The sequence below is a fragment of the Mucilaginibacter sp. genome (assembly GCF_039921305.1).
In the GTDB taxonomy this organism is placed as follows: Bacteria; Bacteroidota; Bacteroidia; order Sphingobacteriales; family Sphingobacteriaceae; genus Mucilaginibacter.
The window spans coordinates 1-57,671 of the sequence record NZ_JBDSCA010000065.1 but is presented as its reverse complement, the minus strand read 5'-3'; the positions used below and the strand labels follow the sequence as shown (position 1 = coordinate 57,671).

At 37.7% G+C, this 57,671-nt stretch carries 49 protein-coding genes (1 of these 49 running past the window's edge); 30 read left to right on the top strand and 19 right to left on the bottom strand.

The features are described 5' to 3' along the window. The 5 genes from ABIN91_RS19250 to ABIN91_RS19230 all read left to right on the top strand — a co-directional run. A protein-coding gene (locus tag ABIN91_RS19250; RefSeq protein WP_348053074.1) for a glycosyltransferase family A protein crosses the window boundary here: on the top strand, nucleotides 1-459 show its 3' portion. It extends 657 nt beyond the left edge of the window; 459 of the gene's 1,116 nt are visible here — the last part of the coding sequence; its start codon lies off the left edge, out of view; its stop codon occupies nucleotides 457-459. Between the two features lie 6 nt (nucleotides 460-465). Next, nucleotides 466-1,266: a hypothetical protein gene (locus ABIN91_RS19245; protein WP_348053073.1), complete on the top strand. Its 801-nt coding sequence runs from the start codon at nucleotides 466-468 to the stop codon at nucleotides 1,264-1,266. Nucleotides 1,267-1,604: 338 nt separating this feature from the next. Then, nucleotides 1,605-2,459, top strand: coding sequence for a glycosyltransferase (locus ABIN91_RS19240; protein ID WP_348053072.1), 855 nt, complete (start codon nucleotides 1,605-1,607; stop codon nucleotides 2,457-2,459). After that, the gene (locus ABIN91_RS19235; protein ID WP_348053071.1) at nucleotides 2,452-3,795 is read left to right on the top strand and encodes a glycosyltransferase family 2 protein; all 1,344 of its coding nucleotides are present in this window, start codon (nucleotides 2,452-2,454) and stop codon (nucleotides 3,793-3,795) included. Before ABIN91_RS19240 ends, ABIN91_RS19235 begins: the two co-directional genes overlap by 8 nt. A gap of 241 nt (nucleotides 3,796-4,036) precedes the next feature. After that, on the top strand, nucleotides 4,037-5,998 hold the full coding sequence (locus ABIN91_RS19230) for a DUF5672 family protein (protein WP_348053070.1): 1,962 nt from the start codon (nucleotides 4,037-4,039) through the stop codon (nucleotides 5,996-5,998). Nucleotides 5,999-6,283: 285 nt separating this feature from the next. Here ABIN91_RS19230 and ABIN91_RS19225 read toward each other — a convergent pair whose 3' ends face one another. Continuing rightward, nucleotides 6,284-6,835 (bottom strand): hypothetical protein, encoded by a 552-nt coding sequence (locus ABIN91_RS19225; protein ID WP_348053069.1) that lies wholly within the window; start codon nucleotides 6,833-6,835, stop codon nucleotides 6,284-6,286. Between the two features lie 554 nt (nucleotides 6,836-7,389). On the opposite strand from ABIN91_RS19225, the gene ABIN91_RS19220 reads away from it, so the two are divergent. Next, entirely contained in the window at nucleotides 7,390-8,121 is a 732-nt protein-coding gene (locus ABIN91_RS19220; RefSeq protein WP_348053068.1) for a ChbG/HpnK family deacetylase, read from the top strand. 1,295 nt (nucleotides 8,122-9,416) lie between these two features. Here the strand turns inward: ABIN91_RS19220 and ABIN91_RS19215 are convergent. The 6 genes from ABIN91_RS19215 to ABIN91_RS19190 all read right to left on the bottom strand — a co-directional run bounded on the left by ABIN91_RS19215 (nucleotide 9,417) and on the right by ABIN91_RS19190 (nucleotide 16,551). After that, nucleotides 9,417-10,049, bottom strand: coding sequence for a sulfotransferase domain-containing protein (locus ABIN91_RS19215; protein ID WP_348053067.1), 633 nt, complete (start codon nucleotides 10,047-10,049; stop codon nucleotides 9,417-9,419). Nucleotides 10,050-10,185: 136 nt separating this feature from the next. Continuing rightward, nucleotides 10,186-10,986 carry a glycosyltransferase family 92 protein gene (locus ABIN91_RS19210; protein ID WP_348053066.1) on the bottom strand — a complete coding sequence of 267 codons (801 nt, stop codon included), beginning with the start codon at nucleotides 10,984-10,986 and terminating at the stop codon, nucleotides 10,186-10,188. A gap of 100 nt (nucleotides 10,987-11,086) precedes the next feature. Further along, a complete protein-coding gene (locus ABIN91_RS19205; RefSeq protein ID WP_348053065.1) occupies nucleotides 11,087-12,436 on the bottom strand; it encodes a hypothetical protein in 1,350 nt (449 codons plus the stop codon). A 372-nt stretch (nucleotides 12,437-12,808) separates the two neighbouring features. Beyond that, nucleotides 12,809-14,290, bottom strand: a complete 1,482-nt coding sequence (locus tag ABIN91_RS19200) for a hypothetical protein (protein WP_348053064.1) — start codon at nucleotides 14,288-14,290, stop codon at nucleotides 12,809-12,811. A 12-nt stretch (nucleotides 14,291-14,302) separates the two neighbouring features. After that, on the bottom strand, nucleotides 14,303-15,055 hold the full coding sequence (locus ABIN91_RS19195) for a hypothetical protein (protein ID WP_348053063.1): 753 nt from the start codon (nucleotides 15,053-15,055) through the stop codon (nucleotides 14,303-14,305). A 353-nt stretch (nucleotides 15,056-15,408) separates the two neighbouring features. Further along, nucleotides 15,409-16,551, bottom strand: a complete 1,143-nt coding sequence (locus ABIN91_RS19190; RefSeq protein ID WP_348053062.1) for a glycosyltransferase family 4 protein — start codon at nucleotides 16,549-16,551, stop codon at nucleotides 15,409-15,411. Nucleotides 16,552-16,655: 104 nt separating this feature from the next. Here ABIN91_RS19190 and ABIN91_RS19185 point away from each other — a divergent pair, with 104 nt between their 5' ends. The 3 genes from ABIN91_RS19185 (at nucleotide 16,656) to ABIN91_RS19175 (ending at nucleotide 19,509) form a co-directional block, all read left to right on the top strand. Beyond that, on the top strand, nucleotides 16,656-17,663 hold the full coding sequence (locus ABIN91_RS19185; protein ID WP_348053061.1) for a hypothetical protein: 1,008 nt from the start codon (nucleotides 16,656-16,658) through the stop codon (nucleotides 17,661-17,663). A gap of 2 nt (nucleotides 17,664-17,665) precedes the next feature. After that, nucleotides 17,666-18,523, top strand: coding sequence for a hypothetical protein (locus tag ABIN91_RS19180; RefSeq protein ID WP_348053060.1), 858 nt, complete (start codon nucleotides 17,666-17,668; stop codon nucleotides 18,521-18,523). Between the two features lie 398 nt (nucleotides 18,524-18,921). After that, on the top strand, nucleotides 18,922-19,509 hold the full coding sequence (locus ABIN91_RS19175) for a methyltransferase domain-containing protein (RefSeq protein ID WP_348053059.1): 588 nt from the start codon (nucleotides 18,922-18,924) through the stop codon (nucleotides 19,507-19,509). 366 nt (nucleotides 19,510-19,875) lie between these two features. Here the strand turns inward: ABIN91_RS19175 and ABIN91_RS19170 are convergent, their stop codons facing one another. Next, the gene (locus ABIN91_RS19170) at nucleotides 19,876-20,841 is read right to left on the bottom strand and encodes an NAD-dependent epimerase/dehydratase family protein (RefSeq protein WP_348053058.1); all 966 of its coding nucleotides are present in this window, start codon (nucleotides 20,839-20,841) and stop codon (nucleotides 19,876-19,878) included. A gap of 833 nt (nucleotides 20,842-21,674) precedes the next feature. Between ABIN91_RS19170 and ABIN91_RS19165 the strand changes: the two genes are divergently transcribed. From ABIN91_RS19165 to ABIN91_RS19110, 12 genes are all read left to right on the top strand, one after another. Beyond that, nucleotides 21,675-22,118 carry a hypothetical protein gene (locus ABIN91_RS19165; protein ID WP_348053057.1) on the top strand — a complete coding sequence of 148 codons (444 nt, stop codon included), beginning with the start codon at nucleotides 21,675-21,677 and terminating at the stop codon, nucleotides 22,116-22,118. Between the two features lie 17 nt (nucleotides 22,119-22,135). Continuing rightward, on the top strand, nucleotides 22,136-22,765 hold the full coding sequence (locus ABIN91_RS19160) for a hypothetical protein (RefSeq protein WP_348053056.1): 630 nt from the start codon (nucleotides 22,136-22,138) through the stop codon (nucleotides 22,763-22,765). A gap of 104 nt (nucleotides 22,766-22,869) precedes the next feature. After that, a complete protein-coding gene (locus ABIN91_RS19155) occupies nucleotides 22,870-23,070 on the top strand; it encodes a hypothetical protein (RefSeq protein ID WP_348053055.1) in 201 nt (66 codons plus the stop codon). Nucleotides 23,071-23,477: 407 nt separating this feature from the next. After that, complete coding sequence (locus ABIN91_RS19150; protein WP_348053054.1) at nucleotides 23,478-23,975, top strand: cysteine peptidase family C39 domain-containing protein; 498 nt, start codon at nucleotides 23,478-23,480, stop codon at nucleotides 23,973-23,975. Nucleotides 23,976-24,006: 31 nt separating this feature from the next. Beyond that, nucleotides 24,007-25,053, top strand: coding sequence for a vitamin K epoxide reductase family protein (locus ABIN91_RS19145; RefSeq protein WP_348053053.1), 1,047 nt, complete (start codon nucleotides 24,007-24,009; stop codon nucleotides 25,051-25,053). 108 nt (nucleotides 25,054-25,161) lie between these two features. After that, on the top strand, nucleotides 25,162-25,425 hold the full coding sequence (locus tag ABIN91_RS19140) for a hypothetical protein (RefSeq protein ID WP_348053052.1): 264 nt from the start codon (nucleotides 25,162-25,164) through the stop codon (nucleotides 25,423-25,425). A gap of 430 nt (nucleotides 25,426-25,855) precedes the next feature. Then, complete coding sequence (locus ABIN91_RS19135; RefSeq protein ID WP_348053051.1) at nucleotides 25,856-26,113, top strand: hypothetical protein; 258 nt, start codon at nucleotides 25,856-25,858, stop codon at nucleotides 26,111-26,113. Between the two features lie 60 nt (nucleotides 26,114-26,173). Next, on the top strand, nucleotides 26,174-27,022 hold the full coding sequence (locus ABIN91_RS19130) for a hypothetical protein (protein ID WP_348053050.1): 849 nt from the start codon (nucleotides 26,174-26,176) through the stop codon (nucleotides 27,020-27,022). A 38-nt stretch (nucleotides 27,023-27,060) separates the two neighbouring features. Further along, nucleotides 27,061-29,871: a TonB-dependent receptor gene (locus ABIN91_RS19125; RefSeq protein WP_348053049.1), complete on the top strand. Its 2,811-nt coding sequence runs from the start codon at nucleotides 27,061-27,063 to the stop codon at nucleotides 29,869-29,871. A gap of 26 nt (nucleotides 29,872-29,897) precedes the next feature. Then, complete coding sequence (locus ABIN91_RS19120) at nucleotides 29,898-32,072, top strand: peptidase domain-containing ABC transporter (RefSeq protein ID WP_348053048.1); 2,175 nt, start codon at nucleotides 29,898-29,900, stop codon at nucleotides 32,070-32,072. A gap of 19 nt (nucleotides 32,073-32,091) precedes the next feature. Further along, nucleotides 32,092-32,829 (top strand): HlyD family efflux transporter periplasmic adaptor subunit, encoded by a 738-nt coding sequence (locus tag ABIN91_RS19115; RefSeq protein WP_348053047.1) that lies wholly within the window; start codon nucleotides 32,092-32,094, stop codon nucleotides 32,827-32,829. 250 nt (nucleotides 32,830-33,079) lie between these two features. Next, nucleotides 33,080-34,225: a hypothetical protein gene (locus tag ABIN91_RS19110; RefSeq protein ID WP_348053046.1), complete on the top strand. Its 1,146-nt coding sequence runs from the start codon at nucleotides 33,080-33,082 to the stop codon at nucleotides 34,223-34,225. Between the two features lie 207 nt (nucleotides 34,226-34,432). Here the strand turns inward: ABIN91_RS19110 and ABIN91_RS19105 are convergent, their stop codons facing one another. Then, on the bottom strand, nucleotides 34,433-36,259 hold the full coding sequence (locus ABIN91_RS19105) for a biosynthetic peptidoglycan transglycosylase (RefSeq protein WP_348053045.1): 1,827 nt from the start codon (nucleotides 36,257-36,259) through the stop codon (nucleotides 34,433-34,435). A gap of 494 nt (nucleotides 36,260-36,753) precedes the next feature. Between ABIN91_RS19105 and ABIN91_RS19100 the strand changes: the two genes are divergently transcribed. Next, the gene (locus ABIN91_RS19100; RefSeq protein ID WP_348053044.1) at nucleotides 36,754-37,668 is read left to right on the top strand and encodes a polysaccharide deacetylase family protein; all 915 of its coding nucleotides are present in this window, start codon (nucleotides 36,754-36,756) and stop codon (nucleotides 37,666-37,668) included. 847 nt (nucleotides 37,669-38,515) lie between these two features. Here ABIN91_RS19100 and ABIN91_RS19095 read toward each other — a convergent pair. The 7 genes from ABIN91_RS19095 to ABIN91_RS19065 all read right to left on the bottom strand — a co-directional run bounded on the left by ABIN91_RS19095 (nucleotide 38,516) and on the right by ABIN91_RS19065 (nucleotide 44,587). Further along, on the bottom strand, nucleotides 38,516-39,169 hold the full coding sequence (locus ABIN91_RS19095; RefSeq protein ID WP_348053043.1) for a hypothetical protein: 654 nt from the start codon (nucleotides 39,167-39,169) through the stop codon (nucleotides 38,516-38,518). Between the two features lie 314 nt (nucleotides 39,170-39,483). Continuing rightward, complete coding sequence (locus ABIN91_RS19090) at nucleotides 39,484-40,113, bottom strand: recombinase family protein (RefSeq protein WP_348053042.1); 630 nt, start codon at nucleotides 40,111-40,113, stop codon at nucleotides 39,484-39,486. Nucleotides 40,114-40,351: 238 nt separating this feature from the next. Continuing rightward, nucleotides 40,352-40,816, bottom strand: a complete 465-nt coding sequence (locus ABIN91_RS19085; RefSeq protein WP_348053041.1) for a hypothetical protein — start codon at nucleotides 40,814-40,816, stop codon at nucleotides 40,352-40,354. Nucleotides 40,817-40,826: 10 nt separating this feature from the next. Then, the gene (locus ABIN91_RS19080; protein WP_348053040.1) at nucleotides 40,827-41,249 is read right to left on the bottom strand and encodes a hypothetical protein; all 423 of its coding nucleotides are present in this window, start codon (nucleotides 41,247-41,249) and stop codon (nucleotides 40,827-40,829) included. Beyond that, nucleotides 41,250-42,674: a type IV secretory system conjugative DNA transfer family protein gene (locus ABIN91_RS19075; RefSeq protein WP_348053039.1), complete on the bottom strand. Its 1,425-nt coding sequence runs from the start codon at nucleotides 42,672-42,674 to the stop codon at nucleotides 41,250-41,252. A 124-nt stretch (nucleotides 42,675-42,798) separates the two neighbouring features. Then, nucleotides 42,799-43,509, bottom strand: a complete 711-nt coding sequence (locus ABIN91_RS19070) for a hypothetical protein (RefSeq protein ID WP_348053038.1) — start codon at nucleotides 43,507-43,509, stop codon at nucleotides 42,799-42,801. Nucleotides 43,510-43,519: 10 nt separating this feature from the next. Further along, nucleotides 43,520-44,587: a hypothetical protein gene (locus tag ABIN91_RS19065; RefSeq protein ID WP_348053037.1), complete on the bottom strand. Its 1,068-nt coding sequence runs from the start codon at nucleotides 44,585-44,587 to the stop codon at nucleotides 43,520-43,522. A gap of 502 nt (nucleotides 44,588-45,089) precedes the next feature. On the opposite strand from ABIN91_RS19065, the gene ABIN91_RS19060 reads away from it, so the two are divergent. Together ABIN91_RS19060 and ABIN91_RS19055 are read left to right on the top strand one after the other, a co-directional pair. Beyond that, on the top strand, nucleotides 45,090-47,174 hold the full coding sequence (locus ABIN91_RS19060) for a hypothetical protein (protein WP_348053036.1): 2,085 nt from the start codon (nucleotides 45,090-45,092) through the stop codon (nucleotides 47,172-47,174). 91 nt (nucleotides 47,175-47,265) lie between these two features. Then, nucleotides 47,266-47,829, top strand: a complete 564-nt coding sequence (locus ABIN91_RS19055; RefSeq protein WP_348053035.1) for a hypothetical protein — start codon at nucleotides 47,266-47,268, stop codon at nucleotides 47,827-47,829. 136 nt (nucleotides 47,830-47,965) lie between these two features. Here ABIN91_RS19055 and ABIN91_RS19050 read toward each other — a convergent pair whose 3' ends face one another. Beyond that, on the bottom strand, nucleotides 47,966-48,250 hold the full coding sequence (locus tag ABIN91_RS19050) for a hypothetical protein (protein WP_348053034.1): 285 nt from the start codon (nucleotides 48,248-48,250) through the stop codon (nucleotides 47,966-47,968). Nucleotides 48,251-48,452: 202 nt separating this feature from the next. On the opposite strand from ABIN91_RS19050, the gene ABIN91_RS19045 reads away from it, so the two are divergent. Then, nucleotides 48,453-49,277 (top strand): relaxase/mobilization nuclease domain-containing protein, encoded by an 825-nt coding sequence (locus tag ABIN91_RS19045; protein ID WP_348053033.1) that lies wholly within the window; start codon nucleotides 48,453-48,455, stop codon nucleotides 49,275-49,277. A gap of 215 nt (nucleotides 49,278-49,492) precedes the next feature. Here ABIN91_RS19045 and ABIN91_RS19040 read toward each other — a convergent pair whose 3' ends face one another. Next, on the bottom strand, nucleotides 49,493-49,894 hold the full coding sequence (locus ABIN91_RS19040; protein WP_348053032.1) for a hypothetical protein: 402 nt from the start codon (nucleotides 49,892-49,894) through the stop codon (nucleotides 49,493-49,495). Continuing rightward, nucleotides 49,891-50,295, bottom strand: a complete 405-nt coding sequence (locus ABIN91_RS19035) for a hypothetical protein (protein ID WP_348053031.1) — start codon at nucleotides 50,293-50,295, stop codon at nucleotides 49,891-49,893. The genes ABIN91_RS19040 and ABIN91_RS19035 overlap by 4 nt, the downstream gene beginning before the upstream one ends. Before the next feature lie 135 nt (nucleotides 50,296-50,430). Here ABIN91_RS19035 and ABIN91_RS19030 point away from each other — a divergent pair, with 135 nt between their 5' ends. From ABIN91_RS19030 to ABIN91_RS19010, 5 genes are all read left to right on the top strand, one after another. Then, nucleotides 50,431-50,652 carry a helix-turn-helix transcriptional regulator gene (locus ABIN91_RS19030; protein ID WP_348053030.1) on the top strand — a complete coding sequence of 74 codons (222 nt, stop codon included), beginning with the start codon at nucleotides 50,431-50,433 and terminating at the stop codon, nucleotides 50,650-50,652. A 32-nt stretch (nucleotides 50,653-50,684) separates the two neighbouring features. Continuing rightward, nucleotides 50,685-50,888, top strand: coding sequence for a type II secretion system F family protein (locus ABIN91_RS19025; protein WP_348053029.1), 204 nt, complete (start codon nucleotides 50,685-50,687; stop codon nucleotides 50,886-50,888). 133 nt (nucleotides 50,889-51,021) lie between these two features. Beyond that, a complete protein-coding gene (locus ABIN91_RS19020; protein WP_348053028.1) occupies nucleotides 51,022-54,261 on the top strand; it encodes an RHS repeat domain-containing protein in 3,240 nt (1,079 codons plus the stop codon). A gap of 30 nt (nucleotides 54,262-54,291) precedes the next feature. Continuing rightward, nucleotides 54,292-54,621, top strand: coding sequence for a hypothetical protein (locus ABIN91_RS19015; protein WP_348053027.1), 330 nt, complete (start codon nucleotides 54,292-54,294; stop codon nucleotides 54,619-54,621). Nucleotides 54,622-54,662: 41 nt separating this feature from the next. Further along, on the top strand, nucleotides 54,663-57,671 hold a 3,009-nt coding region (locus ABIN91_RS19010), incomplete at its 3' end, for a DUF6443 domain-containing protein (protein WP_348053026.1).

Below are 57,671 nucleotides of genomic sequence, written 5' to 3'. Positions count from 1 at the left end.
AGCCCAGCCTGTACAGAATTTTTGTTTATTAATAAAAACGAAAAATTTAAAATATTTACTTTGATTGATAATAAAGCTTTTGATATCATCAATTCAACACGCACTTATGATGAACAAGGTTATGTCCTTTCTTTGGCAAAAGAATTAACTTACGAAGGAGGATACTCATTCTCAGAAGCGAATATTGTTCTGAATATCAATAACCAGTCTACGCTCCTTGCGAAGCAAATCGATTTAAACAATAGTTCCTATTTTATAACAAATAATGAGAAGGAGTTCTTCATCATTACAAACCCTCAAAATATTCAAAGTATAATCTTGTGCATAAGCCAACTTTATAACAGACTAATTCTGACTGGCAATGTAACCTTGGGTGAAGCAGTAGTCAATACTGATTTTTTTGGAACAGGGATTGTTTATAAAAACGGTGAATTTTCCAAACCGATTATTATCAACTAGTAACAAATGACTGGAGTCTTCATTTTCTACAATCAGGCGGAATGGCATATTTTAATAAACAATGTTATAAGACCAATTTTCTTTGATCTTCAAAATGACAAAGTTTTAAATAGGTATTATTTATTCTTTGGCAAACGAAAAGGCGATCATATTAAAATTGTCGTAGAGGATTGCGACTCACACTCGCTTGAATCTGTATATGACAGATTAGAAAAATTTATAAAAGCATATCCCTCAGTTAATAAGACTACAAGATATCCGTTAGAAGCCCTTTTTAAGAATTTCCCTAACAACAGCATAATCAAATATACTCAACTTGTGTCCAATGTAACCAATGATTTAAGCTCATTTCGCTGTAGAATATCAGAGATTTTAGTACAAGCCTTGTGTGAGGAAGTGTTCAGTCTTGAAGTATTGTTCACTTTTCTTATCTACATTCAGCTTACTATATTAAGACTCAATTTCAACAACTTTTATGATGCAAAGCCTGCAATGAACGAAATTGTAAAGCGCATTAATTTTAATAAAAATATTGAATACAAAAAAGAAAATATAATCCATGTTGCTCATTTATTTGAAGGTAATGTCGAAACCCTGAAAGAAATCGTTGACGAAATTTGGAATGATCGAAATGTAAATCAGCATGGTTGGTTAAAGGAATGGGAAACCAATTGTAATTCATTTTTAGAAGGTGACAAACCTTTTGTAGATACGTTTATACTTATTATGGCTGTGTGTTGTGAGCATTTGGATATAACTTTAGAAAGTTACGTTCCTGAATCACTGTTGCTATTGCTCGATCTATAAATAATAGTGTAATTTATGTCTATCGTTTAATTGACCTAAAAATATTCACTGAACTTTACAAACCCGTTTTAATTATTAGGCTAATTCAATGAAAATGCATTGGTCAAACTTGCTAAATCATGATATTATTTTACTCATGTCTAATCATTACTGATCCTGCATTGTGTTATTAGCTAGGTAAATTCTTAAAAAGGCTTTCTTAAATTAAGTCTTAAAACATCATTAAATTTAATATTGTTAATAACCCGTACAAAATGGATACTATGAAAGAGACATATGTGAATTGAGATTTTTATTATTTTTCTCGTGATAATAACTTTTTAAGCCGCCCAAACTTTATGCGTAACGCCATCTTTTTAACATTCGACGATCACTATCTTAAATATGCATTTGTGTGTTTAAATAGTATTAAAGAGAATTATCCAAATCATCCAGAGATATTGATTTTCTACGAAGGTCAAGACGCTTTTGTACTTAAATCGATAGATGCCATTCCTAACTGCAACATAATTCAATTTAACCTTGAATTTTTAAAGGAATACAATATTAAGTTAACTGATTGGACTACTAGTAAAGTTCTTATTAGGTATATATTATGGACGCCACAGTTTGATGAGTATGATAATATTTTACATATAGATGCCGATACCATTATTTGCAAACCGCTCGACGAGATATTTTCCAATACGGATTTTTTTGCAGTTAAAGACTATACTCCTTTTGGATTTTCTGGTTTTAAAAAGGAATTTAGTAGTAACAAAGTACTTCAGAAAATGTTGGCCGCAGACAATTTTCCCTTTTCACCAAGTGAGTGTTCGATGCTAAACGCCGGAGTTTTCGTAATCCCTAAAAAATATCGTACCAAAGCCCATTTCGAAAAGCTACTCGAATTGTCGAAGAAATATAGCTTCTATGCGAACTTTGCCGATCAAACTATAATATCGTTATGGTGTCACTACAATCTAATTGACTTTTCTGAAAATCTTAGATTTAATTTTCAAATGTGCTTTTTTAACAATCTAAGTTTTTTCCGGGGAATTTCTGATTTCGAAGAAATCATCTCAGATATTCACATCTGTCACTTCACTTGGTGGAAGCCCGAAAGCAAAATGTATAAGGCATTTTTGATTTCTATTAATTGTTTTCAAACTATAAATTATCAATACGAATATTATTTAAATAGAAATGAGTAAGATTCAAGCTTCGTTGATCAGTATCATAATGTCTGTAAAAATCGAATCTGAAGATCGATTGAGAAATCTCAAGATTAATCTTGATTTTTATAAATCTTACTTTGAGGATTATGAAATTATTATTGTAGAACAGGGTGAGGTTAGCAGCTTGGGTGAAATTAACTTCGATCGCAAAATTCGACATTTTTTTATCCCTACTTTAAGTTGTCATTATAAGGCACACAATCTTAATCTGGCGACTAGCCTGGCAACGCGCCAGATTGTTATTATGACAGATGTAGATGTGATTTGCAATCCTTCTAGTATAAAGAAAGCTATTCAGTCGATTCAAAATGGCTCTTCATTCATCGCCCCATATAATGGTATTGTAGCGGAAATCAGTAAAGGTATGTCTGTTATGAGGATTGAAGAAATTGTCAGTAATCTTGCATACTTCCCTAAAAATTTTCAGAATGATCTCAAGTCTTATGATTACAGTATGATTAAGCCAATGTTTGGAAATATGAATTATAATAATACAGGGGGCTACATCATTTATACAAAAGAGGCATTTTATTCGATAGGAGGATGGAATACAAATTTTATATCTTACGGCTATGAAGATATGGAATTTGTGTATAGGATTCATAAGTTAGGTTATGAATTAGTGCGATATGAAGAATACAATATTTATCATTTGGAACATTCGAGATCATATGAGAGTTATTACAATAATTTCTATCGGATGAATGAAGCAGAATGGTTAAATGTTAAATCTATGAATACAACCAATCTTCTTAAATATGCTTTAAATGGTTTTAGGAAAATTATTTTCGACAATAATTTAGAAACAAATTTGATAAATACAGAACGCGCGTTTCTTATCGAAAGTAAAACTTCAACAAAAATCGACTTACTAGATTTATTGATCATTATTCCTGTTTATATGCCGGAAATCAAGAATTTGGGCTATTTAACTTTATTAATTTATTATTTCGAACAGTATTTCAGAAATTATGAAGTAATAATAGTTGAAGGTGAAACGAGAAATTGTAAATATTTAAGTACAAAAAAAAACACTCGCTATATTTGGCTTGGCACAGAAAGTTATTGCGAAAAAACTGCTATTGATCGTGCTTTAAAAGAATCATCAAAAAATATTATTGCCATATGGGATTACCGTACAATGATTAATCCATCACTTTTGGTAAAAAAACTACGTTATACGATAACTCATAAAGTTAACACTAAGATTAAGGATTATAACTGGTATTTAAAAAAGTGTGATAAAATCCCAGGACATGGAGTGTTGTTGTTAAATCAAACGGATATTACCAGAAATCATAATTCGCCTTAAAATGTAGCCAGATTTCTTACTTAATTATACCTTAATATAAAGTACTGCCTTTGTTTGAATTATATAGCAATCCTACAGGAACTGTGCTATTTACTCGTCAACAAAAAATTCACAAAAATCAATAGTTTAAGCAAGATATCATCATAATTATAGAAGATCTTACCGGAACACATCGCAACTAATGATATTCAATTTGTAGTTGTTTCATAATGACTAAATTTAAATCAACAATACATCAACCATGACAATAGCATTATTAATCACTACTTTCAACAGGCCTGGCTATTTGCAAAAGTGTTTATCGTCGTTGAAATATGCAGATTTAAGCCAATTAAGTGTAATCTTGATAATTGATGATGGTAGTACAGATACTGAAACACTAATTATAATAGATAGTTTCGCTGAAACGTTAGGATTTGATAATATAAATGTTATAAAATCAGCAGAAAATGAGGGTATAAAAAAATCTTTATTACTTGGCTATGAATTATTATTCGGGATCGATTATGATAATAATATTTGCGACAGACGTAAATTTGCATGCGATATCGTTATAAATTTAGATAGCGACGCTATCGTGAGAAAGGACTTTGTAGCCAAACTGTTGGAAGCTTATGCGAAATATTCACATAAGTCAAAAATTATCACTGGCTTTCATTCTACAACAAAGAATGCGAATGGCTCAGAACGACATCTAATTATTGATAGGGACGAGTTAACATATCTTAAACGATCTGTCGGTGGTATAAATATATGTATAGATAAAGAGGTATATATAAAAGCGGTTAAGCCAGCTTTATTAATGCCCGGGAACTGGGATCACAATGCTTGCCTTTCCTCGGGTGGAGCATATTGTTTAAAAGAGTCAGTTATCGATCATATCGGCTTTAAGAGCTCAATGAATCATACCGAAAGACCTGACGTAGCAGATGATTTTTATTTTCATCATATAGACAATGTAACATTACTTTGCGTTGATGGTAGAGGGGGCGACTATATTAACTTCCCTATTTTAAAATCAGCTAAAAGAATTAAATTCGCTGCCGTTGTGAAACTGACACCACCTATTAACAATGTGGAACAGTATAGTAGATTCGTGTTAAAAGAATCATACAAGTATATAACCACTACTCACTGTTTAATTGTACAATCAGACGGATATGTAGTTAACCCAGAAGCATGGCAAGATAGTTGGTTGCAATACGACTATATCGGAGCGCCCTGGTGGTACAAGGACGAGTATAATGTTGGGAATGGCGGTTTCAGCCTGAGAAGTAAACGGTTACTGGAGATTTGTGCTGGAGACCCTGTGATAAATCTAACTCATCCTGAAGATCATCATATTTGCAGAACCTATCGGAAATATTTAGAGGAAACTTATATGATATCATTTGCTCCTGAAAATGTTGCTAGCATCTTCAGTTATGAAGGATATAAGCAAAAAGGGAATAAATTTGATGGTCAATTTGGTTTTCATGGTAAGAGATATTTGAATGTTGAAAAGTATAACTCAAAAAAGATGTGTGTTATTAATCAATTTCGGGGGTTGGGAGATATACTTTTTTTGGTACCACTAGTCCGCGCAATAATTAACAATGGTATAGAAGTCACATGGCCTATTCACCCGGAATATATTTCTATTGCAAAACACTTTCCTGATATAAATATGGTTGATATGCAGACAATTGATATTGATTATAGAACTAACGTACAGATGATGACCCGATACGGTGTAGTTTTACCCTATCGATATGCTATGGAAATAATGAAACGTAAGATGGTAGACTGTATGCGTAGCAAATATGAACTGTATGGACATTCATATTTAATGTGGCGAAACTTAACCTGGAAAAGATTTCCTGATAAAGAACAAAGACTGTGTGATTTTTTAAGGCTTCCGACTAAATTTATTTTATTGAATAGGCATTTCGCCGAAGCGAAAAGGAGTATGTCAATTGTACCGGAGATTAAATCAACTTTGCCAATAATTGAAATGGAAACAATACCAGAATATTCATTAATAGATTGGTGCAGTGTTATAGAACGCGCAACCGAGATACATACTGCAAACACGTCGTTACTATATATTTTAGAGATAATGCCATTAACCATGCCTATACATCTTTATAGGCGAGGTATTTCAGGAGAAAATGCTTTCGAACACACTGATTATTTATACACAAAACCGTATATTTTACATTAAGTGTAATGCATAACTAACCAGAGAAACTATAATTAACTGTTTTTTTAGCGTGGAAATATCAATCAATGTAGACAATTTTCAAATACGTATTCTCCCAATACTAAGAACCACAGAGTAATTTAAGATGAATAAGAAATTACTTTATTCACTTTAGGGGTAAATGGGTTATGCTTTAATTTCATGACAAGATTTGCGCTTATCTCAATAGGTTTTAGGAAATATTAGTCACCTACGTTATCATTTAAGGAGGCATTCGCCAGCTGTTGTTAAATATTTATTGTCGTTTTAAGCTTTATTTATACCTATTTCACGTAACTTGTTAGTATCTAAATAGATGATATAAACCTTATGAATGATTCTAATCAACGCAATAAGATATTGTTGATCAAATCCGAAGTGTTCATTCAACATATTTAGAAATTGCCAACACTCGTTTTTAGAAAGGCCACAATTATTTGAATATTGTTGAAATGCTTTCTCCCAGATTAAAATGGAGTTAACATTCAATTTTTCGACGTCCACCCAAATTATTTCAAATATTTCTAAAAATTCTTTTTGGTTTTTTTTGAAAAACATTGTTTCTTGTGAGTTCAAAGTATCATCAATTAAATTGATACTTGAGTAATTCGTGCAATCTGAAAGGATGGTTTGTAAAGAAGCAGTCAAGTCATGATTGTTTTCTGTTAGTTTCTTAATGATAATCAATTCCCAAAACAAAAGAATTGTAGAAATATTGTTAATCTCAACATCTTCGATTTCTCTAAGATAAAGTAGAGTTTTAGAAATAATTTTGTGGAAAGTCCTAATATTCTTGTCCGTCATAATCATATTTGCCATACCGTTACAGCCGAAGTTTATTACATCTTGATTAAGATAAATTCACATGTCATATAATATTGGCATTTTTAGTTACAATATGAGTTATAATTTCGATTATTTTAAATATGGCCAATTAATAAAAAATTGATTATTAATAATTTAGGAAGAAGTCACATTTAACAAGCAGAGTTGATAATTATTAACTATTCGGCACGTAACAAATATAATAATGAATCTCATTATCACTATTTCTCGATTTATTTATTTAAATTATCAAAGATTATAACGTTACCGGCGACACGATGTATTTGTAGGTATTTCTGCCTATGTTTATGAGCTTTCAACGGTATGGACATTACTATTGGTTTTGTGATATAACTCGAAAGTGTAACTGGGAGATTAATTGCTATCAAGATAATTACATAACATTAATTTAGCACCTAAATTAATGTTACGTAATCCACCTCACAATCACAATTTATTTTGTGGGGTATATACAATTTTATAATCTACAGACTTGTACTTAATTTAAATTGTGCTATTATTTGCCTTTATATAGTTAAACTCAACACATGTTAATAATTACAGCAGACGATTATGGGATAACGGGAAAAGTCTCTAAAGGCATTCGAGATTCAATAGAATTTGGCGCTGTAACTTGCACTTCTGTGATGGTGAATTTTGTCTGTTATAAAGATATTAATTTACTTGTTAATCTAAAAAAAAAGACTAAATGTGGAATAGGTTTGCATTTAAACCTGACCCAGGGGAATTCTTTGATTACAAAAAAACCCTTTAAAGAAGAAGAAATACAGGATTTAAGTTTTATCAACTGCGAAATACGAGAGCAATATCGGCTTTTTAAAGATATCTTTTTTGACGTCGATCATATCAATTTTCATCAGGACATACATAATGATATAAAAATTATGCAGGAATTTCTTGCGATGGATGATTTAAAGAACACTCCGGTAAGGTTTGTAAATGTTCTTATGAAAGATATTCTGTCAATTAATAAAAGATTAATAGCAGACCGTTTTGTTAATGTTTTTCCATCAACGGCTAACTCGGCAAATTTTCATTTTTTTTTAGAAAAGGCTATGAATGATCTCTTGGGTAACAAAGACATCATAACTGAATGGGTAGTACATCCAGGATACGCAGATAATAAGTTGCAAAAGTTAGCTCCTGATTATTGCAATCGTCGTGAGCTAGAACTTGCATTGATGTGCAATACTGCACTATTAAATTTCATTAGGGAAAACGATATAATTATGCAGACCTTTAGTCTCCCTGTGACATGAATTATTATTGTAAAAAAATAAACTGTAATGATGAGTTACTAGAATAACCTCAACTGTTTTTCTTTTTTTTTTAACAAAATAACTAACTTACTGAAATATTGCTAATCCAAATTTCTTCAATCTCTTTCAATTTCTAAAAATATGTCATTGTCACATAAAATAATATTTTGCTAACTGGAGTAGCATCGAAATAAAAACGGCAGATTGCAACTGTAATATAATGTTTTGAAAATCTATTATAAATCACTAATTATTCATAGTCTTTATTGTTATTAATAATTAGCAAAACCCATCGGGACTCTAACTTTTTAGATCCATACAATAGTATTAAATTTCGGTAAGCTATTTCAATCGGATTGTAACTATAAATATTCGCTTTATAATTATTCAAATAATAATATTTCTTGGATAGCTTTACCACTCAATTTTACAAATGATCAACCCAAATCCACAACAGTTCCATCAATCCATATCAAAGACTTTGTCATACCTATTAAAACATGGAGGCTTTGAGTTTGACACTGTGTTTACGGTATTTCTTATTTGGGAGTTGATTATTCTAAAAAAATTAAAAGACAAAAATGCCTGGTTCACCGATTTCTTACACAGTATAGTTAATTCGATAACATTTGAAAAGGTAATTCATTATAATAAGGATCGACTCGATCCCAAAATGCATAACTATTTAAAAGAGAATTACATTTTGCTTTTAAATATTTTTGAGCATATTTGGAGAAATGATAGCACAGATAAATTGACCTTTTGGACCCTATGGAAAAAAGAGTGCGACATTCTGTTTGTCGATGAACATACCTTAGAATCAGATTGTATAATGTATCTTAAAATGTTAAATGTACATTTCGGCTATGACGAGGCTAATTTGGCGAACTCTGTATTAATAATTAGTTACATTCAAAGATCTTATGAATTGACCAGAAAAGATAATTCTTGACTACTCTTCTTAGAAGTGTGTATTAGTTGTCCCATATCTTTGTATGTACAAGAATACAATTAATACTGATGAAATTAATTACTTTATATTATTAATCTTCTTAAACTGTATACATATTTAAGATTCGATATTGCGGTGCACACTAACTCGGCTGTTTAGTTTTTTATCAAATAATATTGTATACTTTCTGCCATAATTTGGATTCTATAATTGTTCATTAATAAATGACTCTGTAGTCATTAGTCATCCTTAATATCCTTGAAGCAGAGATTAAAAGGAAAGCTCGATTTAAAAAAATCGAGAAACTGGCGATCATATCTTGACATAGTGAACATTTGGTACCTCATACATGAGGTTTAATTATTCCTGTTTTTACATACGAAGTTTTCTTTTGAAAATAAGCTGCATCTAGACTTAAATAATCACCTAACATTGTTGCGGTTTTTACGTTTAATACGTCTATGCTAACTTCACCTGAAACGAAATCTTCGTAATGCAGTTCTAAATGTGGGATGGCGAAAAGTAATTCGGAGATACATTTTTGCTCTTGCAATATCTTAATTGCTTGTTGTTCAAAGTCATGTAAATCAGGTGGAATTCTTAGATCGGATTTTATTCTTTTTTCAAGTGACATTTCCCCTACTGACAAGTGAGCTCTATATTTGTCGCCATAATAGGCTTTATCACTTCTTGCCTGACATCTACTTAAGGCGACGTTCTTTGGATCTCTGAGAAGGTGGATTATTTTACAAGCGGCTAATTCGCCGCCAACGTTTTTGAATATTTTCAATTGATTATACATTAAAATGGCCACATTTATTTTTTCTCGTACATTTTCACCAGCAAAACCCTCCCGGGAATATCGCAAAAACATTTCGCCTCGGCCGTGTAGATTGGGGTGGTGCTTTAAAAAAGATTCCAAAAGGTGAGTGCCTGAGCGTTGAGTACTTAATATAATGACTTGTGGAAGGTCCATCTATGAAAGTTTTTTTAAATATCTATAACATGGTGATTAAAAATGTAATAGATATGTACAGTTGTATCGCCTGTCAACAATTTCAACTTCAAATGCTCGTAGCGTATATTTTTTTTATCCCTGACTCAATTTGTGCCTAATACCCCTGCAGAAATTCATCAACATATTCATTTTTATTGAGTGCAACCGTAGTAACGAATTGTTTAAGACAACTTTCGTATGATAACCGCCATAGCTGCTCAGGGGGGCAATTATACTGATTAAAGTTTGCATCTCCACGCGTTGCACGCCCTACCCACCTGCTGAAGGACCTGCATTGATAATGATTGATATGTGCTTTGACCGTTTTATTTAGATAAATTTCATTTTTGAAACTGTGATTGTTTGCGTCGACACGAATGCCGCTTTTCAGTTTGCAATGGTGTGGGCTCGTGATCTCTAAAATATCTTTTACCTTAGTAAAAGTTTTCACTCGAATACTCGGCATAAACATTCTTCTGGTCAACGCACTTGTTATTAATATTTCGGGGTCATCATAGTAACCATTGTGGCCAAAGACATGCCAATTCAATGATATGGCTGAAGCAGTTTGAAACTCACTCAGAAAACTACTTAAATTAGAATGTTGGCGCAAAACAATAAATTCATCCACATCTAAGAAGATAACCCATTCAAAAGCCAATATATAGTTTGCGGCAGCGTGTCTATATGCATCCAATTGATTATGAGAGGTCAGATCCCCGGTCCATGGTATAACCGTTACGTATTCAGAATGAAATTTTAACAATTTTTTTAAAGGTAACTCAGGTGAATTGTCGTATAATACAAAATGGTCAATCCCAAGCATCTTATGATAGACTAACCACTCGTCGAGGAATTTTTCTTCATCTTTCGCGATGCCGACTAAACAAATGCCACTAGTAATTTTTGAAATCATATAGTACAACTTAAAATTTATACTGCGGATTTAAATTGAACAGGATCACAGTATTTATAAAAATGCTAATGTGTGAATAAATCAATCGAGTACCCCAATCTTAAACCACATGACGCTTAGTTTCATGATTTATAATCTTTGTCAGTTTATAACTATAGTTATGTGTTTTTAAACCGAGAGAAGAGTCCTGTAATTTTAAATGTCCTTTAATAATCAATGGTATTTCATTCCGCCATATCCAATTTAAAAACAGCCTTGTTCGACTCCCCAAACCTGTCTTTTTGCTCGTAGTCAATGAGTTTGGCCTTTTGAAACGGATGTAAAGGAAATCATCTACATTTCCTATTCTTAACGAAAAATAGGCACGCAAAAGAAATTGGGTGTCATTGCCAAATTTCCTATCAGTAGAAAAGCCACCGGATTTTACATAAGCGGCTTTGGTAATCAGACTAGTTGGATGAAAAAGAGGATGAAAAGAATGTTCTATCCAATCTTTAGCCAGGTTAGTCGGATATCGAATGATTTTTATCGATTTTGAGAACTGATCAATACGTATTTCATGCGACCCTATTAGGTCGAGTTTACGTTTGGTCAACTCTTCAATTTGTTTTTCAAATCTAGAATTAATAGATATATCATCGGAGTCTTGAAAAAAAATGTATCGAGAGTCACTTTCAATTATAGAGTAGTGTCTGGCCAAGTAGGGACCAACCTGTGTCGGATCATTTATATAGCACGATAGTTTATTTTCGAGCACGGTGTGACGATTAACACAGAAATTGTTACAACTTTTTTTTTCATCAAAACATATGTTGATTGTTTTTGGAAGCGAATTACTTACATTTAGATGATGAAGTGTGCGATTAAGCAGTTTGAGTGATCCTTTGTGGGGAATAACCAATAAGGCTTCATTCAAACATTTTTGATTGCGTTTAGATGCATTGATAACATTTTCCTGAGCGCCTATTTGTCTAACATCAAGATTTTTGCTTAACGAATTGTTTAGATAATCATAAGTGAGATCATAGGCTAGCCGCTCAAATGAAATCAGTCTTTTGTGTTTTGATAATAATGCAAATAATTCCGACGATATGAGAAAAGATTGTATAGTTCCATCGACTCTGAATTTTACTCCCGGTGGTGTTATATAAGGTATCAATAAAGAAAGTGGATTAATACTTGATTTTTCTAATATAGAAGTTAGCGTTTTGATAATTATGTCTGGGACGTAATCATCGAAGCTTGATAGAAAAATGACATGCGTGATCTCATTATCTGCACAGGTTTTTTTTGAATATTTCCTTACGTCGCTAAAAGATAACATTTGACTCGAGATCGAATCGGAAATTGAATCGGAAATATAAATTATCGCGTGATGTTCTTTTTTTAGTTCAATTTGACCTATTTTTTCTTTACAGACTGTAAAAAGCAGAATTGGATTCGAAACCATAATCATTGGGACTTACTTATAAATATAATGTCAATTTAATAAATAATTATTTTAAAAATGCAATTTGAAAAATAATTATAAAAGCGTAATGTCAGGTGGAGTTCAATAGCTTCAACCAATGCTGAAAGATATTAAAGTCGCGGGTCGACATAAATATTGATAATGCAACAATTCTGTGTATCATATAAGAAGTATATAATAAAAAAAAAGAAATTCATTTTACGCCTATTAAGAAAGATATAATTTCGTTTCAAACCTAGATGGTGAATAAGGTTTTATTAAAATTGATAAACTGACTTTTCGGATACCGGGGTTAGAACTTATCTTTTCGATCTACATCCTGTTTGTAACCCGGTAGAAATGGTGAATCTTCTATATCTCATTTGAACTGTCAGCATAAAAAAAATTAAAAATTTTTTCTCCTTCTTGGGCTACCTTCCTCTCGTTTTTTTCTGAATTGATTCCAGTGTTTTTTTTTAAAAGGTATAATCTTCCTTGTTCAAAGGCTACCTTTTTACTGTGTCTTATTATCCTAAGGAAGCGTTCTCGTTCGATAAACGCTTTAACGTCCGTTGAAATTCGCCCCCAATTATTGTCTATGAAAGTTTGAGTTTTAACAATAAATACCCCACCTTCAAAAAGAGGGTATTGCAACCGTTGAGAGGGGCTAGCATTATAATCGACATATTCAAATTCATACCTTTCCTTAAAAATATAAAATATAATGTCATCCATAAAATAAATTGACTCGTAGGGATAGCATACATCGACAAGTCCAGATGCCAATCGATTTACACCTCGGAGCAATTGTTCTTTTGAAATCCATGCTGACTGATGCCACCAGCAAAAAAAGGGCGTATCGATATGATCTTTGATTACATTGCTAATCAAGTTTTTATTTTTTAAATTTCCAACTTTTTTCTGAAGAAAAACATGTTGAACATCTTTCTGGTTTTCGATGACTACTAAAGATTCCGATCCTATTTCGAGTACTATAATTTTCTTAGGAGCAATTATTTTAATATATTCAATTAAAGTTTTAATAACTGTGGTGTCTTCTGGAGATACAATTTCGAATTTAAGGAGAACTATGAAGTTAGACTTAATAGTCAGCTGTTGGTTTTCATTAAGAGGAGTAAATTTTGAATTGGAGTTTGCTCTGAAAGTATTTAATATATAATCTAAAAAAGAACCTTTTTCGGGCTTCTTGTTCTTAATGTATTTTTCAATTTTTGCCTTGCTGAATAGGATGATGAAATAACTTTTATCGTTTTTGAATGGGGTGGATACAATGGACGAAATGCTATGCGGAGTGTTCGAAGGCCCAAAATTTTTATGATCTAATATAAATCTCTCAAGCTTATGTTTGAAGACTCCCAACGAAAAAATGTCCCGGCATTCCCACTCTGCCAGTAGGGATTTTTCTTTCGTTAATAGTTCTATCTGCTCCATTAAAAAAATAGATTCCTTTTTGCATTTTAACAGCCCTGTATAGATGAACGCTCTCTTGTTTTGTTTATCAAAAACAGAAGCAATCATGTAAGGTGCATTTTCATTAACTGGCTTCAAACAAATAACATTCATATCTGCCCACCAACCACCATTCCTATATAATAGAGATAATTTAAATAAATGAATAAAAAAGCTTGGATCCCCCGAAGTACTATAACTAACTTCGTTGATTCCTAATATTACTGTGGCATCCTTTAACAATACTCCACCAGGCATGCCACAAACATTGTTGTAAGCATAAAGGTGATATTCAAATCCACTATTTATAAACGAATTTATTGAGCAGATCTCAATATCTAATAATTCAGAATATAAACATAAACTACAAATAACAGGTTTCATTTTTGCTAATATCTAGTAAACATAATAATGTAAACCGAGATAATCGACAATGCTGGTTGTAGCTTCATTTTTATTTTCTCGCATAGTTAACACCAGGCTTAATAAAAAATATATTTGATTACATATCAATTCCGGCCCACATGTTGTATACGTGGATTTATATACTATGTTTTTTTTAATGGAATCACGCAAAAAATCAGCACGTTTACTTTCAAGATGCAGGCCTTTTTGATCACGAGGTGTTAATTTGTACAGATATATCCAATAAGAAAGTTGCCAATTTGATGGCGGACAATTTTGAACATAATCTGCGTCGAAATCTTGTCGGTTTTTTTTTAAGACCTGATCTAAAAATCGTTGGTAATCAGTGTTTTTGAATGTTAAATATGCAATGGCTAAACTTTCTGCGGTGAGCCAGGGATCAAAATGCCTTGTTTTATTAAGAAAATATTTATCTTCCTCAATCAAAACTTTAAGACTTTTAATGCGTTTTTCCACTTGACTTGCAAGCATCACCGAAAAATAACTTAAAGTATTTAAACGGCTCAATAACTTGATGATCGAGTTAAGAGTGTGATAACTTCGACAATCTTGTGTTGCCATTTTCTCAAGCAGATCACACAATAAGTAAATGTCAGCCCAAAGATGTTTTTTGTCAATATTTCTATAATAACTTATCCTATAATATAAATACCAGGCTGATTTGACAGCGCTATTGACATCGATTGTTTGATGCGTTGAATAAATTATAGTATTAAGCTTCATCGCATTATTTAGAATCAGGAAAATATCATTGTCGAGATATCTATGTCTGTTCCGGATGCACATCAACATCACGGCGATATCTTGTTGTTCGGACGGTTTATATCGGTTAAGGTCTGTTCTGAAATTCAGCAAACAACTTTGTAATATTTCCTTCGCTAACGATTCACTTCCAGTCGTACTAGAACTCCTATTATAATTACATAATAAAATATAAAAAGCAAGCCTGTCGGTTAGTAATTGTGAGCAGCGATTAGCAAAGTCATATTCTACTAACTTTTCAATAGAGTTCTTAACATAACTTTGAACGAATGATACGAAAGGTCGTTCCTGCATAGTTTATTTTGGTAAATAGATTATTTTAATAATGAATGGTATAAATTCAACCACTCACTACCTTCTTTGTTAGGACTCAATTGTAAACTTAATTCTATAGCACCCATTGACAATTCATATGCCAAATCATCATTTCTTAAAAGCTCCGAAACGGCATTTCGGAGCGCTATCATGTCGCCTTCGGGTACCAATAACGCGTTCTTTTTATGTTCAAAAACATCTTTTATGCCGTCGATCGCTGTTGAGACAATAGGTAAGCCAATTGCGGCCGCTTCTAATATAGAATTAGGTAGGCCTTCATGTATTGAACTTAAAACAAAAACATTCATCCGCCTCAAATAATCGTTTACTGCATCGTTATCTACAATTCCTGTAACTTCGACTTCTTTGGTGATATCATAATATTCAAGCATCTTTTTAAAACTTCGTTCTCTTTGCCAATCTTTCTTCCTATTTAGCATAAAATCTCCTACTAGAAGCACTTTTTTTCGTATATTGACATCTATATGCGCATAAGCGTCTAATAGAAGCGGAATGTTTTTTTTGGGTCTAAATGTCGCCACTGTGCCTACAACACCCCGGTTGAAGCAATTGAGTTTCCATGACTCTTCAGTAACTTGATTGATGGAGTTGGGTAAAAAAGAGGAGTTGGAGGAGATGTCTTTTAAAGAGCAAGCTAGTTTGAGAATATCCTTACTGACTGAGGTAATCCATGTTGCCTCATTTAATATACGCATCGTTTTTGAAAACAGGTCAGGTTGTCGCATCCAATAAGCATCAATGCCTCTGAAACTTGCGATTACCGGTCGTTTCCCGTCTGCTATTTCAATACAAGGAAACGCTTTAAATAAATAAAAACCGTGAAATATATCGAAATGTATTTGTGCGTCAATTTCTTGGATCACGTGTTTAAAAACTTTGTCTACATCGCTTGACCCGTAAGTGTTTATTCTGTAAATTGTTTTTGAGTCCTCAAACTTACTTGTATATTCACCAACGGCCTTTTCCTTTTCAATGATTGGAGTGAATATATGTACATCGAAGTTTTCTTGAGACAGGAATTTGGTTATTCTTTTTGCCGATTTGCCAATACCACCAATATCCGGTGGATATTCCAGGGTAGCGAAGCAGACTTGATATATTTTATTTGGTATTGTATTCATAAGACAATATGTTCTTCTTACGCACGTACACTCATTTTTGTAATATAAAGATATTGAATAAATATTACTAACCTTGCGTAGGTTATAAATGACCACCGTTAATTGTGAAAAACAACCGTTATCAAATTTTTGATTATTGCTGGCATACTGCGCATCAGTTTGACTGGATGGAGGCATTGAATGAATATTGCGATTTCTTCTTTTGTTTGACAACCAAAACACAATGGCCGCACGCTGACTTCGATTCTTACCCGGCAAATCTTACTTTCGTTACGTCTTACGAACCTGGAATATATGACATAGCGATTCTTCATATAGATCAACAGGCTGTTCTTAATGATAGTTATAAAAGGCAGATTTATCTTGAGTTTAATGAATTTATTTTGGATATTCCTAAGATTGTAATCAATCACGGCTCTCCGGTCTATCCAGATATAGATTCTAATTCGTACAATCAGAAAGAGTTAAAAGAAATTTGTATTCAATCAGTAAAAGAATTAGTTGGACAAAATCAAATGGTTGTAAATTCACATACCGCTGCAAGCGAAAAAGAATGGGGTTTTGGAATGCCTATTGTGCACGGGATAAATCCTGTTTACTGGAAAGATTTATTAAAGGAGCCACGCGTGTTTACCGCACTATCGGCCGGAGGATTCGATCAGTATTACAATAGATATTGTTTAAACGAAGTCAAAAGGAAATTGTTGGTTAAAGGATATACTCTTTGGCATGCTAAAGACAACATTGATACTGGGAAGTCAAAAAAATACTATAGGAAATTTCTCGGAAGTTCTTTGTTATATCTTGATACATCATTCAGAACCCCTATGAACAGGGCTAGAACAGAGGCAATGTTGTCAGGATGCTGTGTGATACAAGTAGAGGGTGCTCACGATCTTGAGCGGTGGGCTAAGCCTAACGAAAATATAATTTTAGTGCCAAATAATACAGAGCAGATCACCAAAATGATTATATCGCTTCTTGAAAACGGATACCAGGAAGCATTGCGTATTGGACAAAAAGGAAAGGAAACCGCTATGGAAATGTTTGGTCCAGAGCGTTATAGAAATGAGTGGTTAGCGTTATTGAAAAATACAATTGCAAGAAAATAGTGATGCCTACAAATTTAAAAATTGGTATTATTCCTTTTAAACCGGCAGGAAATTATAAGATGCCGGGCTCTACTTTTCTAAGAGCTGTGGGACTCGTAAATAATTCTGAAAATTATGAGATATGGAAGCACGCTAGAAAATATGATGGATTGATTTTCCAGAAGAATTACTGGACAGAAATGATGAAACTATTTAATGGTCCTAAAATTCTAGACGTTAGCGATCCGGATTGGGTTAAAAATGCCAGCGATTTCTTTAAATTTGCTAATATGGCGGACGCAATAACATGCTCCAGTCCGGCGCTTACCGAATTCGTAACCAATGTCCTATCACGTAAGCCTGTTTTTCATGTTCCAGATAGATTGGATTTCAATCTGTTTCCTAACTATATAAAACGACATACCCATCCCGCAAAGAAAGTAATTTGGTTTGGATATATTCATAATGCTCACGTCGCTCTAAAACCTTGGTTAACGGTGATAAAATCACTTAATCTAACTTTAGAAATTATATCGGATAAGGACTATAACAACCAAAGCGAACTTGTTGGCATTGAATATTTATGGACCAAATACGAACAGTCTTTAATATACCAACAGCTTTGTGATGCCGATATAATATTAAATCCTAAGGCGTCAAAAGCTTTTTTTAAATATAAATCTAATAATAAAACTATTATAGGCTGGAATCTCGGAATACCGGTTGCCGAAACTCTAGAAGATTTGACAAGATTTTTGGACCCATTAGAAAGAAGAAAAGAAATTTTAGTAAAAAAAATTTTAGTAGAGCAAGAGTATAACATTAAACAATCTGTAGTCGAGTATGATCAGATCTTTAATAAATTATTAAGTAATAGTTAATATAGAAAGATAAAATTCATCATAAAAGTTGGCAAGGGTAAAAATGGCAAATGTACAACTATAATCCTTGCTTGACTATTGGTGTAAAATAAAGTCATGTCTGATATCTTGAATTCTATTTGGTTATAAACTAACAGCTATGCGTTTAATATTAACACAGTAAAATAGGGCAAAACTCATGCTAATCACAACTGAATGTAGAAGTTATTAAGATCACAGCGGGGGGATTTTGTCTTACTAATTTCGTCCACATGCTAGGGCGCGAATTCGATTTTATTAATAAGAAGGAATGAAATTCTGCGTTTCGGGGGCTAATATATTTGTGATATCTTAGGTTAAATTTAGAGCTGAATTATTTGAATTGTTTTAATATATTTATATTGCAAAACCATACCGATATGACATATATAGGCTATCAAAAAATGACTAACACTATAAATTCCCATCTTGGAGGAAATATTATTGAAGGCGATCCAAAGACCTACGCCCCGAATGTTTGGAATTACGTAATTAATCGTTTCGCTGTTAAGTCAGTGTTAGACTTGGGGTGTGGGATTGGTTACGCTGCCAATTATTTTTTTGATAAAGGAATGAAAGTTGTGGGTATAGATGGCATGGATGAAAATATAGCCAGAGCGATTTATCCTGTTGTTCAATGTGATCTTACTCAAGGGTTCGTAACTTGTAAAGTTGACTTAGTTCATTGTCAAGAAGTCGTAGAGCATGTTGAAGAGCAATTTATAGAGAACACACTGCGGTCACTCACGTGTGGGAAAATAATTTTGCTAACAAATGGCTTACCAGGTCAGAAAGGATTTCACCATGTGAATAATCAGCCGACTGAATATTGGGTGGAACATTTAAAAAGATATAATTGCCACGTCCTTTTAGAAGACACAAAAAGAATAAGAAAAATAGCTGAAAACGAAGGGGCAATTTACCTGGCGAGGACTGGGACATTATATGCTAATAGAGATAAGTTCTAATTAGATAATCACTTATTAAATAATTTGATGGGGTGTGACATTCTATACCTAACATTGTAAGCTGTCGATGTTCTAGATAATATTTGTAACGTCATTGCACAAAGTGACAGCTTTGACCGACTACATTTGGGGTGAAAACACTATCTGCATTTATAATGATGATTAGGCAACAACCCAATATAAAAATACCATTTTCAGGTTAATTTATAACAATATAGAATTTATGCAATTATATATTTTACAGATAGGATAACTGATCTGGAGTATTTTATTATATGTATCTCACTATAAACGCGTTTACTCCGGGTACGCGTTTATTTTTTAATATAATAATCCTTGTTATGGAAGGGCAATAGCTTAACATGCTTAATGTTCAGAATCATTTATCGGAATATTACCCTTAAACCAACTATAAAATAATTTAAGGCCTTCCGATAACTTCGTAGCAGGATAATAATTTAACAAGTGTTGTGCCTTTATAATATTTCCGCAAGTATGCGGGGCGTCACCCGGCTGCTCAGGTAAAAACTCAACCTTAATGGACGAATCTGTTAAACATTCTATAGCTTTAACTAATTCTAGAAGCGTGACTTGCTTGCTGTTTCCAATGTTAATTATCTCAAAGAGAGAAAGATCATAATTCATTGCTTGGATAATGCCATTTACAACATCTTTTACATACGTATAATCCCGGCTACTGCTACCGTCACCATATATCCGGATCTTTTTCTTTTTCAGGGAGGCTTGGACAAATTTATATATAGCAAGATCGGGGCGTTGGCCTGGACCGTATACAGTAAATAAGCGTAACGCAATAAACCTGATTCCATATAAATGACTGGCGACATACCCAATACTTTCCGCCGATAGTTTAGAGGAGGCGTAAGGGCTAATTGGTTGCGTGATATCCTCTTCTTCCCATGGGAGATTTTTATTAATACCGTAGACACTGCTGGAAGATGCAAACACAAATTGTTTTACATTGTATTTTATAGCATAATCTATTAATCTTTGAGTACCCAAAACATTCACCTCATAGTAAAGATAAGCATTATCAATACTCGGTCTTATACCAGCCTTAGCCGCTAAATGAACAATTTTGTCAATACTGCCAATTTGATTTAAGTCTGCATTATTCCTTATGTCTCCGTTAATAAACTTAAAATTTGGATTGTTGAAAAATGATTTTATATTAATATCTTTCTGCTTTATTGAATAAAATGGATCAAGATTGTCCATGCAGATTATTTCATTTTCTTTATCGGAAAGTAATTCTGAAATCAAATGGTTTCCGATAAAACCAGCTCCACCCGTCACTAATATTCGCGTCATTATTTATTTTAATTATTGGTTTAAATATATCAGTGTTAATAAGATTGTGCTCCTTGTTTTTTCTTCGGATAATAGGTAAAAATAGACCTCTTTGAACTTACTATGCCACACATTCCTGATCAAAACTATGGTGTGATTATATCTATCCGAATCGCTATTGTCTCGAAAAATTGCGACATATATTCAAGATAGGCATCGAAAATTAGTTTTTCGGAACAATTTTATGTCTTATTTTCAAATCCACTATTTAAATGTTGGAGGGTTGCAGGTGGCTTGCAAGCCTAAATATAATATTTTTATTATTAAATTAAAACTACTAGTAATTAAATTTAAATAATAATTTTAGGGGCAGATTAACCATCTGGACAAGGAAGCGATAGTGCCAATGTAAAACCCATTCTTAGTGAAGACATCCAAAAACACTTTAGGCTACCCCCTAAAGTGATTCTATGACTTTTAACGTCAGAATTCTTTTTTGACCAAGGCTTTAGCATCGGGCGCTGTCAAATTCATGTTTTTTCAGGGTTGTCGTTAACGTAGGCCTTTAAACCATCTCTTAAATTAAATATGCTGTATTTGAAAAAAGCAATTGCGGCCGGAGGTTGTGGTTTTTGAAATACAGGCGGCCAAACAGCCGGACTGCCTTTTATGGAAACAATACCAAGCCTAAATATGATCGGTATAACAGTCAATAATCTGTTTAATGTTAAATGGGAGAAAATCCAGTTTGAGACTGAAACGTGTTTTGAAAAGTGACAACCTATGGATGGCGTTGCGTTCACTCCAGAAACTAAGTTCGACGTTGTAGCGCCTATTAGTTATTCCTTTAAATAATGGAGATTAAACTGGATATTCTGGAACCATTCATCACCTCGTTCCGGAATATTAAACTATTGGTTCCGCAACACTTTGACCATATCAATTCATTGACTATTAATTGCCATTTCCTACAACGAATATACAAATCGGTGCTCCACATTCTACGGAATCGCATGGTCAAGCCCCGCGGAATATCCAGATTAACACAGTCAATACAACAAAATGTACAGCAACGCGAATCCGAACAGATGCAACATAAACAGTTTGTTAGTGACCTGAAAGCCGCCTCACAATCACAAACACCTTTATTCCCTCAACAGCAAAGTACGGGAGGTAAATCCCTGCTTGAAGTTTTGCTTGAACCAGATTATATAGAGCCTCTGCCATACATCCACGACACGGACGAGCGAAAGAAAAAGCGTAAAAAACCAAGTGAGCGCTATAAAATTAGCAGGTAACATTAACATTTAATACAATGGAAAATCACGAAGAAAATAACATACAGCAAGAGATCATAGACAGTTTGGCTAAGCAAATGTCTGATCTCGTAAAGCGACAATCCAAAATTGAGGAACTTAATTTAACCGGCTTACCCACGAAATTAGAGGAGTTGGAGACAATGGTTAAAAAAACAGCAGATATGAAAACGTTGGAGAATACTAAGCAGTTGCAACAATTTGGTAGTCAGCTGAACAGGTTTGATACAAAACTTGATGCCATACCAAAAGCAATACCTGTTAAGCATGAGTTTGACCCTAAATCAAAATTTGTTATTAAAACTGTTTTAGGGCTTATACTTGGCTTTTGTAGTTTACTCGCCATCTCGATAAATCAGTACTTAGTGAACAACCGCAGAAGCGATGCAACCAATAAATTTCTTTTAGTACAAGGATTTTACCCTGATGTATTTCGGCAGATCGATAGTGCTTATAGTAATAATCCTGACAGCCTACTTAAAATAGCACAGGCTAAAATAGAAGAAAGACAAACAATGACCCAGGCAGCCATCGAAGCGAAACAAGCCGCTGAACAGAGTAAGGCGGCTAATGAGAAGCTTAGGAAGCTTCGAGGCAAAACGACTGCTACAAGTAAACATAAAAGATAAATATCTAATTACACACGGATGGTAGTACCGTACCAGTCAGCAGTAATATGCCTAAAACTGAAATCACTAATTTTGAAGTCTGACTCACTTTTAAATACAATGCCATGAATTTAGAACGGTATCAATATCTTAACAGCAACGATTATCACGATTACGAATTTTGGAGCGAGGGACCAAAGGGACGTATCAGTAAAATGGTAACGTTTTCACGCATCCCGAATACAGACCCTGCTATTTACAATTTGGCCTTTGGCGTCCACCAAATGCGAGGAATAAATAATCCTAAACAGTATGCAAAATCATAAGCATAAATATTACAGTAGGTTTTTCCATCAGATGGTTCGTACCTTTTACTATTTTCAACATCTAACCACCGAATGATTTCATATATCGCTATATGCTTATCTTCTATGCTAGTTATTGATCTTAAATCAAGTTTCGGTATTCCAGACTCATTCAATGGATAAGCTCGATTTGATCGGTTTCGTGAATGTACATGACCATTAATGGGCTGCATATGAACAGTGAAATCCTTACTCATTAAAAAAGAATTAGCATTTTTTTAAGTTAATTAAGCTTTAGAACAACGTGTCCGCTAATATATAATTATATGTTTTATAGCTCTAATTTTCAGCGATAATAATTTAACTAAATTATTTAAATAGGATAATAATTAGTATTATTGAACAACCATAATGCCATACTCACAATCATGATAAACAGCAACATTGCGCGAGTAACGAAATTACTTGTTGACGATTTAAAGATCGCTATTACCCGGCAAAGTATAAACGATGAGCTACAAAGACACCCTCATCCTAATAGCATGCTGGCAATAAGTGATGTTCTTGCTAACTGGGGGATTCCCAATGCCCCTTATGAACTATCTGTTAATGAGCTAACAATGCTTCCTGTTCCCTTTATCGCATACTTAAAAAGTGGAAAATTTGTTCTAATAAGCACTATGAGTGATAATGAGGTGATTGTATCAAATGAGGTTTGGCACAGGAAGTTATTCAGTATAGACGATTTTAAAAAAGTATTTAGCGGGAGTGTTCTGGCCGTCGAAAAAGATGAAATTTCGGAAGAGTCGAATTATCGATCTAAACGAAGAAAAGAAATTTTAGAGAGTATACGTGTTCCTTTCGTTATAATAGGTACAGTGGTTGTTTTTTTTCGCTTTTTTAATTATAAACAACCCTTACGATAATTTATTTCCTTGGCCTTTTGCACTATTAACATTGTTTACAGCTCTTGGATTAATTTCCTCCGTCCTGTTGCTGCTACAAAGTATTGATGCTAATAATCCTTTAATTAAAAAAATGTGCGACAATGGAAAAAATGGAAATTGTGAAGCTATACTTTCCTCAAAGGCAGCTATAATAGTTGAGGGTCTTAGTTGGTCTGAGGTTGGTTTCTTTTATTTTGCAGGTACTTGCGTGATTTTATTATTTGGAAGCTCACATAGCAACGTTACTCATATCCTAGCCTGGCTTAATTTAATAAGCCTACCTTACACTTTCTATTCCATTTATTACCAGTGGAAGATCGCTAAGAACTGGTGCCTTTTTTGCTGCACAGTTCAAGCCTTATTGTGGTTGCAATTCTTTGCTTACTTACCATATTTATCCAAACCAATTCAAATATTAGAAATAAGAGATTTGACGACACTTTTTGTTGGAATGTTAATACCAATAATAATTTGGGTGTTCATTAAACCGCACCTTCTGATGGCCAAGCAAGTGCAGCCGCTCAAACAACAGCTACGTACCTTTAAATACAATACAGAGCTATTTCAAAAGCTATTAAGTGATGAGGTAAAATACACATTGCCAAATGATGATGATACACTTTTAATTGGTGATCGGGAAGCGGAAAATGTAATCACAATTATCTCAAATCCTTATTGTCAGCCATGCGCTAAAACTCATAAATCATTGGATGAATGGATAACCGATCGGGAAAACATTAAACTCCAAACAATTTTTTACACTACAAAAAAAGATAATGATAAAAAAACAATTGTAGCCAATTATTTAATGGCATTACAAAACGAGTACACTGAAACTTCTATTAAGCACGCCCTTAATGAATGGTATAAAGACAAGAACTACGAAGGATTGGTAAAGAAATATCCGCTCAAAGAAATATCTAATAATCAGGGAAAACTTGAAAATCAAAGGTCATGGTTCAAGTTAGTGGGTGCTACAGCAACACCTATCATATTTATTAACGGGCGCAAGCTCCCATCACTATATAAACCAGAAGACCTTAAATACTTAATATAAAGTATTGCAAAATATTGTCTCGGAAACAATAGAAGATGCCTGCCTTCGGCAAAACAGGATAGGGAAAGCCGCAACCCGATAATAGAGGCGTAAAAATACAATTAAAAAATGAAAAAATTAAAGTTGCAATTTGGTGGCATCAAAGAAATGCTGACGAAAGAACAAATGAAAAAAATTAACGGTGGTGATGAAAATGAATGGCCCTGTTATTTACTTGACGCCAGTGGTAATGATATAGGCGAATCATTGTTTCTCTCACCCGGAGACAATTGTTGTCAAGCTCAGGGGCTTGCAGATGCGGCTGCATGGGGAAGTATGGTCGGAGACCAGACTCCCTATGGTATTAACTGCCCGTGTGATATAGTTTGTTGATAAATTTCCTTTTAAATAAGCAGACGCATGCTCAGATTACAATCATAATTAGAAAAATGAATTGACTACCGGAAAGTGATACAAATACGTAAAATATTACGATTGTTTACTTGCTAAAAAGTATTGAATATGGGAGTAAAGCAGAATTTCGTATTAAGACTACGGGTAGTTGACAAAGAAACCTTAATTAGGCTTTGCAGGTGATATTTTGTGCTCCAGGCGATCAAGAGTTTACCTGCATTCATCCTTGAAAGGCATAGATAATAGATACTTAGGATTAATAAGTTAACATGACTCTAAGACCAGAGATTTTAAGCTTGTAAATGAAGTTGTAGAATATGTCTGTAAAATAGTAAGAAGATGCCTGCCTTCGGTAAAACAGGATAGGGAAGCCGTAACCCAATAACAGAGGCGTAAATGTAAACTAAAAATGAAGAAATTAAATTTACAATTTGGTGGCATTAAAGAAATGCTAACAAAAGAGCAAATGAAAAAGATCAACGGTGGTGATGATCCTTGGTCCTGTTTCGCACTTGACGCAAGTGGTCATCACACAGGTGAAGAAAGTTGTTGGCCAGGAGATAATTGTTGCGAAGCGCAGGGATTAGCTGATGCTTATGCATGGGGAAGTTCCGTCAGCAATCAATATCCTTATGGCATGGATTGTCCGTGTGACATGGTTTGTTAATTAATTATCATTATTAGGCAGGCGGAGATTAATAATCTGCCTGCTATTAAATTTATAAACATGAGTTTAACTAATTCAAAAACATTTAGTCGCCTACTTTGCACTACTTTATACTACATTTTACCTTTTGTTCTTTATGGTCAAAAGCTTCCAAATATTCAAAAGGAAAGTTTGCGTGTTCCTAGTAATATAAGGATCGACGGTAAAACAATCGAATGGAATAATAAATTTAGTGCTTACAATAATGCTACCGGAATTTTTTATACCATTTGTAATGATGATATAAATCTATATTTAGTTATACAAGCAAGCGACCCTGATGTGTTGACAAAAATAACCAACCGTGGCGTGGTTCTGTACATCAATACTTCAGGTGCTAAAAAAGATGAAAATGCAGTTTTAATTAATTACCCTTTTTTTGATCTCAAATATGGTAACAAACCATATATTAGTTTTCAGAATGGGGCAATGCTACATTCTACACGTGTCGCTATGGAACAAAACCCCGATTCCGTCAGTAGAGTGGCAAATAAAAAATTGCATGACAACGAAAAATTTATCCGCACTAAAGGTTTTCCGGACGTTGATACCCTACTTTCCATATACAATAGGGACGGCATTAACGCTGCGGAAGCCTTTGATAGCAAAATGACTTATACTTTTGAGATGTCTATAAACTTAAAACTGTTGAAATTAGATGTAAAGAACAAAACAACATTTTCCTACCATGTTGTTTTGCAAGGCCTTACTATGAATGACTTTGGTTTTACAGCAACAAAAGATGCCAACGGACGGCTTCACATGGCTGTCGCACCCGGTGCAAGCGCAGCAGTTCCCAAAAAAGACCACCTTGATGCAGTAGGCTCTACTACAGACTTCTGGGGAGAGTATATTTTAGCGAAGAAATAACTCGCTAAAGAATGAGAATTAGTTACTCTTTAAGAGTCTTGATAATATTTTCAATTTTGTTCTTTTCTGTCAGGCTATTTGCTCAACAGGCGGCCACGGCGCGAGCTAAAGTCAATTCGCCGCCTCCGTTGCCTTTTCGACAGGTTAGTGGCGTAGTGCAGGATAGCGTAGGCTACGGCGTGGAAATGGCTACTATAAAACTAATATCAGCTCAAGATTCTATCCTAATTACCACAGATAAGAATGGGATTTTTGTATTAGAAAATGTTAAAGTAGCAACATTTGTTCTTACCATATCTGAACTCGGATATAAAACTGTGGTACGAAAATATTTAAATAATGATCAGGCCAGTAAAATAGTGTTACAACCTATTACATTGAGAAATCAATATAATGAGCTTAAGCCAGTGAATATTAATGGCACGCCCTCTATAGTTTATAAAATCGACACTGTTGAATACCGATCAAGCGATTACAAAGTACATGCAAATGCTACGGTTGATGAGTTGCTGAAAAAAATGGAAGGTATGGAAGTAGGTGCAGACGGCTCATTGACCTATATGGGTCAGCAGATAAAAAAAGCAAATCTGAACGGAAAGCCCTTCGCTGGTGGCAATGTAGCCCAGGCTATCCAAACCTTACCAGCGGACATTGTTGACAGGGCCCAGATAATAGATGATTATGGTGAACAGGCCGCCAGAACAGGTATAAAAGATGGTCCTTCAACAAAAACATTGAATCTAACTACCAAAGCCGATAAATCAATTGGCACGTACGGATCTTTAACTACACAAGTGGGCAATGATGACAGATATAATACCCTCCTTAACGTAATTCACCTTGATGCGAACCAGCAACTGACACTTATTGGTAAATTCAATAATATTGTAACAGGTATAGCAAATGCCAACGGAAATAGAGTAGGCAGCGCTGGTACTGCCAAAACAGCGACACCATCATTAGGTTACCGTGACCAATGGGATAAAAACATACAGGTTAACGCCAGCTATGTTTACAATTTCATCGACAATTTAGCTGTAAATAATAGTTTTGGCGAAATCTACTCGTATGGTCAAAACGGCTTAATCAAAAACACAAGCAGTTTTAACAGCCAAAGCACTACCGATAATAAAAATGAAGGTCATAATGCATCCGTAGAAATTGAATACAATATTGATAAGTTTAATTATTTACAGGTAACGCCTACATTTAATTATACTAACAGCAACAGTGCAAGTGACGGATCAACAGACAATATTAGCAACTTTACCACCGGATTTGAACATCGGATGTTAAAAAGTGTCATTGGTAATCAAAACAACAATAGGGGTGCAGGTATTACAGTCCTTTATCAACACATATTTAAAAAACCTAAAAGAAATTTCTCCATACTGATTGGTATCAATACCAGCAATAATATAGCAAACGGCGATAAGTTTACAAACTACAGTTACTACGCAGATAGTACGAGGAATACATTAATAAAAGACTCGACCGCGCACTTGTTAACCAAAAGAACAAACCTTAGTACAAACTACAATACCGTCATAACTTATGTTGAGCCAATAAACTCATTCTCCCAATTTCAATTTGAAGGAAAAGTAAATCACAATGTTTACAACAATAATGCCATAGCAGATACCGTGCTGGCCAGTATGCAGGTAGTTGAACTTACCAGGCTCGCAAACATATACAAATATTCATTCACCGAAACTCGCGTAGCCTTTAATTACGCGTATAACCGAAATAAATTAAGTTTTTCGATAGGTGCCTCAGCCATACCGACAGTTTTAGCTGGCGACAAGATTAATCAGAATACGAATGAAAATGTATCTACATCATTAACTAATTTAAGAGTGATACCCGTAATTCGTTTACAATATGCATGGTCAAATACACAAAGATTTAGTTTAGCATATTCAGGGACCAATTCAATACCAGATTTTCAGCAACTCCAACCATTTACCGACAGATCGGATCCGAATAACATTATCATGGGAAATCCTGATCTTAAACCCGCATTTACAAACACAATTTATGCTTCGTATAATAATTATTTAGCCAACTCAAGATTTAGCTATGGATTTAATATCAATGCGTCTGATTTTCGGGATCAAACAGTTAACAATATCGTACAAGTTCCGGAATTAATCTCAACAAGTCCTAACAAATATAAAACGATAAATGAAATCTTTTATGCTAATCTGAGCGGGTCAAGATTTATAAGTGCGAATTATACCATCTCCAAACAGCTGGCCGACCGGAGATATAATCTGTCATTAAATGGGAATGCTTCTTATGGTTATACCCTGGCCATGAGTAATGATGTGATATACCATAATACAAACTGGAGACTTAATGAACGTTTTGGCCCCAGAATAAACCCGACAGGTGATTTCGAGGTAAACCCATATATTGCTTATGACGTAATCAGAACGTTCACAACATTGGCGGGTGCCACTCCAACCTTGCTACAAACAATATCATTAGCTGTGGATAGCAAAATGTATTTCTTCAAAAACTGGCAAGTTAATTATAGTATTACCAAAAGCTTTATTAACGGATTAGGCGACCTCAATACTAACCCGTTGGTTTTGAATGCGGGTTTTCAAAAAGAATTTTCACAAAGAAAGAATTTGGTTTTAACCTTTAATATTTATGACTTGCTACATCAAAATAATTTCACTCAGCAGGTAGTTACAGCACAGGGTGTGACCAATACATTATCAAATATTTTGAGCAGATATTTTCTTGTTGGCTTTCGGCTTAATGTTCAAAAATGGGGAGGCACGCCAAAACGCAATGGTAAAACACTAAAGCGTAAAGGAGATGGCAGCTTTATTTATTAATGTAATCCTTAAACATAACTATCAATTTGAAATTCCCATTTTATAAACAACAGGACATTAAGGATTGCGGCCCGACTTGTTTGCGCATGATAGCAAAATATTGTGGCCGGAATTACTCTATACAAAAACTCAGAGAAACTTGCCAGGTTAATCGGGGCGGTGTTAATTTGTTAGGAATAAGTGAGGCTGCCGAAAAAATCGGCTTCCGGACATTAGGGGTTCGGCTCACACTTGAGCAGTTAAAAGACGCCCAATTACCTTGTATTTTACATTGGCGCCAGAATCATTTTGTTATATTATATAAAATAAAAAAGGGCAACTACTATATTGCTGACCCCTCCGCAGGGTTAGTTACACTAACAGACAAGGAATTCAAGAAAAATTGGTTTGCCCATAAAGAACTGCATGATGGAGTCTCATTATTTTTAGGTACTACACCTGCCTTTTTTGAGAAAGAAGGCGATAAGAATACATTAAATTGGCGGTCTATACTTCGATACTTTTTTGTTTACAAGAAGTTATTTATCCAGTTAATTATTGGCCTTTCAATAGGCACAATACTTTCATTAATAACACCATTTCTTACTCAGGCATTAGTCGACATTGGTATCAATTCGCGCGACATTAATTTTGTATACCTTGTCCTTATAGCCCAGGTAATGCTTTTTGCGGGAAGCACCACCGTAAATTTTATACGCTCCTGGATCTTATTGCATATAAGTACACGGATCAACATCTCGATATTAACGGATTTTTTATTGAAGCTTATGAATCTGCCTATCAGTTATTTTGAAACCAAAACAACGGGCGATATTCTTCAAAGAATGAGTGATCAACAAAAAATAGAAAGCTTTTTGACAGGAACTACCCTAAACACCCTGTTTTCTATGCTCAACCTGGTCATTTTTACGATTATCCTCATTTATTACAACATTGTTATTTTTCTGGTTTCATTCGTGAGCACAATGCTATATACAATTTGGATAGTTGCTTTTTTAAAAAGAAGGCGTGAATTAAATTATAAACAATTTGACTTTGCCTCCAACAACCAGAGTACTGTTGTTGAACTTGTCAATGGAATGCACGAGATTAAGTTGAATAACTGCGAACAGAAAAAACGTTGGGGCTGGGAACACGTACAGGCCGACATCTTTAAGTTTAGAGTTAAGAGTCTTTCGCTTAATCAATATCAGCAAGCTGGTTCCATGTTTATCAATCAAGCTAAAAATATCTTGATAACATTTTTAAGCGTAAAGGCTGTGATAGACGGCCAAATTACCATAGGAGGCATGATGGCAATACAATATATAGTCGGACAAGTCAGCAATCCAATTGATCAAATGTTGGGTTTTATTCAAACTTATCAGGATGCAAAAATAAGTTTGGAGCGTTTAAATGAAGTGCATGGATTAGATGATGAAGAGCCAGCCCATAAACACTGGATAAAAGAGTTGCCGGCAAATAAAAGTATTAGAATTTCCAACCTCACTTTTCGCTACCCTGGTGCCGGTAATGATCCCGTTTTACACAGGATAAATATAAAGATTCCGCAAGGAAAAACAACTGCAATTGTGGGAATGAGTGGAAGTGGGAAGACGACCATACTAAAAATGCTTTTACGTTATTTTGAACCGGAAGCCGGGGAAATATGGATCGGCGGAACCAAATTGAATCAAATCAGTTTTAAGTCCTGGCGGGAAGAATGTGGAATAGTAACCCAAGATGGATTTATATTCGCCGACACCGTAGCATCAAACATTTCAATGGGCGATGAATTTCCAGATAAAGAGAAACTTGAACATGCAATTAATATTGCAAACTTAAGTGAATTTATAGACGGTTTGCCATTTGGCCTTCAGACCAAGATCGGGTCTGGAGGAAATGGTATTAGTCAGGGACAAAGGCAACGTCTTTTTATCGCCCGGGCAGTTTATAAAGATCCTCAATACTTGTTTTTTGATGAAGCCACAAATTGTTTGGATGCTAATAACGAACGGGTAATTATGGATAATATGAAGGAGTTTTTCAATGGAAGAACCGTGGTTATAATAGCACATAGATTGAGTACAGTGAGTAATGCCGATAATATAATCGTCTTGGATAACGGGAGGATAATTGAACAAGGGACACACAAAGAGTTAGTTAATTTACGAGGAAGTTATTACATGCTAGTGAAAAATCAATTAGAATTAGGCGTGTAAATTCATCAATAAACAAGATATGTCAAATCAAATAGCATTGCAACAAAGGCACACTGAAGAAATTCAAAGTATCATTGGGAAACCACCATCATGGCTTCTTAATTGGGGGATCACTATATTTTTTGGCATTTTGATATTAATACTTTCCTCAACAGAAGTGATACAATATCCTGATGTAATAAAAACTCAATTAAAAATCAGGTCCTTAAATTTAGATACCCCAGTAAACATCAAAACGTCGGGCCTTTTATATACGCTTTTAGTGTATAATGACCAAATCGTTCAAAGGGGGCAGTCATTGGCCATTATCGAAACTAAAAATGGGAAAACTGTCTTGAAATCGCCCCGAGATGGGAAAGTTAATTATCATGAGGTAATTCATGAAGGTCAGGAACTGCGATCTGACCAGACAATATTCCAAATCAGTAATATTCAGAAAGATTTTTTTGGCGAACTATCAATACCTCAATCCTCTATCGCGAAGATCAAACCCGGGCAGGATGTGCTTTTAAAGGTGAGAAACTTCCCCTTTCAAGAATATGGATTGCTCCATGGAAAGATTAGATATATTATTGAGGATCCATTTAAAAACAGTGGATATTTAGGCGAGGTGGAATTTAATACAAACAACGTCACGGATATGAAGAAAGTAATAGCGCTAAAACAAGGGCTGGATGCTGATGCTGAAGTTATTATTCAAAGGCGGAGTTTATTGAAAAGAATTACGGAAAACGCCTTTAAAAATTTCATCAAATAGGCAATAAAATTCCATTTTGAAGCTATCGACAAATATATTTCATAAAAACACCTCCTTAAATTAACCTGTTATGTGCAAGTCCCCCATTCCTACATTTATAATTAACCTGAAAGCCCGAACTGATCGAAAAAAGAATTTCTTAAAAGAATTTTCAGGTCGGGACGAATTTAAGCTAAACATAATTGAGCCGAAAAAACATGACATATCTCGGGTAAGTTTGTGGAAAACCATAAATCATATAATTGAAAATATGGTGAATCCAAACGATGATTATTTTATCCTTTGTGAAGACGATCATCAATTTACTGAATGTTACAAAAAGGAATTGTTATTTGAGTGCATAAACCAAGCAAACGACTTAAATGCAGATATTTTATCGGGGGGTGTCAGTGGTGTTTCACATTTCGTTCAGGTAAGACCTGATATATTTTGGATGGGCAATTTTACCGGATTGCAATTTACAATTATCTATAGACGCTTTTTTAAGATAATTACTAATGCGGTCTTTGCAGATACAGATATTGCGGACGTAAAAATCTCCAAACTTAGCGAAAGAAAATTTTTAATACACCCATTTATTTCTACTCAAAAAGAATTCGGATACTCAGATGTCACCCCATTAAATAACAATCAAGGAAGAGTTGACAAATTTTTTGACTGGGCGTCTCATACTATTAAATACGTTAATGATGTTTCAATTTTTTATAAGCATCAGAAAAAAGAAATATTTACAGTGCATGATGCAATAAATTATGAAAATATTTATATTCCAACATACATTGTCAACCTGCCGGGCAGAACTGATCACTTAGCATATATCACAAAGCAATTCGAAGGGAAAGCTGAATTTGCGGTTAAGGTCATCGATGCGATTGAACATAAAAAAAGCAATTTAGGGCGCTGGCTCACTATTCGTAAAATAGTTGAACAGGCAATAAAAAATGAAGATAACATGATTATTATTTGTGACGATGACCACGAATTTACTAATCACTATTCAAAACATGATTTTATTGAAAATATAATTGAAGCAAATATGTTGGGTGCGGGAATTCTCATAGGTGGAACAGATCGTTTTGGCAACGTCACTTTAGTAACGGAAAATAAATTTTGGATAGATAGCTATTTCAACGCCCCATTTATGGTGATTTACGAGTCCTTATTTACCAGTATTCTCGATGCTCCATACGACGAAAAAACTACAGCAAATGGTGTTTTTTCTAAAATCACGAGTAATAAATTACTTGTATTTCCCTTCATATCTGTACGAAGAGTACTGGAAGAGTCAAATAAAGCTAATACGGCAGACCACATTGATAAACTTTTTCAATCAACTTCAGCAAGTATAGAAATGATGATTAAAGTAACCAACATGTATCCGTACGATCACTCTTAAGTTGTCAACAAAGGAATTCGTTTGTCAGTCAATTTAATAATGTCACAAGAATGGCTATTACAAAAAGTAGATTAGAAAAAAAATCAAAATATTGTCAACTATAAAATTAACACAATATAACTTAAAAGAATAGTAATATCACTAACAATTACGTTGTAATATTATTGTAATTAAAAACTTTGATTAGTTTGTAACCTTTGTAAGTAATTAATTAAGAGAAATTTCTCCAAACTGATTTCCGAATTGTATTTCTGTTCCAAGATTAGCATACTCGCTTTGCGTTATCAAATTCATTTTTAGCATTCCCCTTGATATCCGCCTCACATGAGTTGGAAGGTTAGTCATTAGTTGAGGGGTCATTAGCTGTAATGCATCGTAAAAATGCTTTGGTCTGGGTATTATATAAGATAGGACGATGGATTCAAGTAGGGTGAGATCAATAGGTTTTTTAGAAAAATAAAATTCACTCGCAGCATTAATGCCATATACGCCAGGTCCAAACTCTATAATATTTAAATAGATTTCCAATATCCTTGTTTTAGGGATTTTAAAGTGGTTCTCAATTAATAGAGAAATAAGTGTCTCCTCTAATTTTCTAAATATGGTTTTATTATGAAACAAAAACAAATTTCTTACCATTTGCATTGTGATAGTACTTGCACCACGGGCGAATTTACGTTTAGCAATGTTATCAACTATGGCTCGGCCTACAAAAAAAGCATCAACACCCTTATGACTGTAAAAATTTGGATCTTCTGTTAAAACAAAAATGCTTAAAAGCATGGGATTGACATCAGATAATTTTATGTTTTTTATCCCATTCAATGTTGAAAAGTTGTCTAAGGAATTATTGGTTTTATCTTTATGATAACCATGCAAATAAGATAAATCAAAATTTCCATTTTCAGAAATACTAATATTATTCTCCAATATTAGTATTTCGAAAAGATGATTGTAAGGGTCGGTAATCAGGAACATCAAGCTGAATTTAAGAATTATCTTTCCTTGAACACCAAGCGTCCTAATATCTTCATTACAGAATTGAGGAAACGATTTCAATAAAAGATCACCATCGATCTCAATGTAAAAGATAGTTCTAATAACATCATTTTCTTCAGCATCATGCATGAATTCAAAGGCAAAAGGCAATTGATTAATTGAACCGCCAGATTGTTCTGTTATGCTAAAATTGTGATCATTAAGTTCTATTTGCATATCAAGTTCTAAATTATCAATTAATGACAAATCATGATTAATATGTGTATTTTTAAGAGTTAATTTCTCAACTTTAACAGCGATATTTATGAAAGCTGTTCTAAAATCCTTATCCGTCGATTGCGTATATTTAAAGTCAAAAAAGTCAAAATGAGATACTGAATCATGCTTAATTGCCAATTCAGATTTTACAGCTGTAAATACAATAGATCGGGGCGATCTACAAACAGTTCCTTCCATCTTGTAGACAGCAGAAGCCGTATCAATCGAAGATCTAATTGAATCATTTACATAGCTTAATTCTTTTAATTGGATATAGCTATTGTGGATATTTATGGAAAGTAATTCTATCGATATATCTGGATTTATTTGAAATAAATAATTAGAACCTTTTTCAAAAATTTCATAATATAATTTTTCCCAGTTGTAAAGTTCCGAAGCAATCTCAGAAGTATCAAATTGTTTAAAATTTGGGTTGTTACTTGTTTGTTTCTTCGTAAGGTGAATCGTCCCAATTGCAACCTCCAATGATTGCCTAAATGTTTTTTTTAAAAAACTACTTAGAGAGAATTGAATACTAATTTTACTTAGTCGGACAAGGAAGGAGCCCTTTTCTATTTCCAATTCTTGGATTTCGAGTTGATTGTACTGATTAAACTTGAATTCTTTTATCGATAACTTTATATTATTGGCTCTTGCGAGTTGCTCAATTTTTCTATGATATATCTTATTTATCCATTTCAATCCCCTGAAAATAGATAATAACATAATAAATATTAATTGTCCTACTATTCTGCCTCTTTTTGATTTGTAGAACATATATTCACTATAAAATAAATCCTTGACTTATATTGTCATCATAAAGCCTAAAAGTTTTGTCGTAATACATTGTTAAAACAGAAATTCGATTGATGAGCTTAACTGAAAGGCCCAATGGGGGAGTATAGCTATTCTCTTTCAGAATGTAGACCAATGTGTTGTTTTGTAAGAAGTATAATAAGATTGATGTACTTTTCAAGTTGTTCAAAATTTGATAAGCTTAAGTTGAATTAAAGATCGTGAATACATATTAAAATTACTATTATTTTAACAAACAATTTATTGTTTTACTGAAATGGATAAGTGAGTGACTTTTGCAATATAGTGGGCCGAGATATCGATGAATTAGTAAATTCCTTTTGATAAAGGATGCATATATCACGTTCATAACGACATTTAAGGTTAGAACTATTAGGATTAAAAAATATTAGTAGATTTATTCATGAGAAGCCAAATTTATTTTTATAATAAAAATCAGCATAAGGCAATATAATATGGATGTCTACCTTAGTTTCGACGATGGGATACAATCGGGCACAAAACAGGTGTTGGAAACGCTTAAAGCGAATTCTGTTAAGGCAACTTTTTTTCTTACCGGTTCATTCTCGAATCATTACATCTCGCAAGATGAGACTAATTTCTTATGCTGTTTAAAGGATATTTATGAGAATCATAGCATTGGGAATCACAGTTTTTCTCACGCTAATGAATTTTATAGCGATTATTATCATAAAGGGTTAAAAATTGATAATTCGGATCTAAGAAGGAGTGTGACCGACGATTTTAAATTAAATAAGAACTGGATAAACACATATCTCGCACGGATTTTCGGTGAAAAGAAAATAAATGAAAGTACTCTCCTTGCAGCAAACCAAGTAATACAGTTAGGTCGCTTGCCTGGTCGTAATGCCTGGAGAATAAATCCGGCTATATTCAATTCTAACCAGGCTAACTTCCTCATAAGTATTGATGATGTTGATACAAAACAAGAAGCAGACATGCTCTTCCAGGATGGCTATCAAATTTTTGGATGGCACGAAGAATGGAAAATGAAATTCGAGTTATCTTCAGATACTAGGTCTTTCTTTAAACAAAATATTGAAACTATAGTAGGCGAATATAACAGCCCAAATTGGGATTTGCATTCTATGGAAAACTTTAAAAAAGACAGGCTAACCGAGGATTATCAAGATTTAATTGACAGAATGATGACGAAACGTAATTCGGAGAAGCTAATTATTTTAATGCATGATAGAGCTTTTAGAACTGGATATAAAAAAAACAACACTAATATAAGTCCAGAAATATCTATAAAATACTTCGACAATGAGAGAGAAAAACTTTCAAAGATGATTAATACTCTTAAACAATATAATGCCCGATTTAAAACACTGGACAAATTTTATTAACAGAGTGTCCATTTGTTAATTAATTATGCAGAATACAATGTTATCGTTACAACAAATATTCATGTCGCTTATGTTATCGCCAGTACGAGAAATGGGAGCCGATTTTGAGGATGGAAGAAAAAGAAGCCGCCGAACTTGACCGGTAGAGTGTTGGAATTGGTACGAGCTTTTTAGAGAAAAAATATCATTACCTGAAGGATATCCACTTGTCGATTCCCTGCCCATTAAAGTTTATACCACTTGTAAGGGAAGGGGAGCCGTTGTTGCGCTGGATGTTCCGAAGGGTTTGATTTTAGTGGAATGATTGGTTTTGGAGGACACTATTTGGCGAAGATGTCGGCAATGCACTTAAGGCCTTAGGTACTGACCGGAAGCGCCGCCCGGTATTGATCACCCTTCGCCATTTTTACCAAAATGTCGTCCTTCCCGAATGCGAGCAAAAGCTGTTACACTGGAAGCGGTCAGCTGGATGACATCCAACAGCGAAAACCATTCCCGGAAAAATTTTATCCGGCGGGTATATCACAATTACGATCAGATTACCTGCATTATAATCGCATCCGGTACATGTCTTGTCAACGCACCTGTTACATCACATAAGTGGTAGTCACTCTGCTCGCGGATGGTGATTGTACGTTATAGATACCGCCAGTCCATTGAAGTACCAAAAATTCATGGTCATTCGCAAAAAAGTAAAAGCTGTTTCAATAAAAATATATTTTTATTGAATTAAAACTCAATGTGTATATTTATAGCATAGCAAATGCAGTTAAAACGTATTCAAGTACAGTGAGCTATTCGTGGAGTTCGGAAAGCTGAAGCTTGTAAGATGCTGAAAATATAATAGTTAGCTCGTAGGTTCAATTCCCCTACGGGCTACCAAAGCGGCATAGTCGAGATTCAGCTCGGGTATGCCGCTTTTTTGTTGGGCCAAATCCTGCGCCAATAGCGCCAAAAGGGCGAAAACGGAGTTGATGCGCGTGGTTCGACATGTGTCGGTTTTCTTGCTAAATCGTATGCCCTCGGGGAATAGGAGGAATTGGATTCGCTGCTTGGTGCAATAATCCGCTTTTTGCCACCTTAGGGGCAGTTCTGCGGCAAATTGAACCGCGGTTTCCACGCATTTTTCAAGGTTCGACACCCTCCCGGACTGTTCCATGCCCTTTTCGATCTCCCGCCTCTCGGCGGTGTACCTGTCAAGGTACCTGTTGTAAAGGTCGGCCGTCACCTCCTCTTCCATGAAACGCTCTTCCAGCCGCTCTATCTTCCTTACCATTTGCTGATGCTTGTTTTCCAACTCCCGGTACTCATCCTCACGTCCGCTATTCAGCTGGTTGAACGTGGCCTTCATCTGCGTCTTGATCAGGCCTGTCACTTCCGTTGATCCGTCTATCCTGAGCCTGTCCAGTATGGCGGCGAAGGTTCCATTGAGAGACTTTGCGCTCTTGTTTACCCCGCAGCCTACGGTATTGCACTTGTAATAAAACAGGCCCTTTTTCAAGACCGCATAACCGCGCAGGGGCTTTCCGCACTGGTCGCAATGGACAAACCGCTTGAGCGGGATCGCCTCGTTTTCCTCGTTGATTGAGTATCCCTGAACATTCTGCTGAAGGACGCCGTTTACGCTCAGGAACAGTTCCTTTGAAACCAGCGGCTCGTGGTTTCAAAGGACCATTTCGCCCTCCAGCATGTTGTGCGACAGCAGCCCGCAGTAAAACGAGTTGCGGAGCATTTCGGAGATGCGCTGATGAGTGACCTTGAAGCCCCTTAGTGCCAGGGTGGCGCGTATCGCCTCGCTAGACAATCCCTGCTCCTTCAAGTCAAGGCATGGCGCACGAGCCGGCCTTTCTCGTTGATGACTATGCTGCGCTTGCCGTTGACCCGCACGATGTCATAGCCAAGCGGAGGATGCGTCGGCCAGTCCCCGCGGAGCAGCATCTCCCTCGTGCCCGCCATTGTCTTGTCACGGCGGAGCTGGTTCTCGAACTCGTTAAAGACAAACATCATTTTCTGCTGCATCTGGCCGGAAGGGCTGGACGTGTCGATCGGTTGTGTCACGGACACAATCTCGATGCCGAGCGTTCGCAGTTGACTGGCCAGCCATATCGAATTTTGATTCCGTGAAAAGCGGTCGAGCGAATAGACTATGATGTAGGATATGCGCTCCCGGCACTTCTTCACGTAGGACAGCATCGCGTTGAACTCCTTGCGCTCGTCGGTCAGGGCCGACTCGAATGTGCCGCCAAAGCTCGCCAGTATCGAATAGGAATACCTTTGCGCGTACAGATGGCAGGCCTTGCGCTGGGTTTCCAGGCTAAGGTTCGTGTCCGCCTGCTCCTTCGTACTGACGCGAGTGTATATGACCGCGCTGGAACCGTTCGTTCGGCGCGATTTTTTCCCCTTGGCGAATGCGGCAAAGGGGGAGTTTTCATCCGTAACTGTCATGCTTTTCGTTGTTTTTATTCATATACAATTTACGGATTAACCGGCTATTTATCAAGTATTTTCCGGGATATTTTGCAATAGTTATGGACTATCAGCGTGAACTCCTTGAGCGTTCTAATGACCTCCTCGGTCTCCCGGTCGCTAAGGTGCGCGAACATAGGGCAGGCCCTGACCTCTGCAATCGTGAGGTCTTGCCGGCGGGCATGATCGGGACTTCCGGGCGAGTTCATGGGTTATGCTACCTTTCGGGGTCGTTTTTTTCGGGCGTCTTGCTCCCGTCTTGTCCGTCCCTCCATTGCGCCCATTCCTTCATGCAGTCATCGTGGTAGCTCGGCTCATCGGCCCGATCAGGGTCGGCGAACCTTCCAAGGCGGTCGCCGTCCCGATCCCGGTTCCCGGCGGATTCGATCTCGGATGCGGCCCGTGCTTCCGCCAGCGGTTTTTCGCTTTCCTTTCCGGGCGCGGGATTCGCCAATTGGCCGAAATCGCCATGCCCGTCCGAATACAGGGCGACGAGGGCATTAACCAAATCGGCGTCATTCCTGATGTTGACGCTCGTCATCCCGTCCGGGTGAAGGGCGGTTATGACCACGTTATGGTGGTACGCCGCCAGCCGGCCAGGCCTTTTCTGCCGCTTCCGGCTGACGGTTTCCGGTTCGCTTTTCGATGCCCGGTCGGTACTGTTCATCTTTTCCTTTTCCATGTTCGTGCTTTTAAGTTGGGTTTTCCAAATAGTTCAACAGGATGGTTTCCGCCCGAGCCAAGAGGTCGGATATTTCGCATAGTCGCGCGCGATTCCCCGATGCCCCTATGGCCGCCATGCTGACGAGTTGCAGGGCACTTAGCAATGCATCCCTGTGCGCGATGTGCGGCCTTATGCCCGCGGCCGCAAGGATCACGTTCCGGCAATAGACCGTGGGCCGTTCCTGATATTCGCATGACTTCAGCCTGATGATGCCGTATTGCCTGAGCGTGACCCCGATGCGGATTTCCTTGGTCGGCTTCTTTGCTCGCTTCCATTGACGCTTGTATTCTTTCCTGTACGCTTGCTTGGCGAGGATTATGTCCTCTTTGGTGCCCGAAAGGACGTTGGCTTGGGAAAGGTATTGGTACAATGCTTTGCTACGGGTTTTCATTTATACCAATAATGGGATTTCTGTATCTGAGGAATTGGATTGCAATTGAACTGGTGGCATGTTGGCGTATTGCCTAAAATTTAGATTACGCCAGTATGGAGTTAAAAAACCTTTAATTATGGGCACATTGGAAGCAATTATCAGTGAGCGCCATTTGGGTAACAAACGCGCCTCGCTGACGGTAACAAGGCTTTTCGTCTTCTCACGACCATTCTGATCCAGATACGTGCATTTGCCACTAAGTGCTTCAATGTCCCGCAAAACGTCCAAAGAAGTGTTGCCCCCGAGAAAAACTTTAATGGCACAGTTCACCGTAATGTTTTCGGCCTCGTCACCATAGCGGGATTTCAATTGCGTAACGCTTTGGAGGCATAAGAGGGTTGATATTAAATGTTTTCTGCCGTTGCTAAGCGCAAGCGGCAAAATCTTGATATAGTATGCGGCGCATTCCTCTAAGACTATGTGTATCGGGAGCTCGTTTTTACTCGGTATTCGCGACAGTGCGTGGCAGTAGAACTGCTGGAAAAACATTCCCGTCAAAATTTGACTGTATTCTGCCGTTCCCACGCTTCCCAAAAGGTAGATAGCCGTGGGTGAACGCCTCAACTCGCTAAAATCGATTTTTACGGTAGTCGACGTTGCCTTTGCGATCTGCGGGTCGGAGAAAATGGCCAAAGCGGCCTTGGCCGATGCCAAAATATTCATCAACGTTTTTTCACTATTACCGATGAATGAGAGGTACTCGGTAACAAGCTTTTTGTCGCCAGTTTTTGCGATCATCTCGTCAACCTTTTTCGATGCTACCGGCGAGCACAGGCAATGGACAAGGTGCAGGACGTTGGCAAAGTTGCGGTATTCATCGGGCTGGTACAGCGTGAGCTGCGCCATCAATGCCAGAATGGTCTTGACGGAAAGCGACCAGAACTTATCGCCCTTTGAACCCGCATCGAGCGTTGACGCGACCAAAATATCGACTATTTGATATATCTCGTTGGGACTTTCGGCGTTTATGATGGGATTGTATCCGGTGCCGATAGCGGGGTCTGACAGGTGTATCGCCCGTATCTTGAAGTGGCCTGACTGGTATCCGGAAGCCTTGCTTATCAATTCTCCGCTTATGTCCGTAATTAGAATGCTGCAACGCTTTAGTGAGAACAAATTTTGCAAAATTAAAGTGGACGTCTTCCCTGATCCTGACGGGCCGAAAATTGCGGCATTAGCCATCGAACGCCTGCGGGAGATCCTGCGACCCCGCCCGATGTATAATCCTTTTCCCCACGGTGTGGCAATTCTGAGTGTGCTGCTGAACGAAGCGTTTTCGCCGCCTTGCCTGCTTAGCAGCAATATGAGCCCTTGAAACGATTCTACTAAGAGCATTACAATGCCCTGTATGAAAAATAGTATAAATGAGGTTACTGTTGCCATGATGTTAAAAATTAGATAAACGGTTTCTTTGCCTGTAATACGATCTCAAGCAGCAGCCTGAGCGCGAACTCCGCCACCACGATCACGCAGTAACAGAGGAACTTTAGGATTTGGACAATTACTCTCATAGCGACATGAATTTGCTGGCAACGTGCGGTATCGCGCCATGCACGGAAAACAATCGGCTGTAATAGTCGGCGATCAGCATATAGGAATTGTTTTGGGCAAATGATGCGGGACTGTAGATAAACCATACCTGCAAGCCTTTTAATGATTTTAGTAATAGTTCTGCAGTTAACTGTTTTTCAATGCTTCCGGGGCTTGCCTTGAGCCGGGCAAGCGTTTGGGGGTTGTAAAAGTTAAGATTAATGTCGTTTTCAACCAGGTCGCTATAAACTAGCAGGTACCGTTGCGCGGTATTGGAATCCGCGAGCCGATTTGCCTGCCTGGCAATCGCGCGATAGACGATTGAGTGGGGACAAGCTCCGGCATACCTCATGGAATCCAGGCATTGTTGCAACTGCCGCGTAAGGAGCTTGATTTGGGCCTTCCGGAGGTCCAGATTGCCGCTCCATTGATTTTCAGCGTCCAGAGTTACTTCCATTACGTCGTTTATGTCACGGTCGGAGGCGTACGTCGCGGTTATTTTGATGCCCGGCCACGGATTGGCGGTTAGCCCCAACTGGCTTACGATTTCTTTGGCATCCGGGAATGCGGGCATTTGGTTGGTCTTGTCAATAACGATTGCTACCTCTATATTTTGGGCGCTTTCTGACGGAGAACAGCCAAGGGTGCATAACAGCATTGCCCAGGCATACATTGTTTTCGTTTTCATGGTTTTCTGTTTAAAAGTTTTGGAAACTGGTGCTTATCTCAAAGGGGAAGCTTTCATCGTCAAAGCATTTCGGGCGAACCCCGTCTCTTCTGCTAAGCATGTTTTGCCGCTTGTATTTGGCCAGACCCTCCCGTGCCTTGGCGATGATCTGCTGTTCAATGGTTCTCCCGTATTCAATAATGGAAGTGTGCATGTGCCGAAACTCGATGTCCTCGGCAATTATCGTTTCTTCCAGCGTTTTCAAGCCGCGCTGCTCCGCGTCACTGTCTCTCTTTTCCAGCAAAAGCTTCTGGTAGACCTTCATCAGCGCGAGTTCCTCTTTGGTGGGTAGGTACTTGTAGCTGATCACTATCGTTATGGCGAAGATTAGGAGCGAGAGAATGACAAATGGCAGCGGGGAATAATGGACGGTTGTTTCGGTCGCCTCCTTCGCCTGCCGCTCAAGGCTCGCGGCGCGGTGGATGGCCATGTAGGCGAACAGGCATGTCATCGCGGCAAAAAGTGCCATGATGATTATCCTGCGTTGCCAAGGGAATCTTGCCTTTGACAGCATCCACTTGAAATTGTGGGCGATGGCGCCGATGAGAAAGGCAAAAAATAGCCCAAGCACTAGGGCCTCGGCATAGCCTGAGCCCCATATGGAGAATACCCTTATGTTGTAGATCCCGTCGAACAGGCACAGGATGCCGATCGCGGCATACGCCAACCGAAGGGCTTTTGGGTTACAGGTCCCGGCCAGTTGCTGCAATTTGGCCGCGATCGCGTTGCCCTTTTTCCTTGCGATGGGCTGCTGGAGCCGTACCTCTCGCAGGCGGTCTTCGGTAATCGTCTTGTGCCCGTCAAGCTCATGGATGCGGGTTTCAAGCTGCAACCTGTGCCCCACCTCAAGGCACAGGCCGTTGAACTTGTGGGCAAACACTTCAAAATAAGGGTTGATACTGGCATCATCCTGCCTGGGTAGCATCAGTACCGCATCGGTCTCTGCCGCTGACAGAATTTCCTTGTCAATGGCTTCGATTTCGAATGCCAGGTCTCTGTCCAGTTCGGGGAGGAAATAGCGGGTCTTGGTCGTTTTCATTTTGATTGATATTTAAGTTTGATTGTGAAAATGTCTTTGTAAAAACTGGCCGTATTAGGTGGCCAGTTCAACGGTATGGATGCTGATGTCTAATCGGAGCGTCGTTGAGTCTTTCGCATGATTTTTATATTCTCCTTACTGCGCTGTTCCTTTTGAAAAAAATGGAAGCGTTCTACCAACTCCGTTTTTACCGTTTCGATTGAGCTATTGTGATATACAATCGCCTCATACTCCAAAAGCAAGTACATTTTATCAATCTTCACTATTCTGAAATGTTGCCATTCGTGGAACCAGATAACTTCCAAGCTGGTTGACGTGAGACGTTCGGAATTGGATTTTAAGTATAGGTATCTTTGGATGATAACCGAATTATTAATAGTGGATTGGAGCTTTTTCATAATTGCACAATTGAAATTTATAATGCAATTTTATTAGTTATAATATTCTTGGATATCAAAATTGAAAACATGATTTTTCAATTGAAATTATAAACTGAACCACAATGAACAGGGAAATACCCGAGTTGCTAAAAAAATATATAGTAGAGGTAGGAAATGGTAAGGTGAAATACACACCATCACTTAAGTTTATTCTAAAACATTTTATCGCAGAATTTTTAGGGTTGGAATACCAAGACGGGTTGCCGAATAGCCTTACTCAAGGAGCTGACTCTTATAAATCCTTGGCGAAAAAAATCAATAAATGGATAGACATTACTGATAATATTAAGGGCTCTTATTTAAGAAATATTTGTTTCCCAAGCAAAACTGCCCTAACACCCCCAAAAGAGATGGACTTACTGTTAATTATATATAATTTTTTTGTACAGCATTTCGAGAAGTCAAGCAAAAATATTGAATATTGGATTAAGGAATTAGAGAAAGATCCACAGCCGTCTGAATTTAGTATTGGGGATACAATTCCGTTGATTTATGGTGGGGCCGAAACTATAAATAATGATTTTATTAAAGATATTAATCGTCAAGACAAAGAAATTAAGCCAAGAGATTTCTATCTTAATAGCGATGATTATAGCCAATGGTACGGTATTATTCATGATTGGTGTTACCCAAGAGAAATATATACCCGAATAAGGGCAAACATAATTGACTCGTTTTTGTATCCGTTCAAAATTCCCGCTGTAATCCATTCGCATGCAGGATATGGCAAATCGTTGGGATTGAGATATCTTGCTTTTAACTGTATGAACGAGGGGTTTATTGTTCTCTGGATAATAAATTTTGATGCTTTTATTACATCTTGCTATGGATCAATTAGTAAAAGTGCAGCTAAATATCTTCTGTTCTTTGATGAATGGAGTTTGATAGATGATAATCAGGAACTTGTTAGAAGAATCATAGATTTTATTCAGTCAACCGATAATATTAGGCTGATAATTACAGATCGTAATCCGCAATGGAGAAAATATAGAAAGTATTCAGGCAACAATTTATTTGAAATTTCTTCAAATGATAATCCAGATATAATTAAAAGGATAGCTAAAACTAACAGAGAATGGCGCGCAATAGTCAAAATGTTGGACATTCAAAAGCAAATCATTGTACCCCTTTACATGACTATTTTTATGATTGACAGATATGAGGAGGGCGACGTAGAAATGTTGGAAGCCGACGATATTTTAGTCAGATTCAAGGAAATCATAGAATATGATTTGAAATTACTTGGTGATGTATATGAGGGCCTCGCGATCGCATTGGTTTATTGGGCACAGGTATACGAAAGTTATCGCTATCCCATAACGTGGAAAGCATTTTTAGAGCTAGCTAATTACTATAATGGCGACAACTTGGTCAGTACACATCTTTTTCAGTTTGATAACGGCGCGTCGATAATTACAGTATTATCGCACTATATCGGACGTCTTGGTTTTATTAATCCTGATTTGGATAATGTTCATTTTATATTCTTTCATGATGATTTGCTGGTTAAGGTGCTTTCCGGTTCCTCACTAAACTTAAAAGGCTTTACAAAATTTAAGACACCTCCTGCGTTTGAAATAGTAGAAATACTGATAAACAGGGGCATGACCAATTCGGCATACGATCTAGGTTCTAGTTTATTGGATAATGGTTATTTTAACAAAAAGATGTTTGGAGACAAGCAGCGATATCTGTTTATTCAAAATCACTTACGGTTGTTCCCGGAAAAATTTCAATACATTGGCGTAAACGAACTGATCTATTACGATCACTGTTTGAATTCCTATTACAAATACGCTACCGAAAACACTACCGATAAAGAGTGGGTAGGGCCTTTAAATTCAATGATATACGTGCTGGGTTTTAGTAAAAAAACACTCACAACGATATTAAAAAGGATAATAGATCTCGGCTGCTCGTCAGAGTGCGTAAAAAGGATATACGAACTAGTATTGAAAAACAGGATAAGCAAGGTCGTTGAAACGATGGATTTTTTTGATACTGAGCCTTATCATATCTGGTGGCCAGTCATAAGAATGAGCTTGGATGATAAAAGTGGAAACCGACCCAAAAAGTTCGTAGAACTTGCCGAAGACGGTGAAATAATTTATAGTTCTTTTCAAATATCAAAAGAGTTCCTTGAGTAGTGTTGCTTGGTGAACTCGGTATTTCTGGGGCAATTTTAGCTGATTGTCTTTCCGGTTATGGAATGTGGAGTTTACCAAACAACCATACCAAATGACAACAATAACACTGGCCCTTCGTAACGCCAAAATCCTAAATGCTGCCCAATCAAAATTTCTAAATCGAAGCAAACTTTCATCCCGTGAACGTGCTGCATTAAACACTTTGCTTTCAAGTTTATCCTTTCAAGATAATGCGATTGAAGAAGGACTTGAGATTATAATCTTTGATATTAACGAAATGCGGTTGCATTTAGAAACATGGATAAAACTGTTTAACAGTCTGCCGAATAACGGTGACGAATTTTTTCCTTATGCAAGCCTTTATGACCTATCCGATACTGAATATTTAAATGGAAATATAGGACTCGTCGCGTTTATTCCTACGATCTTCCATAACGAGAAGGACGGCTTGGAAAAAATAATAAACATTCATTTGCGTGTTGATGGGACGGCAGCATTTGCTTTCAACAATCCCGATGATGCGCAAAATTTCCCGACTTTATTTAATTTCTCAGGTTCTTGGAAAGAAGCATATTTGCTAACTGTAAAAACTCTTCAACAAGGCTGGCCTCAAACGAAATTTCCTGAGGAACTGTTACCGCTCCTGAAAAGGTAACGACACACAACCAATGCTGCGGCATTGGTTTTTTTTATGCCAATTCCGATAATGACCTATGCATACCCCGGATATTCAGTTGGGGAATTGCACCTAAACTAACGATAACCGTATTCCATTTGGGGCTAAGGAATAGCTACTTTATATATTTACTTGCGATTGCTCCCAATATAGATGTAAATACAACTACAATTAATCCCCAGATAAATTGTTTATAATTATCCTGAATATATCTCAAAACTGAATACCACCAAGGCATTATATCAAGATAAAACATTGGTGGATAACCCTTGTCTGTGTTAAATTGCTGCCCATTAAGAGCAGCTTTTATTTTTCCTTTTGTCTCTCTGTACGGTTTTGATGTATCACCAATGGCAAATGTTCTTTTTACCCAAACCTGTTTTTTTAAATCTTCCTTCATATTACAAAGATAACTTAAACTAATATATTTAGTATTCGACTGCGGGTCATTGTTGAAAGAAATTTAAAATATAGGTTGATGCCCTGACGACTTTTCGTTTCCTGCTGTTATTGGTACTATGTTATCTTGATTTTAAATGAATTTATTTTATAACTCCGCCAACGGGTATGTATTTTTATTCCGCTATTCTGTAACTTTAGGAATGGCTATTGTAAAGGTACTTTCCCGACACAGTCCATCCTACGCTTCGCTCATACGGTACATACTGCGCGGTGCGGACAAGGATGTGCCGGAGGTCTTCACCCAAAACATCCGCTCCAATGACGAGGAGGGTTACGCGCGGGAGTTTATGGAAAACGTGGCCTTCCGATTGCAGGGCCGCTCAGACCAGGTATACCTCTTTCATGAGATCGTTAGCTTTAATTCCAGTGAGAATGATGCCTCGTTGACAAGGGAAGTAACGGCCGACCTGGCCAGCGAATACATGCGGCTGCGGGGAGATACGGGGGTGACGCTGGGTGCGGTACACCGTGATAGGGACCACGTCCACATCCACTTCTGCGTGTCAGCCCTTCATTTTCGCACGGGCAAGTCGTTCGGGCTTTCCAAGCCGCAACTGTTCAGGCTGAAATCAAGGTTTCAGGAATACCACAGGAACAGGTATCCGGAATTATCAAAAAGCTTCCCGGCTCACGGCAAGGGCGGGCGGTACGTGAGCCCTAGGGAATGGCAAGCCCGGCATCGTGAACAAGTAATAAGCCCCGTGACGGAATGCTTTGTAAAGGCGACATCCCAACAGCACTTTCTTGAACTGCTACGGGGCACTGGCCTTCACCACTACAAGCGCGGCGGAAAGCCAACGGGAATAGAGCATGGGGGTAGAAAATTTCGCTTTTCGCAACTACTTGAAGGTGCAAAGTTTAGCGACTTGCCCGTGGAAACGAAAGAGGAGGACAAGGTACTGGACGAAATCAGAGCCATAAGGGGGCGGGCACGAGAAAGGGGCGACCTAGAGCGACAAATTTAATACGCAGATAACGCCGAAAACCTCCATTTTGTAAGTCCAGAATTGAATACTTTTTAGACCATCTTTAAGTTTGCTAAGGTCATTTATCTCCGTTCTAAGTTATGCAAGATAGCAAGATAGCAAGATAGCAAGATAGCAAGATAGTGTGTCCCTCCGTTGACTGCTGTCTTGGTCGGTGACACACGATCTTGCGGGGGAATGCCCCCGGCCCCCTTTCAGTTCCGGAACAGCTGGTACCTGACGTTGTCAACCGAGTTATTGACGTCGATGATGATGCCGTCGGGCTCGAACTCCACCGGGCCGCTTATGATGGCGGAACCAGCGGAGACGGTCAGGTTGCCGCTGGCGTATGACCACGCACCGCTGACGTTCCCGCACGCGCGCTGCAATTCCATCTGGCCGCCTGGCTTGAGGTACAGCAGGAAGTTCACCTGGCAGGGCTGGCGGCTTACCGCTTTATACGTGCCGTTGGCATTGATGGAGTAGAGGCCTACGATGCTGTAATATCCGGTGAGCACGGCCCTGCCCGAATCGGCATCATCCGCCTTTTTCTTGCAGGACAGGGCAGCGGCTGAGCACAGCGCGGCAAGCAGCAAAGCTCTTCGTACCGGCCTCATGACTTGGGCCCGTCAACGATGACCTCCTTCGTGAGCAGCGCGGGCTCGATGTTGATGCCGTACCCCTGAAACTGGTTCTCGTCCGACTTGAACACGAGGTATACCGTGTAGTCCTTGCTGAGCCAGGTCTTTTTCGACTTGCGGATCTTGGTGATGGTCACCGTCTTTGCGGCATATTCCGCGGAAAGGCGCTTTGAGGATTCCACCAGGCCCAGCAGGTCAATGCTCAGGACATAGGCGAACCTGCCGTCGGTGCCGGTTCCGATGCCGAGCGTCAACTTCTGCCCGACGCGGAACCTCGTCCCGTTGTTGGAAACGTAGGCGGTGTCCCCCTGCATCTGCGCCCTGGCTGAGAGGCAGGAAATGGCCGCGATAAGGGCGGCGAGTAGGATTTTCTTCATTATGGTTTGGTTTTAAGTGACTATACATTGCGTTTTTGCGGACGACTTTCAAGCCAAATGTAAAAAAGTAAAACGAAAAAAGCAACCGATGCGTTGCTTTTAATTCGGATTGTTTCTTATTCTTTTATACTTCCAATGGAAAAGGAAGCATCGCTCAAAAAGCTCGGCAGGCACATTCAGGAAGTCAGAAAGGGAAAGGGTATCACCCAGATGAAGCTCGCGCACAGCGTCGGCAAGGATCGGCAGTCGATACAGCGGCTTGAGGCGGGCAATGTCAATCCCACCTATTATTATCTCCGGGAGATCGCGAACGGGTTGGGAATTACCGTTTCGGAGCTGCTCGCGCCCCTGTCATAAAAATACTAGGTCTTGCGCGCCGGTTCTAACTGTTGGTTAAGGTAGGAGAAGAGACCAATCAGTTGGATCACTTCTTCGAAATCATATCGAACCAGTACATTGAGGAAGTAGAATACAAAACCGCTTCCCTAAGCAGCCTGATGGAGCCTTTGATCGTCGTCTTCCTCGGCCTGGTCGTTGGCGTGATACTGATCTCAATGTATTTGCCGATGTTGCAGATGAGTAATGGATTTTAAAGAATCTCAATGTTTACTTTGTTGCACCATCAAAGATGTTATTTTTATAAAAACGTTAATTATATTAATAACTCCTTTTATATATGACAATATTTGACCATATTCGGCTGCCGAAATACTTATTATTACAATTATGATTTCCAAATTGATGCCGCTTCTATTGCGAGATAAAAGAAGCTTGCTTACATCCCTTGCACTCCTACTAGCCTTCTCAGCTTACGGGCAAACTGACGTCAGCGGAATAGCTACTAACTACAACCCGCCTTCCCCTGAATCTTCCGCCCTGGCAAAATACGTCGAACACCCGGTAGGTAATTTTACAGGGACGCCAGAGGTATCAATCCCATTATTTAACATCACGCAGGGACGCATTTCCTTACCCATAACCTTAAGCTATCACGGTTCGGGAATAAAAGTAGACGAGATCGCTTCGCGAGTAGGTACTGGATGGATACTTAATGCGGGAGGTGTAGTGACGAAGTCAGAGAAAGGAATGAGCGACTGGGTAAATTTACCCAATGCCAATCCCGGATATTACGGTTATTTTACAGGAGCGGGGCCCGGCGATGCCAATGGTGGTCTTTACGATGGCTTCAAAACGCGCGAAGACCTTGAACCCGATCCTCATTATTATAACTTTAACGGCAAAAGCGGGAAAATATACTTTACCGATGCCACGCATTCCTATACCACCAATATGGACCCGATAAAAATTGACGGTCCATATAATGGCAATAACAGATTTATTATAACGGACGAAAGAGGGATCATATACACGTTCGCAGCCGTGGAACACAGTACGAGTGCATCAACTTTTAGCTCGATTCTATCCAGCTTTGACTCATCTTGGTATCTTACCAGTATTTACGACCCTACCACATTACAGGGTATAACTTTCGTCTACAGGACAGACATGTCCGGTAGTTATCAATATAATTTGAACAAAACGGCGAGCTCCTCGGTATGTGGTGTGCAAGGTGGGACAAATATAACTGCATATGTTCTGAGCCAGCCCAAAGTGTTGCAGAGAATTGAATACAATAGTGGTTATATTGATTTTGTTGCAGATTACACCAGAACAGACTTGACTAACGACAGAGCCTTCACCGAAATTAACCAGTATGAGTATGTGGCAAATGTGCCCACATTGAAAAAGGGATTTAATTTGAGTTACACAACCACAGGGCCGGGAACAGATCAGTACAGCCAACGTCTTTTTTTGGATCAGGTCAAAGAAAAAGGTTCAAACGGCGCATTCTTGACGCCTTACGTTTTCACTTACAAAAACAAGGAAGCATTGCCAGCCAGGCACTCGCCGCAACAAGACATTTGGGGCTTTTATAATGCCAACGGCGCTACCCCATCGACGAATCCACAGTTCGCAAACTTGTATATTACCCAAAACGGCGGCAAGAAAACCTATTTGCCCTTTCCCAACAATTCAGGGACATCCATACAATTAACCAGCGATGGCGTAGATCGCTCATGCAACCCGACAACTGTTGACTACGGCATTTTGAGCAAGGTGGTTTATCCCACAAAAGGTTATACAACTTACACTTACGAAGCCCATAATTTTGACATCTACACCGGCGGCGGGGTGCGAATAAACGAAATAGACGATTACTCCGCCTCGGGCGCATTATTGACGGCTAAAAAGTACACGTACCAGAATGGATTTCTTGGCGGCCCGTATCCACAGGCGGGGTTCAACTATTACAGTAGCTTGCCAACCGGGGGGACGGCACGCTTCTCCGACAATCAGGCACTGCTTGGTAGCTCCAACGGCAGTAACGTAGGATATGAGTATGTTACCGTTACCCAAAGCGGCACATCCGCTCACAACGGTAGCGTTAGGTATCAGTATACCGGTGACAAAGATGTAGAAGGAACATTTGTGTCAAATTATGGTATTGGCGGATGTATCGACGCAACCTCACTTGCCGACATCCGTTCAAAAAGCTATTTTCCTTTCTTTGAAATGGAATCAAGAGAGGAGCGCAGGGGGCATATCTTGCATGAGGAATATACTGATGCCAACGGTAATTCCATCAAAAGTATAAATTATAGTTATCAGCTTCTTTCTAATCCTATAGCCCTAATTCATTCATTCTTCTTTACTTATGATACCCCTCACGACGACCACCCCGTGCAACAAACAGGAGCCCTTCATGGAACGAGGTATCTAAACGCGGAAAAGATGCTGCTTACTTTGCGAACAGAAACCATGAATACGGGAAACCTGCTCGGTAATACGGCGCAACCTATTATCACGAACGCCACTTCGTATACTTACACCGAAGCGCCATATCTGGGCCAGTTTTTACGGTCGATAACCCACTATGATGGGATACCTAACCAAGACCCCAATTATATGGACAACATTCATTTTCTTGCGGGAAGATCAACCCAAACTACCTATAAGTACCCTTTCGACTATTCATCTTCTGCATCATTTGGCTACATGACTAACATGGTCAACATGCATTACCTGGATGCCAAAATTGCCGAAATAACCACCAAAGTACCTGGCGCACCCGGTTCCACTACATATTATGCCGGCTCTAAAATAACCAATTACAATAATTACTTTGGATCAAGTGGTATGATTGTACCTTCTGAAATTTTTGAATTAAAAACTGCTACGCCATTGCTGCAAGGCGTGAATGATAATGTTGTGGACGTAGCCGACCCAAGGGTTCCCGGATCTCAATATGTGAGCCGCGTACAGTTTGTGTCATATACCCCAGACGGCATGCCTACAATGATAAGGAAGAATTCAGGCCCATATCAGGTCATGGATTGGTCATCCGTTAATGAACTTCTATCCAGCACCACGACGACAAGCGTTACCAGCCAAACGTTTTCGCTACCTCCTCAAAGTTGGTATCCTGTTGAAGATTCTAGTTCACCAAGTGGGATTCACTATGAATCTTATGCACCTGGCTCCGACCTTCCATTTCCGTTTTACCTTGACGGTGTCAGCAATACAGTAGTTTCATTATGGGCAAAGGGTGGCAGCTTTACTATATCTGCCTATGGCTTTACTACAAACTACACCAATACAATTACCCCCACGTCCACTTGGAAGTATTATACGATTACGATTCCGACAGTAGGTGCAAACTGGGCCGGTGCCGGTGCCAACGTTTACCTTACCGGCACAAGCTTCGTTGACAATGTGTCTATATCCAACGAAACCGGCATGAGGACTCAATACTTATATGACGCGCTTCATCGCCTACAGCGGATCATTCAACCTAACGGTAAAATGGAGAGCTACGAATATGACACTTTTAGCAGATTGCTGAATGTTCGCGACAATAATGGAAATGTGACTAAACACACGGAATATCATTACAGCGGTCAATAATAAATTCATCAATCCAATAAACATAAGAACATGAAAAAAAATATATTCTCATTAATCATCATACTGTTGATATTGGCCAAAGCCGGTCATGCACAAACGACAAACAAAATACATGCTGATACTTCCAAAAAAGCAAAAACTATTGATCCGATCAAAATGTCACAAATAAGGGATATTATTAGTACGGGCAATGTGGACGTTAAGAAGCTTATGACAGACACATCCATAGCACCGGCACAGCGAATGGCTCGCTACAGACAATTGATACTAATCCGGACGGCTAAAATAGATTCGATTCTTGGACGAAAAAACAAAAGGGTTTATTCTAATCCGGTCATGAATCCGTCTTTACAGCACTAGGAGCCTATCTTCATTATCAAACATCGTCAAACCTGAAATCCATGCTTCATCAGTACAATAATTTTTGGTCTGGTCTAAAACTTAAAGCGATTTGTACGGGCGTTTTTGCCGTATCAGCCGTAGCGAAAGTTTCTGCTCCTTCATCGTATATACCAGCAAAACAACCTAGCGTAGTTAGTTTTAGCGTACGAGAAAACCGACAAACGGTCATTGGCGCATTTAGCATTACCCATAAGTTAAAGGTATCTTCGAAGCGAACCTTGGTTTATACCACACCATTTACGCCTGCTTGTGTAGCATTAGGAACAAGCCCCAGTTCTGATCAGAATTATGTGCTCACCATGACTCCAACGGTACCTGTCACCGATGTAAGCTCTTTCGCTCCTTATACAACATGTGAGATGATGGAAAGTATCCAATATTTGGATGGTATCGGTCGTCCGTTGCAAACCGTTCAGGTTAAAGGAAATCAGGATGCCTCGGGTGATTTGATCAAACCTGTTGAGTATGACGAATTAGGAAGAGAAGCCAAAAGCTATCTACCATATGTCGATTACACGGGTACATCTGGCTCCTACCGGTCAAATGCCCTGCAATCAGGGGCCGGTCAAAGCTATTTTTACAACAATGCTCCATTGGGAGTAACTCCCATTCCTACTCCTTTTACTGAAACCAAGTTTGACGATTCACCTTTAGATAGAACCAGAGAGCAAGGTGCACCGGGGAATGCCTGGCAACTTTCGGCAGGACATACAAAAAGAACGGAATATGGGGTGAATGTTTCTAACGATGTGCGCAAATATGATGCAATACTTACCTCAGCAAACGATTATCACAGGACATTATCTACCTCAGGATATTACGACACTGGCGATCTGTATCTCACGATTTATAAGGATGAGAATTGGGCTAGTGCTGATCTGAAAAAAGGGACGACGGAAGAATACAAGGATAAAGAAGGAAAGGTTATTTTAAAACGCAAATTTGATTCGGCAGGTTTGGCATTATCTACTTATTACGTTTACGATTTTCAAAATAAACTTTCTTTTGTACTAACACCAGGTACAGACCCTGATGCCGGATCAATCAATCAGGCAGCGCTTGATAACCTCTGTTATCAATATCTTTACGACGGACTTGGAAGGCAGATCGAAAAAAAACTACCGGGGAGAGCATGGGAATATATGCTTTATAACGCTAATGACCAGTTGATTGGAACAAGTTATGCTCAGGCGGGATGGAAATATACCAAGTATGACGAATTTGGAAGAGTAATTATCAGTGGAAACTTATATATTGGATATAATCCGGGTAGTCCGGGTGCTTTTAGTCGTGAATATTTACAAGGTCTGGTAAATCAAAACCTCAATCTCTACGAAACGCGGTCGACCACAGGAGCATATAGTAATTTATGCTGGCCTACTATTTCAACCCTTTCAGGAACTGGTGGAAATATACAAGAACTAATTGTAAATTATTACGATGATTACAATATTCCGGGGGTAGGCATCGATTTTCATCCAGGGAATAGCCAAATGACAAAGGGATCATTAACGGCAAGTCGCGTTCTTGACCTTTATGACGGAGATGCAAAATGGACTGTAAACTATTATGACGATTTAGGGAGAGTAACCAATATTTACTCACAACATTATTTGGGAGGACAAGGATCTTTTGATCCTTCTGCCAATTACGATCATTTTTCCAACACATATAACTTTAACAACCAAGTCCAGACAACCACACGTTATCATTATACCACCATGAATGGCCCAACAACACCTGCGTTGACTATTTTAAACACGTACGTTTATGATCATTTAGGGCGAAAGAAGCAAACATGGGAACAGATTAATACCCCATTAGTGACCGGAGCAAACGTAGTTTTAAGTCAGATAGATTATAATGATATTGGGCAACCAATTACCAAACATTTGCATAGTGACGATGGTGGAGCAAGTTTCCTGCAAAATGTGGCCTATACTTACAACGAACGTGGCTGGCTAAATCATACTCACTCAACGTTATATGATCAACAGCTCCGGTATGATGTCACTACGCGGGGGGCCAATTCTAATTTTAACGGTAACGTTTCAGAACAGGAATATACTACTCCTTACACCAGTTCAACTAACTGGACAACATATACTTATGATAAGTTAAATAGGCTAATTAGTGCAAACTCTACAACAAGCTACACCGGAATGCTTATGAACTTGAGTGAAACAGGTATCCAATATGACCAGGCAGGAAATATAAAACAACTTACCCGTGGCAATAATGTGCCTATAGTTTATACTTATTTAAATTCGGGAAAAAGCAATCAAATTGCATCTGTTTCCGGCATGGTCAACAGTTATGCAATGGTTTACGATGCAAGAGGAAACCTGGAAATGGACGTAAGGGATGATAAAAATATAGAGGAAGATCATAACCTCCTTGATTTGCCATATTATACTTTTGGTGACAGAGAAGGTCCCATTAATTATATGGCTACCGGTGAGAAAATTTCAGACTATGATTATAATACCGGAATAGATAGAGAGTATGTAAAGGGAATAGTTTATTCCAGTCCAAGTTCACCATATCTTTTAGCTGTTGATTATATCCAAACTGAGGAAGGAAGGGCCGTTCCTTTAGGAAATGGATTTAAATATGAATACACCTTAAAAGACCATCTCGGCAATACAAGAGTTTGTTTTGATAACGACCCGTCAAATCCTGGCACAGCTCGCGAAATAATGGAGGCTGATTATTACCCATTTGGCAAAAGCCAAATTGTTTTCACATCAGGAAATGGTACACACTATCTTTACAACGGAAAAGAAAAACAGACTACATTCGACGAATACGATTATGGCGCAAGGTACTATGACCCGGTGTTAGCGAGGTGGAAAAGTATTGACCCATTGGCCGAAAAGAGCAGAGCATGGAGCCCGTACAATTATGGCTTCGACAACCCCATTACCAATATTGACCCGGATGGGATGCAATCTAGTAGATATGACGAAGATAGTCAAACACCAGAGCCTGTTAAATCTGCAACATCG

Excerpts from the sequence above, each read along its gene's own strand:
- ABIN91_RS19165 (WP_348053057.1), top strand. The coding sequence starts at position 21,675 with ATGGAGATTAAACTGGATATTCTGGAACCATTCATCACCTCGTTCCGG.
- ABIN91_RS19050 (WP_348053034.1), bottom strand. The coding sequence starts at position 48,250 with ATGAAGGAAGATTTAAAAAAACAGGTTTGGGTAAAAAGAACATTTGCC.
- ABIN91_RS19090 (WP_348053042.1), bottom strand. The coding sequence starts at position 40,113 with ATGACAGTTACGGATGAAAACTCCCCCTTTGCCGCATTCGCCAAGGGG.
- ABIN91_RS19190 (WP_348053062.1), bottom strand. The coding sequence starts at position 16,551 with ATGAATACAATACCAAATAAAATATATCAAGTCTGCTTCGCTACCCTG.
- ABIN91_RS19170 (WP_348053058.1), bottom strand. The coding sequence starts at position 20,841 with ATGACGCGAATATTAGTGACGGGTGGAGCTGGTTTTATCGGAAACCAT.
- ABIN91_RS19210 (WP_348053066.1), bottom strand. The coding sequence starts at position 10,986 with ATGATTTCAAAAATTACTAGTGGCATTTGTTTAGTCGGCATCGCGAAA.
- ABIN91_RS19030 (WP_348053030.1), top strand. The coding sequence starts at position 50,431 with ATGGAAAAGGAAGCATCGCTCAAAAAGCTCGGCAGGCACATTCAGGAA.
- ABIN91_RS19045 (WP_348053033.1), top strand. The coding sequence starts at position 48,453 with ATGGCTATTGTAAAGGTACTTTCCCGACACAGTCCATCCTACGCTTCG.
- ABIN91_RS19020 (WP_348053028.1), top strand. The coding sequence starts at position 51,022 with ATGATTTCCAAATTGATGCCGCTTCTATTGCGAGATAAAAGAAGCTTG.
- ABIN91_RS19225 (WP_348053069.1), bottom strand. The coding sequence starts at position 6,835 with ATGGCAAATATGATTATGACGGACAAGAATATTAGGACTTTCCACAAA.
- ABIN91_RS19085 (WP_348053041.1), bottom strand. The coding sequence starts at position 40,816 with ATGGAAAAGGAAAAGATGAACAGTACCGACCGGGCATCGAAAAGCGAA.
- ABIN91_RS19180 (WP_348053060.1), top strand. The coding sequence starts at position 17,666 with ATGCCTACAAATTTAAAAATTGGTATTATTCCTTTTAAACCGGCAGGA.
- ABIN91_RS19245 (WP_348053073.1), top strand. The coding sequence starts at position 466 with ATGACTGGAGTCTTCATTTTCTACAATCAGGCGGAATGGCATATTTTA.
- ABIN91_RS19100 (WP_348053044.1), top strand. The coding sequence starts at position 36,754 with ATGGATGTCTACCTTAGTTTCGACGATGGGATACAATCGGGCACAAAA.
- ABIN91_RS19110 (WP_348053046.1), top strand. The coding sequence starts at position 33,080 with ATGGTGAATCCAAACGATGATTATTTTATCCTTTGTGAAGACGATCAT.
- ABIN91_RS19080 (WP_348053040.1), bottom strand. The coding sequence starts at position 41,249 with ATGAAAACCCGTAGCAAAGCATTGTACCAATACCTTTCCCAAGCCAAC.
- ABIN91_RS19135 (WP_348053051.1), top strand. The coding sequence starts at position 25,856 with ATGAAGAAATTAAATTTACAATTTGGTGGCATTAAAGAAATGCTAACA.
- ABIN91_RS19220 (WP_348053068.1), top strand. The coding sequence starts at position 7,390 with ATGTTAATAATTACAGCAGACGATTATGGGATAACGGGAAAAGTCTCT.
- ABIN91_RS19040 (WP_348053032.1), bottom strand. The coding sequence starts at position 49,894 with ATGAGGCCGGTACGAAGAGCTTTGCTGCTTGCCGCGCTGTGCTCAGCC.
- ABIN91_RS19015 (WP_348053027.1), top strand. The coding sequence starts at position 54,292 with ATGAAAAAAAATATATTCTCATTAATCATCATACTGTTGATATTGGCC.
- ABIN91_RS19235 (WP_348053071.1), top strand. The coding sequence starts at position 2,452 with ATGAGTAAGATTCAAGCTTCGTTGATCAGTATCATAATGTCTGTAAAA.
- ABIN91_RS19105 (WP_348053045.1), bottom strand. The coding sequence starts at position 36,259 with ATGTTCTACAAATCAAAAAGAGGCAGAATAGTAGGACAATTAATATTT.
- ABIN91_RS19115 (WP_348053047.1), top strand. The coding sequence starts at position 32,092 with ATGTCAAATCAAATAGCATTGCAACAAAGGCACACTGAAGAAATTCAA.
- ABIN91_RS19075 (WP_348053039.1), bottom strand. The coding sequence starts at position 42,674 with ATGGCAACAGTAACCTCATTTATACTATTTTTCATACAGGGCATTGTA.
- ABIN91_RS19195 (WP_348053063.1), bottom strand. The coding sequence starts at position 15,055 with ATGAAGCTTAATACTATAATTTATTCAACGCATCAAACAATCGATGTC.
- ABIN91_RS19130 (WP_348053050.1), top strand. The coding sequence starts at position 26,174 with ATGAGTTTAACTAATTCAAAAACATTTAGTCGCCTACTTTGCACTACT.
- ABIN91_RS19205 (WP_348053065.1), bottom strand. The coding sequence starts at position 12,436 with ATGGTTTCGAATCCAATTCTGCTTTTTACAGTCTGTAAAGAAAAAATA.
- ABIN91_RS19060 (WP_348053036.1), top strand. The coding sequence starts at position 45,090 with ATGAACAGGGAAATACCCGAGTTGCTAAAAAAATATATAGTAGAGGTA.
- ABIN91_RS19035 (WP_348053031.1), bottom strand. The coding sequence starts at position 50,295 with ATGAAGAAAATCCTACTCGCCGCCCTTATCGCGGCCATTTCCTGCCTC.
- ABIN91_RS19230 (WP_348053070.1), top strand. The coding sequence starts at position 4,037 with ATGACAATAGCATTATTAATCACTACTTTCAACAGGCCTGGCTATTTG.
- ABIN91_RS19215 (WP_348053067.1), bottom strand. The coding sequence starts at position 10,049 with ATGGACCTTCCACAAGTCATTATATTAAGTACTCAACGCTCAGGCACT.
- ABIN91_RS19065 (WP_348053037.1), bottom strand. The coding sequence starts at position 44,587 with ATGAAAACGACCAAGACCCGCTATTTCCTCCCCGAACTGGACAGAGAC.
- ABIN91_RS19140 (WP_348053052.1), top strand. The coding sequence starts at position 25,162 with ATGAAAAAATTAAAGTTGCAATTTGGTGGCATCAAAGAAATGCTGACG.
- ABIN91_RS19175 (WP_348053059.1), top strand. The coding sequence starts at position 18,922 with ATGACATATATAGGCTATCAAAAAATGACTAACACTATAAATTCCCAT.
- ABIN91_RS19160 (WP_348053056.1), top strand. The coding sequence starts at position 22,136 with ATGGAAAATCACGAAGAAAATAACATACAGCAAGAGATCATAGACAGT.
- ABIN91_RS19055 (WP_348053035.1), top strand. The coding sequence starts at position 47,266 with ATGACAACAATAACACTGGCCCTTCGTAACGCCAAAATCCTAAATGCT.
- ABIN91_RS19240 (WP_348053072.1), top strand. The coding sequence starts at position 1,605 with ATGCGTAACGCCATCTTTTTAACATTCGACGATCACTATCTTAAATAT.
- ABIN91_RS19150 (WP_348053054.1), top strand. The coding sequence starts at position 23,478 with ATGATAAACAGCAACATTGCGCGAGTAACGAAATTACTTGTTGACGAT.
- ABIN91_RS19070 (WP_348053038.1), bottom strand. The coding sequence starts at position 43,509 with ATGAAAACGAAAACAATGTATGCCTGGGCAATGCTGTTATGCACCCTT.
- ABIN91_RS19155 (WP_348053055.1), top strand. The coding sequence starts at position 22,870 with ATGAATTTAGAACGGTATCAATATCTTAACAGCAACGATTATCACGAT.
- ABIN91_RS19200 (WP_348053064.1), bottom strand. The coding sequence starts at position 14,290 with ATGAAACCTGTTATTTGTAGTTTATGTTTATATTCTGAATTATTAGAT.